The organism is Affinundibacterium nitidum, assembly GCF_014284155.1.
Lineage (GTDB): Bacteria > Pseudomonadota > Gammaproteobacteria > Burkholderiales > Burkholderiaceae_D > Undibacterium > Undibacterium nitidum.
Map to the genome: position 1 here is coordinate 877,888 of NZ_JACOFZ010000001.1, position 57,671 is coordinate 935,558.

Sequence of the window (57,671 nt, forward strand, 5' to 3'; positions counted from 1 at the left end):
ATGGCGCCATGTTTCTCTTCACTGCGCCATACACCCTGCGCCGCAATGAACACGTGCGCATCGATGTCATTACTCATCGGTTTTCCAAACGCACCCAAGTCTGGATCGATGTATTCGGCTTTTTGCTTTTCTTACTGCCGATGGCGATCTTGATTTTTTATCTCAGCGTACCGTTCGCTTTGGAATCAATTCGCAATCAAGAAATGTCAAATAATGCAGGCGGTCTCATCGTTTGGCCAGCAAAGTTAATGATTCCCACTGGATTCCTACTCTTGTGTTTGCAAGGCCTTTCAGAGCTGATCAAACGTATCGGCTACTTGTGTGGGCTCGTAGATGCTAGTGAGTTTGAGAAAACTGTAGTTACCCCCGAAGACGAGATCGCCGCCATTCGCGATGCCAATCTCGACAAAATTAAATCGATCCAATCGCACTAGTAGAAAATAAAGAGAGACGATGATGATTGATTTTTTGATTGCCAACATTGCGCCAATTATGTTTTTTGCATTGGTGCTTTTCTTACTTTCTGGCTTTCCGGTTGCCTTTGCACTTGCTGCCAATGGTTTAATTTTTGGACTGATCGGTATTGAACTTGGCTTGATGCAGCCTTCATTCTTACAGGCATTACCAAGTCGGGTACTCGGTATCATGTCGAATGATACTTTGCTCGCCATTCCCTTCTTTACCTTCATGGGGCTACTACTAGAACGGTCTGGTATGGCGGAAGATTTACTTGATACCATCGGTCAGTTATTTGGGCCTCTGCGCGGTGGTGTTGCTTACGCAGTGATTTTTGTAGGCGCTCTCTTAGCGGCGACCACTGGTGTTGTTGCCGCCTCTGTTATTTCAATGGGCTTGATCTCTTTGCCTATCATGCTCAAATACGGATACGACAAAAAGGTCGCGTCTGGCGTTATCGCGGCATCAGGTACTCTGGCGCAAATTATCCCCCCCTCTCTGGTGTTGATTATCATGGCCGATCAGCTCGGTCGCTCCGTTGGTGATATGTACCAAGCTGCGTTTCTCCCAGGTCTTTTGCTGACCTTCATGTATGCTGGCTATATTTTCTTGCTGTCTCTGATTAAACCCAAATGGGTGCCAGCCTTACCGCTTGAGGCACGCAATCTGCGAGAAGACAATGGCAATAGTGGCGTAATCTCATTGCTTTTACTTACTACCGCGAGTGTCCTCGCGGGCTATGCTTATGCACTGTATTTCAAACAAGGCCATCCTAGCGCCGCCACCGATGAACTGATCGTGTACTCGACTGCGATAGGTATCGGATTTGCGTTTTCACTAGCCCTCATCAATCGCTGGTTTAAGATTGGCCTCTTGTCTCGCATGGCAGAAAAAGTGGTGTTCGTATTGGTACCACCGTTAGCTCTCATTTTTCTTGTCCTGGGCACTATCTTCATCGGAATGGCGACACCGACCCAAGGTGGCGGAATGGGTGCTGTTGGGGCAATGGTACTAGCGATGATGAATGGCAGACTCAATTTCAAATTGACCAAACAAGCCCTCGATTCCACCGCGCGCCTTTCCAGCTTTGTGATGTTCATCTTGATCGGGTCAACAGTTTTTTCCTTGGTGTTCCGCGGAGTCAATGGCGATCTGTGGGTAGAACATTTATTGACGGGTTTACCAGGTGGACAGATTGGCTTCCTGATTGTAGTCAATATTCTCTTCTTCGTATTAGCCTTCTTCCTCGACTTCTTTGAGTTAGCCTTTATCTTGGTGCCTTTAGTCGGTCCTGTTGCAGAGAAATTGGGTATCAATCTGATTTGGTTCGGCGTCCTTCTTGGCGTGAATATGCAAACTTCGTTCATGCATCCGCCATTTGGCTTCGCCCTCTTCTATCTGCGCTCAGTCGCACCTAAAGAGGTCAAAACGAGTGACATCTATTGGGGCGCCATCCCGTTTGTGTTAGCGCAAATTATCATGGTAGGTTTGATTATCGCGTTCCCTTCATTGGTCTCGGTCGACAGCAAAGAGCACAAGAAAGAAGAACTACAATTGAATATCAGTATTCCGACCGATGACGGTGCAGTCCCTTCGTTTGATATTCCGAAAGAGTCTGAGGAACAAGCAGACATTCAAGCATCGCCTTCGCACGCTCTATAGCATTTGAAATACACATAAAAAAACGCTCTAGTGACATACTAGAGCGTTTTCTATTAGAGCCAGCTTTTACTTAATTTCTTGCGCTAACAATTACTTTAACTTCCGTCCAAAATTAAACTTCGCAAACTGCTGCTCAGCGACGTTAAACCACTGACCTTGGTTATTACGGAACACCAACCAATCGTCATAAACCTTCTTGAATTTAGCATTCTTGGAGGCCTCTTCTGAAAAAGTCTCTTGTGCTGCGTTGAAACAAGCTTCCATCACTGATTGTGGGAAAGGCTTCAAAATTGTTTTATCTTGTAGCAAGCGTGCCAACGCGGATGGGTTCTTGGCGTCATATTTCGCCTGCATTTGCACGTGAGCTTCAAAGGTCGCAGTCTCGATTGCAGCTTGATACAGCTTTGGCAGTTTATCCCATTCTTTTTTACTCACGTAGAATGATAATTGCGCGCCGCCTTCCCACCAACCTGGATAGTGATAAAACTTAGCGACTTTATTAAAGCCCAATTTTTCATCGTCATAAGGGCCGATCCACTCCGCAGCATCAATTGCGCCCTTTTCCAATGACGTGTAGATTTCACCGCCGGCGAGTTGCACTGGAATAGTGCCGAGTTTTTGCAGGACCTTACCAGCAAAACCACCGACTCGAAATTTCAAGCCCTTCATATCTTCAACGCTCTTGATCTCTTTACGGAACCAACCACCCATTTGGGTTCCGGAGTTACCACCTAAGAAATTCACGATGTTGTATTCAGCAAAAAATTCACGCATCAACTTCATGCCGTTACCTTGCAACATCCATGCAGTTTGTTGACGTGAGTTCATACCGAAAGGTACAGCGCAATCAAAGGCAAAAGTGGCATCTTTACCGTAGTAATAGTAAGAGGCGGTATGGCCCATTTCTACCGTGCCATCTTTGACAGCATCCATCACAGCATTAAACTGGACAATTTCAGGCGCAGCATAAGGACGGATATTGAATTTACCATCAGTCAATTCCTTGACACGGTTTGCCAGCGTTTCTGCAGCACCATAGATAGTGTCCAGATTCTTAGGGAAGCTCGATGCCAAGCGCCAGTTAATGGTTGGCAGGTCAGCAGCGCTTGCTACAGTCGGTGCGACAGCGACACCAGCGGCTGTGCCGACAGCGGCTTTTTTCAAAAACGAACGACGTTCCATGCGATCTCCATTCTTTGATTGAATTGTTCTAGCTGCCTTGTAATTTCACACTGTTTACCAATCAGCCATTTACTTTTGTGCAAGCGCATTCTAAAAAGCAAATTCAAACACTGCAAGGCTTGCTTATCGTGCAGTGCAATTTAGTGCCACGAATCAACTGCCTGCGACCGTCATGCTTTCGATCAAAATCGAACCAGTTGTTTTAGTTCCGCGTGTCAGTTGATCATTGCCAATCGCTACGATTTGCTGGAACATTTCACGCATATTTCCAGCAATCGTAATCTCTTCGACTGGATATTGAATAACACCATTCTCAACCCAGAAGCCAGAAGCCCCGCGGGAATAATCGCCGGTCACATAATTCACGCCTTGGCCCATCAACTCTGTCACCAATAAGCCCGTACCCATTTTCTTCAACATCTGCACAAAGTTGTCGCTCTTCTTGGCTAACGATGATGTCATCACTAAATTATGTGAGCCGCCTGCATTACCAGTCGTTTGCATTCCAAGCTTGCGTGCGGAATACGTCGACAAGAAATACCCCTGCAAGACGCCATCCTTGACTACATCTCGTTTTTTGGTGGTGACACCCTCATCATCAAATGGCGACGAGCCGACACCACCCAAGATATGGGGATCTTCAGTTACCTGAATATGGGATGGGAAAATCTGTTGTCCTAAACTGTCGAGTAAAAAGCTCGACTTACGATACAAAGCACCACCCGAAACCGCCTGCACTAAAGATCCTAGCAAACCTGCTGCCAATGGCGCTTCAAACAATACCGCGCACTTACGGGTATCGATAGTGCGCGAATTCAATCGAGCTAGAGCACGCTCTGCTGCATAGCGACCGATCGCTTCCGGGCTAGCCAATTGTTTAGCATTACGATGCGAGCTATACCAGTCGTCGCGCTGCATGCCTGCGCCTTTACCCGCAATCGGGGCAACTGCCAACGTATGACGAGAAAATGCATAACCACCGCTGAAACCACGAGTGTTGGCAGAGACAAAGTGGGATTGTTGTGCATGAACACTTGCGCCATCACAGTTACTAATACGCTTATCGGTTTCGAAAGCGGCTGCCTCAATGCGACAAGCCAACGCAATGGCCTCCTCCGCCGTCACCAGCCACGGGTGAAATAACTTCAAATCTTGTGGATTTTTTTCCAACATTTCTGCATCGGGCAAACCCGCGCAATCGTCCTCGGCGGTGAAACGCGCTATATTGTATGCAGCCTCAACGGTATCTTCCAAAGACTTAGCAGAAAAATCACTAGTACTCGCATTTCCGCGCTTCTTGCCGATATAAACTGTTATTCCTACGCCTTTGTCGCGATTTTGCTCTATCGTTTCAACTTTACCCTTGCGCACACTAATCGATAAACCACCCCCTTCACTGACTTCTGCCGCGGCATCTGTTGCACCTTTATTACGTGCGATACGTAACATGTCGTCGGTAATTTGCTTAAATTGATCCTGAGAATGGGTGAAAACTGGTTTGCTCATAGCTTCTGTTTCTTTAGCTGAAAGGATAAAGAGAGTATCATAGCAGTCGTTTCAATAAGTTTATAGAAGATTTACCAATGCCAAATCCCAATCGCGGCTCGTGCGGCTATCAGTCCAACGAGTTTGAAGAAGAATACGACCGTCCCTCCAAGTCGGAATTGAAGCGCCAAATGACGGCGCTGCAAAAACTTGGCCAAGAATTAGTCGATGCTCCACGCGACCGCGTCAAACGCGTTCCCATGCCTGAAGATGTGCGCGATGCCATCCTCGAATGCCAGACCATCACAAATCACGAAGGTCGTCGTCGCCAAATGCAATTCGTCGGTAAGAAAATGCGTACTTTGGATGAAGCCGAAGTTGCACTCATCCAAAAGACCATCGATAGCTGGAAAGGTGCGTCAAAAGCTGAGACAGCTGCAATGCATTCATTAGAGCGCAAACGCGAAAAATTACTGGCCAACGATACTGCCTTAACCGAGTTAATGGCTGAAAATCCAGAGCTCGACGTGCAGCACTTACGTACTTTGATTCGCAATGCGCGCAAAGAACAAGCAGAAAACAAGCCGCCAAAAGCCTATCGTGAAATCTTCCAAATCTTGAAAGAGATTCAGGCCAAGCACAATGCTGCCAACGCGACAGAGGTGAGTGACGAAGACAATAATGACGATGACGACAGCGACGATTAATACTCCGTTAAGCACGTCTCTCGATCGCCCCCTGCGCATAGGTTTAGTGTCGATTTCTGATCGCGCTTCTGCAGGGGTCTACCAAGACCAAGGACTCCCCGCATTGCAAGAATGGTTCACCGGCGCCCTAGTGAGCGCTTGGAGTATGCACACACGCTTAATTCCTGATGAACGTACTGCTATCGAACAAGCCTTGATTGAATTAGTCGATGAGGAACTGTGCGATCTCGTCATTACCACAGGTGGCACGGGCCCCGCGAGGCGCGATGTCACGCCAGAAGCCACTCTGGCGGTAGCAAGTAAAGAAATGCCTGGCTTTGGTGAACAAATGCGGCAAATCAGTTTGCGTTTTGTACCAACGGCGATTTTGTCTCGCCAGGTGGCTGTCATACGCGAAACCGCTGAGCATGCCGCCTTAATTTTGAACTTACCAGGGCAGCCTAAATCCATCAAGGAAACGCTGGAAGGCCTCAAAGATGTTGACGGTCAGCCAATCGTGAATGGCATCTTCGCCGCTGTTCCGTATTGCATTGACTTGATCGGCGGTCCTTACGTTGAGACCAACGAAAGCATTTGCAAAGCCTTTCGCCCGAAATCTGCGATTCGCCCTTCAACTGCGTAGACAGCGACACTCATCCTGAAAGTCTTAAGTTTGGCGACGATACTTACCCACCCCATTATTCCACTCACGATAGGCTTAATTGCCAGCCGTGAAGTTTTGCCTTGGCGTTTGGTTCTAGTCGCGATGCTCTGCTCTATCATTCCTGATCTCGATGTCATTAGCTTTAAATTCGGCATTGATTATGGGTCGGATTTTGGGCATCGTGGATTTAGCCATTCACTTTTATTTGCTGCAGCCCTTGCGAGCGTGCTATGTCTGTTTTCAAAACAACTGCAGAGCCAACGTCTCAATGTCTGGTTGTTCTGCTTCATTGGCGCAGCGTCGCATGGGGTAATTGATGCGTTTACCAATGGTGGACTCGGTGTCGCCTTTTACTGGCCATTCGACAATGCGCGATACTTTTTTACGCAACGGGTAATCGAAGTTTCTCCAATCGGTGTTACCCGCTTTTTAAGTGAACGTGGCATGGCGGTGCTGCAATCCGAATTTCGTTGGATTTGGCTGCCCTGCACTTTCGTGGTCGCTAGCTTTCATACCTTCAAAAGTTTTTTTAAATAATTCATTCAATTAAACGAAAATATCATGTCTGATTATCTCGATACCGTTGAACTTCAAACTGGCTACACGCCAACTGCTAGCATTATTTGGATGCACGGACTTGGTGCAAGTGGTCATGATTTCTTATCGATCGTTGGTGAATTAGATTTACACTCCTGCCCACACATTCGCTTTGTCTTCCCGAATGCACCTCAAATTCCAGTAACGCTCAACGGCGGCTACATCATGCCCGCTTGGTATGATATTGCGGCCGCAGGCACTGACATCAATAAACGCGAAGATGAAAACGGCTTACGGCATTCGCAAGTGCAAATCGAAGCCTTGATTGCGCGAGAAATCGAGCGTGGTGTTGCCGCTGATAAGATTGTGATAGCCGGTTTTTCTCAAGGCTGCGCAATGACCCTACAAGTGGGTTTGCGTCACCCTCAGAAGTTGGCCGGCCTGATGTGCTTGTCTGGCTACGTTCCATTAGCCGATAAAGTCGCTGATGAACGTCATGTTGCGAATCAACACACGCCGATTTTTATGGTGCATGGCACTGCAGACCCAGTCATCCCTATTCAACGCGCAGAGCAATCACGTGACCTCCTTAAACAATTAGGCTACCAAATTGAATGGCACGACTATTGGATGCAACATTCCGTTTCGCCGCAAGAGGTAATCGATATCGGCCACTGGTTGCGCAAGGTATTGAACTAATTCCCGCTTTAGCCCAAAGTAAAAAAGCACAGCAAACGCTGTGCTTTTTTTTGAATTTCAACTTGCTAGGTCTCCTCAATTTTAAACCGTGGCAACTTCCAATACGTGATCGCACGCCACAACCATTCCATTGGGCCGTACAAAAATTTCGACAACCACCAATGGCTGAACAAGACTTGTAGGGTCACCACTACCGCTACAACCAGCACTTGTTGCGCCCGCGGCATACCGTATAAGCCCAAACCATACGCATAAAAAATCGCGGAACAAATAACGGACTGCGACAAATAATTCGTTAAAGCCATACGTCCATAAGGCGCTAGCACCTTCACTTTGGCAAAAGGTCCTTGGCTATGCAACAGTACCACCATCAAACCAACATAGCCCAGGCATGCTGGTAAATTGCCGATATACAGCAGACTCGTCGCGAAATAGAAGACATCCGATTCATTATCAACGATTGGTCGTAAGGCCAAGAAGCTACCGGCAACACCGAGGCCAATGCCGAACGGCAGCGCAATGAAAGCTAAACGCCGAAACAGGGGCAAATGCTCTGCGCTACGTTCAATTACGCCTGAGCGAACAAACCAATAACCGATCAAAAATACAGCGATGAACAAGGCACATTGACTGAGTTCATTTGGTGCATGATTTGCGAAGTGCTTAGCGCGAAGGGCTACGGACTCGGCATAGGTTCCTTTACTCAAAACGCGTTGTTCTTCCTCGTCTTTTTTCGCTTTCTTTGCCTGCATAGCTGCAGCTTCCGCTTTCGCTAACATGACGTTCTCTTTTTCGGTTTTATCTTTTTTCGCTCGTAAGGCTTTAAGTTCCGCATCCGTCACTTTACTTGCATCAAATTCAGGCATGGCCGCTACAATCGCCGCCCGTTTTGCTTGCTCACCACCCCAGTCAAAAGTCTGGCTTGCGGTGCCAAGTGCCATCGAAACAAATAAAAGCAAGTAAGCCGCAGCACCTAAACGCAAAGGACGTTTATCGGCTGGCTGATGATATTTGGCGACCAAGAAGCCAAGAAATGCAATGAATAAACCGCTATAAAAAAATCCCTTCAGTTTCGCTTGCGAAGGCACTAAGAAACCAGCTCCACCAATTACCAGCATCAAAAACGCAATCACGATCAACAACACTGCCAAACCATGTAATTTGAAACCTCGAATTTGGATACCTGCTTCTGATCGCAAATAAAAGATAAACACGCCGGTCGTGGCGAACATTGTTGCGAGACCAGCGGTCACACTGTTTTGCCACACAATCGCTAACAAAATCGTACTAGAAAGAAATGCCAACCACCATTTACCTGGCATGAATAGGACAATCAGCAATCCACTTGCGGCCACTGAATAGGTAAATAAAATATCTCCCGGCCAGATGAATATGTGATGACAAGCGCCGAAAATGCCCAAAGCGATAATTCGACGCAGGTAGGATCGTATAAAAGTTTGCCCTTTCGCTTCGCTCCGAGTCAGCATCACCGCAAAACCCATCCCGAATAAAAGTGAGAAGATCGTCCAGAACTTCCCTGCCACAAAATAAGCGATGAAATAGCTAGCCAACCAATTCGCTCCGCTCAGGCCAGATGGCATGCCTTGACCAATATCGGAAACAACCCGATTGAAAAATTCAATATTCATTAAGAAGATACCGATCAAAGCGAAACCACGTATCACATCGAGAGCCTCGATACGTTCGCTCTTTTCAACCGGTTTAAATTCCAAGGGCACTTGCGTCGCCGATGGCGCTTGCGATAAAAGATCTGAATGAACAATAGACTCGGTCATCGTATTTCTTTCCTTAAAGGTAGTACGTAGAAAGCAAAAAACGCGCTTCGAAAAGCGCGTTAATGTCTGCCCAAATTTTATGCTGCCTGCGGTTTCAAATCATTCGACTCGATTCGCAACGCTGGCACTTGCCAGTAGGTGATGCCACGCCAAATCCATTCCATAGGACCATAGCGGAATCTCGCTAACCACCAATGGCTAAACACCACTTGCAAACAGATTACACCAATGGCAAACGCCAACTGCGATGCGCGCCCCATACCGAAATGTCCAAAGCCCCAACCATAAAAGAAACTTGCTTGAATCAAGGATTGCGACAAGTAATTGGTGAGTGCCATACGACCATACGGCGCTAACACTTTGATCTTCGAAAACACGGAAGTGCTATACACCATTAACACGATAATGCTGACGTAAGCCAAGCAAGCAGGTAGGTTCGAGAACATCACCAAATTGCGCATTAAACCTGAGCCATCACCAGTCACACCGGCAACATGGCTCACGTTGATCGTACTCGCGAAAATACTGAGCCCCCAGCCAATCGGTAAGCCCCACATCGCCAATTGTTTAAAGAAAGCGAGATTCTCTTTTGCTTTCGTAATGATCTTGGCACGTACAAACCAAACACCCATGAGGAATAAAGCGATGGAAGAAAAAGCTTGTCCAGCCGCGTTGAAAGGCCCCTCAAGGAATTCTTTCCAGTGATGTTTGACAACATCGGTGTAACTACCTGTCGTCAACACCTTCTTGTCTTCAACAATTTTCTTTTGATTTTCATGGATACCAACAATCGCATTAGCATCGCGCTCATTTTTCTTTTGCGCTTCAGTCTTCGGCGCTTTCTTCTCGTCTTTCTTCTCTTCAGGTTTTACATACTTTTTACCTGCAGCCTCAGCTGCTTTCTTTGCTTCTTCTTCGACTTTATTTTTCGCTTCGATTTCGAGCGACAATTTGACTGCTTCAGGATTATTAAAAACACTTTCCAAAGGCTTTTGATAGTTGATCGTCGAATACACGATACCAATCACGAATGGCATGCTATACAGCCACACACCTGCCTTCCAAAAACGAGACGTTGCTGGCTCACGAAATTTCGCAGTCACAAAAGCGGACGCCAAGAAGAAGGCAGCTCCTCCCATAATTTCGCGTTTTGCATCGGCCATTGGCGGCACAAAAAACGCGGCCACTGCAGCTATAGTTGTGATTAAACCCAAGACCAAGAAAACGAGGGAAACCAAAGGCATGCGCATGCCGACCACATTGAAAATGCGTTCATGACGAATAAACAAAGCAATCAGCGACATCAACACGAGTTCGCCTACCAACACTCCAGCAGACCCCATCCCCGGCACAAACGCCAAGCCCAACATCAGAACAGCACTGGCGAGGAAGGATTTCCATGTTCCAAACAGAACAAACAACAATCCAGCTGCGGTAAAAGCATAACTAAACAGGATGTCACCCGGCCACAAGAGAATGGTATGCATCATGCCAAACACACCTAAGGCAAGCACACGACGAATGTAGGGCACCAAGAAAGCGCGACCAGTGTCTTCAGCACGTGTCAGCATGACGGCGAAGCCCATGCCGAACAACAAAGAAAATATCGTCCAAAACTTACCAGCGACAAAGAAGTTAACGAAGTAAGTGGCGAGCCAATCGAGCCCATGCGCACTTGCAGGAATGCCGTCTTGAAATTCATTAAACGAGCGATTAAACCACTCGATGTTCATGAAGAAAATACCGATCAAAGCGAAGCCCCTAACGACGTCAATCGCTTCGATACGCTCAGCTGGGGCGATCGGTTTGAGGTCTTTGACGGCAGTCGGTGGCGGCGCTTGAGTTGGAGTATCGATTACTTGTTCCATATCTGCTCTTTTCCGTTGGTGGTTAAGGATAAGGCGAGCCATACCGGGTGCATGGGTGCCATCTCACATTGCAGATGCTACGTAAGTCATGTGATTAAAACAAACACTGTGCGACGAAATGCAAAAAACGTGGCACGAAATCAAATAAACACGCTTTATACTTCGATGCATTCCATTTAAAACCCAGATCAGTGTAGTCTAAGCTATTGTCAAAACAAACCCTTAATCGATCAACGATCATGCGAAAAACCACATTCACAACCCGACTTCCGCTTCAATGTACTACCCTCCTCTTGTTACTCTGCCATCTTCCAACGGTTCATGCCGCGACTGATAAGGCCGTCTCAAAGACGCAAATCGAGGTAAAAGGACTCAAACAAGCCGCGGAGATTGTGGTAGACCAGTGGGGCGTTCCTCACATTTATGCCAAGAGCGAAGATGACGTGTTTTTGGCTCAGGGCTTCAATGCAGCGCGTGATCGTCTATTTCAAATCGACTTGTGGCGCAGACGTGGGCTAGGACAATTGTCTGAGGTATTTGGCCAAGCCTATTTAGAGCAAGATCGTGCCGCACGTTTATTTCTGTATCGCGGTGATATGAAAAAAGAGTGGGCCGCCTATGGTAAACAATCGCAACGACTCACCCAACAATTTGTGACGGGCATCAACGCCTACGTTCATTATCTCAATCAACATCCCGAGCAATTGCCGCCTGAATTCAAGGCCTTGAACTATCGTCCTGCACTTTGGCAAGCTGAAGATGTGGTGAAAATTCGTAGTCATGGTCTGACGCGCAATCTCACGTCTGAAGTCAATCGCGCCAAGATGGCTTGCGCAGGTGATCTCGCGTTAGATGAAGTGCGCCAACGTCTATCACCAACCTGGCAAACCAAGCTTCCTGAGGGACTTGATCCCTGCCTACCGGATGAAGTCTTACGTCAGTTTACCTTAGCCACGCAAAACGTCCCCTTCAGTGCGGCCATCACACCAATTGCCAAGCTCAGCGCAGAGGCCGAGGAAAATCGCTTGGCGAAATTGGAAATCAATGACAGTGACAAAATGGAAGGTAGCAATAACTGGGTGATTTCACCGGGAAAATCTGCAACCGGCCGCGCCATGATGGCAAACGATCCGCACCGCGCTTACTCCGCGCCCTCACTGCGTTACATCACCCATCTGAGCGCCCCAGGTTTAGATGTCATCGGTGCGGGTGAACCTGCACTTCCGGGTATCTCGATCGGCCATAACGGCAGCATTGCTTTCGGCTTGACCATCATGAGTATCGACCAAGAAGATTTGTATGTGTATGACATCCAACCCGATAAGCCGCAAAATTATCGTTATCAGGGCAAATGGGTAGAGATGCAAAAACGCACCGAAGTCTTTAAGCTCAATAGCGGTGCAACGATGGAGTCTGATCTTTTCTTCACTCGTCACGGGCCTGTGATTTATTTCGACACCAAGAAAAACAAAGCCTACGCTGTGCGCACAGGATGGTTAGAGCCAGGCATGGCTCCTTACTTCGGTAGCGTTGACTATATGCGCGCTAAAAACTTTACCGAATTCAAAAAAGCGATGCTGCATTGGGGGGCACCGACTGAGAACCAAGTGTATGCTGATACCAAAGGTAATATCGGTTGGGTTCCCGGTGGTTTGACACCAATTCGCCCTAATTGGGATGGTTTATTACCAGTGCCAGGCGATGGTCGCTACGAGTGGGCGGGATTCTTGTCTGGGGACAAACTGCCTTCTAGCTACAATCCCGAAAAAGGCTGGTTTGCTTCCGCCAATGAGTTAAATTTGCCCGAGGACTATCCTTATCGTGAGCGGAAGATTGGTTTTGAATGGCCGCACAACGCACGCTACCAAAGAATTGCCGATGTTCTATCTCAAGATAAGAAAGTCTCACTCGAAGATTCAATGCGCTTGCAAAACGATATCTTGTCGCTGCCAGCCGAGCGCTTGATTCGTCTCCTCACCGCGATCCCTGAAGCGAGCTTACTCAATCAAGAACAAGCAAAACGGGCGATACAAATACTCAGTGCATGGGATCGACAAGAGAATGCCGATTCAGCCGCAGCAGCCCTTTATCAATACTGGTACTCACAAAGCTTAGGACCGCAATACAAGGACTTGATGCTAGGGCAAAAATCTTATCTAGTCACGACCTTGCCTGATTTGACCTCGATGCTGAAAAACCTAGAAGCGCAAGATGCTTTCCCACCGCAATTTGGCGACAGCGTGGATCAAGCAAAACATAGACGTGATCAATTACTGATCACAAGTTTGGTCAGCGCTTATCAACAATTGGAAAAACGTTTGGGAGCACAAACACAGCAATGGCGTTGGGGTGACTTACAAAAGACCTTGTTTGCACACCCCTTCTCCCCTCTGCTTGATAGTAAAGGCAAAGCGCAATACGACGTCGGCCCACTGCCGCGCGGTGGCAGTGCGAATAGTGTGAATCAGTCTTCGTATCGTCTCCAAGATTTTGTCCAGATTAACGGACCTAGTTTTCGTGTCGTTGTTGACGTTGGTAATTGGGATAACTCAAAAGCCATGAATGCCCCCGGTCAGTCTGGTGACCCTGCTAACCCACATTATCGCGACCTCGCGACGCCATGGGCCAAGGGTGAATACTTTCCCCTGCTGTATAGCCGAAAAGCGGTTGAGGCTGCTGCAAAGCAAATTATTGAATTAAGACCGATTTCACGTAAATAATGGGTTTGAGAAAAGAAGCGTAAACAGTGAGGCCATTGGGGTGAGTTTTAATCGACTTTTGATCAACCGAAACGAACATCGTGGCCTCAAGCTTGCGCCACTTAACAGCTTGGGCAAAAGTCTTTCCTACACTTTTCACTATAAGGATATGCGCTTATATTCTTTGAACAAAAATGGCGGCTACAGTATGCTGTTGCGCTATGAAGTCGGTTTGCATCCTCGCGAAGCTGAATGACTTTCCCCAATTAATCGGTGGCTCTGCCAGCCAAGCTCGTTGAGAATTGAGCCTCGCAGCACTACCAACTAGGAGAAGATATGGCAATCTATCAAAACAATGCCGATTCCATCGGCCGCACCCCGCTAGTCAAGTTGAACCGTGTCACTGATGGCGCAGGTGCTACTGTGTTGGCAAAAATCGAAGGTCGCAATCCTGCGTATTCGGTTAAATGCCGTATCGGCGCCGCCATGGTGGCAGATGCTGAAGCGCGCGGTTTGCTCGGACCTGGCAAAGAATTAATCGAACCCACCAGCGGCAATACCGGTATCGCTTTAGCCTTCGTCGCAGCTGCCAAAGGCATTCCACTGACATTGACGATGCCAGAAACCATGAGTGTGGAACGCCGTAAATTATTGGTGGCATTCGGCGCCAAACTCGTGTTGACCGAAGGGGCAAAAGGCATGAATGGCGCTATCGCCAAAGCCGAAGAAATTCGCGCCAGCGATCCAGATCGTTATGTATTGCTACAGCAATTCAAAAACCCAGCGAACCCTGCGATCCACGAAAAGACAACAGGCCCAGAAATTTGGAATGATACCGAAGGCAAAGTCGATATTTTCGTTGCTGGCGTTGGCACAGGCGGCACGATCACAGGCGTTTCTCGCTATATCAAACAAAGCCAAGGTAAAGCAATTACCACGGTTGCGGTTGAGCCTGTTAGCAGCCCAGTATTGACACAAAAGCGTGCTGGTTTGCCGATTCAACCTGCTCCGCACAAGATCCAAGGTATTGGCGCTGGCTTCGTACCAGACGTACTCGACCTTGACTTGGTCGATCAGATTGAACAAGTCAGTAATGAAGAAGCAGTGCAATTTGCGCAGCGCCTGGCGAAAGAAGAAGGCATTTTGGCCGGCATCTCTTGCGGTGCGGCGACCGCAGTGGCAGTGCGCTTGGCAGAGCTGCCAGAAAATGCGGGCAAAACGATCGTTGTTGTTCTGCCCGATTCTGGTGAACGCTATTTGAGTTCTATCCTGTTCGAGGGCTACTTCGACGCCAATGGTGTTGCCTTAGCTTAATCGGCCAGTACGTCTTCCATCAACATCTCCCATAAAAAAATCGCCTCTCATCAATGATGGAGGCGATTTTTCTTTTGCTTTCTGACTGGAAGCCGCTTCAACCAAATTCCTTGAAAGTCTCCAGATCAATTTGCACAGATTGATCGCCACCGGACAACCAAATCTGACCGTCCTGTATCGTGCATTGTAACTGCATCGTGCGTTCTGCTAGTTTCGCCAATTCTTGACTGGTTTCAGAAGCGATATTTTTTACGCAAAGATTTTTCGCGCGATCTAAACGGCTATTCATTTGCTTCCACCAAATATTGCTGGCATGCGCATAGCTGTAAACAAATACTTGTTCAGCACGGCCGCAGGCTTTCAATAATCGACGGTCATCAGGTTGACCGACTTCGCCCCACAATAGAATGGCGTCGGTATAGTCTTTCTCCCAGAAGTCAGGTTCTTCTGTATCCGAAATACCTTTACCAAAAGCGAGTCTTTCACTGGCGTGAATTGCAAACGCTAGCACGCGAACCATCATGCGTTCGTCCGTTTCGGAAGGATGGCGTGCGATGGTCAAACTATGGTCAGCGTAATAGCCGCGATCCATGTCGGAAATATTCAATTCTGCTTTGTAGATGGTCGATTTTAATGCCATTGTTTCTGCTTCTCTTTTTTGTGGTTGTGCTTGTTTCGGTATGACGCTTAGAGCGAAATTTGGATTTCTAGACTATCTAAAAATCACGGTCTTATGTCCGTTCAATAGGATACGATGTTCGACGAAATAATTGACCGCCCGTGCCAACACCACGCATTCCACATCGCGACCGATGGCCGTCAATTTTTCAGGGTCCATCGCATGGTCAACACGCTCGACGTCTTGCTCGATGATTGGGCCTTCATCGAGATCACCGGTCACAAAATGTGCCGTCGCCCCAATCAATTTCACACCACGATCATGGGCTTGGTAGTAAGGCTTAGCACCTTTAAAGCTCGGCAAGAATGAATGATGAATATTGATGGCACGACCACTGAGGGCCTCGCACATGTGATTCGACAAAATTTGCATATAACGCGCCAACACCACTAACTCGGCTTGATTCGCGTTGATCACCTCGAGTACTTTTTGTTCTTGGGCTTGCTTCGCTTCAGCTGAGGCGCCAGCCGCTAAAGGCAAATGATGGAAAGGAATGTTGTAACTGGCCGCCAATTGATAAAAATCGGTGTGATTCGATACGATCGCCTTAATCTCGACTGGCAATAGACCGCTTTTGTAGCGGAACAGCAGATCATTCAAGCAATGGCCAATTTTCGACACCATCAAGACCACACGTGGTTTGTGATGCGCATCGTGCAATTGCCATTGCATGCCCCAACTTGCGGCCAAGGTCGCGAAATCAGCACGTAAAATTGAGTCGTCTATACTTTTGTCGTCGGCAGAAAAATGGACGCGCATAAAGAATAATTTTGAATGTGCGTCACCGAACTGCGCGGAATCAATAATATTGCAACCATGTGTCGCTAAAAAGCCGGACACACTATGCACAATTCCACGTTGATCAGGGCAAGACAAAGTCAGAATATATTCGGGCGTCATCATAAATAAAATCTCTGGTAGCCCTCAGCGTTATCGGCCAAGGGCAATATGGTTGTCGAGGGAAAACGAGCATTGTCGCACGATACGCTGGCTTTTTGCAGTTGCAGCAAGAAAGCAGTCATTTTCGACATCTCAAATAAAAAAGCACGTTCGTTCTAATTCAGGTATAGTCATCATGTTTTATTGCATGACTGCCTCTTTTTCTATCATAAGACTTACGCTGGAGACCCCACTATGAGCAATCGCCCTCACCCGTTGACGAATCACCAAATCCGCCTTGCTGCACGCCCAGTGGGTTTGCCTACCGCCGATAACTGGACGCACACGCAAGAACCAGTGCGTGAGTTAGAAGATGGTGAGATCGTGGTGAAGACACTGTACATCTCTATCGACCCAGCAATGCGCGGTTGGATGAATGGTGGCAAATCGTATATTCGCCCTGTAGAAATTAACGAAGTTATGCGTGCTGGTGGCGTGGGGCGCGTGGTGGAATCAAAATCCGACAAATTTAAAGTGGGCGACATCGTGTCTGGTAGCACAGGTGTCCAAGAGTATTGGATAGGTGCGGCGGACAATAAATACGGCGCCTTCTATAAAATTGATCCAAGCTTTGCACCCTTGCCTAAATATTTGAATGCCCTCGGCATGCCTGGCATGACCGCTTATTTTGGTTTGCTCGACGTCGGCATGCCTAAAGCCGGCGAAACAGTTGTGGTTTCCGGTGCTGCGGGCGCGGTAGGCCAAACTGTGGGCCAAGTGGCAAAACAAAAAGGCTGCCGTGTCGTTGGTATTGCTGGTGGCAAAGACAAGTGTGATTTCGTCGTCAACGAACTCGGTTTTGATGCTTGCATCGACTATAAAAATAGTTCGGTTAAAGATGGCCTGAAAGAGCACTGCCCCAATGGCGTCGACATTTATTTCGATAATGTAGGCGGTGAGATTCTCGACACCGTGCTCACTCGTATCAATATGAAAGCGCGCATCATTATTTGCGGCGCCATCTCTCAATACAACAATACAACGCCGATTCAAGGCCCATCGAATTACTTGTCATTGCTAGTCAATCGGGCTCGTATGGAAGGCATCGTGGTTTTTGACTACGCACCGCGTTATCATGAGGCCGTCAAAGAAATGGGCTCGTGGATGGCGCAAGGCCAATTCCATACGCGTGAAGATATCGTGCAAGGGATCGATAACTTCCCTGCTACTTTAAACATGCTGTTTGAAGGTAAGAATTTCGGTAAGTTGGTGCTGCAGATCGCGGCAGAGTAAACCTCCTCATCACTTCAAAAGTACTGGCAGATAGTTCTCAACGGCGCATGAGCTAATACCTCGCGCGCCGTTTTCTTTCTGGCACCTGGTTTTCATCCCTTAAAGCGTTTGTCACCCGGTTTTTCGGCTATTATCGCGAAATTCTTTGCACTCATGTCTGAACTCATTGAAGAGTATGAACGCCGCCCTCGCAAGCAACGACTTTCTCGTTTCCAGTAAATCGCAACGTAGCTTTGCTATGTTGTTCGCAATTGGCTTGACCTTGGTGATGTTGGCGCAGTTCACGCTCGAATTCAAACCAGGCTCGAAGACAGCAGAAAAAGCGCAAACCATGCTGCTAACTTGGATACGCCCCAGTCTTCCAAAGCCTGATATCAGCAAACCCGCCCCTCCTCCAACACCTATCACAATGTCGAACAGGCCGACCAGAATCCTTTCGAATCAAGCCAAAAACATAGAACCAGCCAAGACAATCAGCGCACCATCGAATAGTCCAGCCGTCAATAATGAAAAACCTGTGAGCTTCGATAGCGTGGTCGAAAGCATTAACTCGACCACACCAGCCAGTGAGAACCTCAGTAGCAAGAAATTCGATAGCCGTGCTGCACGACTCGCTTACGAAGAGAGTAAGAGCGATATACAAAAAATGGCAGAAGCTAGCAATAAGCCCATGAGTACACAAAAATTGAGCAAACATGAGCGCTTTCAGCAAGCAGCCGATGCTGCCGTCAAACCCGACTGTGTACGGCAAGGCGGCAGTATTTTGTCGATCTTCGTCATTGCCTACCAAGCTGCAACGGATCATTGCAAGTAGTTTCCCTCCTGTCGAACACAATCCTATTCGTTTCGCTTAGCGACCATCAGTGTCGATTTAACATAAGGAGTCACAAAATTTCTCTCTTGACAGAAATAAAGTAAATAACTAGACTGCTGTTATGGAACTTACACCCGTTAAACAAAAATTTATTCTGCACTGGGGCGAAATGGGCACCCTGTGGGGCGTGAATCGTACTGTCAGCCAGATTCATGCGCTGCTCTATATCGTCGGCGCCCCTTTACCTGCAGAAGAAATCGCCGACACCTTGGGTGTGGCACGCTCGAATGTGTCGAATTCTTTGAAAGAATTGCAGAACTGGAAGCTGGTGAAGTTGGCGCATGTGATGGGAGATCGTCGCGCGCACTTTGAAACCTCACTGGATGTCTGGGAACTATTTAGGACGGTGGTCAGAGAACGTAAAGAGCGAGAGTTCAATCCGACTATCGCCACCTTGCAAGCTTGCCTTGATAGCCCTGACCTCGACCAAGAAGATAGAGCGACGAAACTACGCATCAGCGAGACCTTGGCGCTCATGAAAACCTTGACCAGCTGGACCGATGAAATGTTGAGGCTTGAGCCAAGTACCTTGATGAAATTACTCAAAATGGGAGCCAAAGTTCAGCAATTTGTTCGTGGCGATGACAGTAAGCAGAAACAAGACTAAACAGAAAGACCTAGAAACGGCGCAAGAATCCAATTTATCTTGCGCTTTTTTCGGAATTGTAATTTCTGTCTCGACAGAAATAACAGACACAAAAGAATACAATTTAAACGAAAGGAAATACCATGAACGCCTATCCACTCACGATTTATTACGACGAATCATGCCCTTTGTGCAAACTTGAGATCGACAATCTCAAAGCGCGTAACGACAAACAATTACTGCAATTTGTGGACGTCTCTGGCGCCAACTTTAAAGACGAATATGCTCCCGCGAGTCAAGAAGCGATGATGGAAATCATTCATGCTCGTCGGGCTGATGGTGAAATTGTCAGTGGTGTTGAAGTTTTTCGTTTGGCCTATGGTGCGGTTGGATTGGGCTGGCTCACTGCACCCACCAAATTACCGATCCTGAAACCATTCTGTGATTGGTTATATCCGCACATCGCACGCAATCGCTATCGCCTCTCTGATCGATTTTCAGGTGTGCTATTCAAAATCGCGCGTGATCGAGCTATCCGACGCCAAGCAAACCGTGCCGCGCAACAAAGCAAAGCCTGTCACGAAGGACATTGCGAACGATAAGCGCCATCCATCTCCACAAGATCAACAAAAAGTAGAGGTCACATCATGATAATCTTAGTCTGTGGTGCACAAGGTTTTATCGGTAGGCATATTTGTCAGACATTAATCCAAGCCGGGCATCAGGTCCTGAGCGCGCAAAGGCAATGCGATGACGACGATCAAATTAGTTTAGATTTTGCTATTCCCGTTAGCATCGAACAATGGGAAAAACGTTTAAAGACCATACAACAAGTGCATGGAGGGCTTGATCTCATCATCAACGCTGTCGGCATCTTGAAACAAGACAAGAACCAAAGTTTTGCGGCAATACACGACGCTTCTCCACGTGCCATGTTTCAAGCCGCTGATAAGCTAGGTTTGCGCGGCATCGTACAAATCTCTGCGTTAGGACCCGCCGACGAACATCAAACACCAAAGCCACTGAGCGAATACTTACAAAGCAAACGCCGAGCCGATGCCAGCCTTAAACACCTGCATCTTCCTTATCTGATATTGCGGCCTTCATTAGTCGTCGGCGCAGATGGTGCAAGCAGCAAACTCTTTCGCACATTAGCGAGCCTGCCTTTGATCGCTTTACCAGGCGATGGAGAACAACAAATACAACCCGTTCACGTCGACGATATCTGCGCGGCTATTCAAATCTGGATCAGCAAGATTGAAGCGCATGAGCATACGCAGATCACACTCAATGCGGTAGGTCCAGAAGCGATGTCCTACCGAGACATGTTGCAACACTATCGCGACTTGATGGGCTTATCGCCAGCTTGGTTCATCTCTATGCCTATGTATTTGATGTGGCTATCCGCATGGTTTGCACAATTCTTACCTCAGCGCGTATTTGCCCCTGAAACGCTGCGTATGCTGTGTCAGCATAGTGTCGGCGATGTCCGAGCCTTCGCAAGCTTCTTGGGGCGTGATCCTGTTGGATTTGAACACTGGTTAAGAACGAGGTCCTCGATTAATTTCAAGTTCGCACCAGAAGATATGTCAGTGAAAGTCCAGAGCCCTCTTTAACTATTTGACGAAAACTCACTTGCGCATCTCTGCTAGTTTTCCTCTAATTCAGGCAGAGTCAAACGGCCGGTATGGTAATCATACTCATAAACTTCACCGTAGCGGCCCCATTCAATCGCAATCTCAAGCACACGTTTAGCTTCGTCTTCTTTCATAAACTCTTCTAACAGCTCAAGCAGGCGCGCTTCGGGCAGACTACCGTTAGCTTCAGTTTCAAGATTGCGCCGAATGTGTGCCGCTAAAGGTACATGCGTCAATAATTGTTGTCCGAACAGCTCTTGCTTATTCGCTTGGTCGGCCTCAACGTAACGCTGCCCGAGATTCGTCAAACTGATATCACCTTTTTCGATCACAGCTAAGCCCAAGAGACCCAAGGCTTCATAAGTCGGGAACAACTCCTCATCAGACAATTCTGCTTCTTCGGCCAATTGCGGCAAGTCAGCTCGCCCATTAAATGGCGTATCGGCCAAGAGATCGAGCACGCCCTCGATGCGACTAATATCGGTATCGGGCAAACGATATCCGAGATGGTGGGTAGCGCTATCACCCGCATTCGCCTCTTGTGGATGACGCATGGTCATCAAACCATACACTTCGTCAATCAAAGCTCTCACTTCGACAGACTCGACGTCGCGTGGACGTGGCAGATCAATCTTAACTTCACAGCGAACACGGCCAGGATCACTATCCAAAATAATAATGCGATCGGCCATCATCACAGCTTCCTCGATATTATGAGACACCACCAAGATCCCTTTCGTTGGGATACGGCTTTCTTCCCACAGTTCTAGCATATCGTTACGCAGGGTTTCACCTGTCAAGACATCGAGTGCCGAAAAGGCTTCGTCCATCAATAATACGTCTGGGTTCGTCACTAAAGCACGCGCAATACCGACGCGCTGCTTCATACCGCCAGACAGCTCTCGCGGTAGCGCACCGCCAAAACCCGCAAGGCCAATTAACTCAAGTACTTCATCGGCACGGCGCTCACGCTCGGCCGCTGGCACACCTTGCGCTTCCAAGCCGAGCTCTACATTTTGCTGCACGGTTAACCACGGAAATAAAGCAAACGATTGGAACACCATCGCGATTCCCGCGACTGGGCCAAAAATCGTTTTGTCGCGATAAGTCATATCACCATGATCAGCAGGAATCAATCCCGCCATGATGCGTAGCATGGTCGATTTTCCTGAACCAGATTTTCCCAGCAAGGCAACGATTTCGCCCTCTTTCAATTGGAAATTTACTTTATCTAGCACCAGGCGAGCAGTGCCATCGGCCGCCTTAAATGACTTGGCGACATTTTGTAGATCGATCAGATTTTTTTGTGTCATCTTGTTCTCCTCTAACAAAGTAGAACTCGCAAGCGATGCTCTACTTTGCGTTTGTTTCGTTTCATCTTTTTAGCTCAACGCAAGTTGTCGACTTCAACGACTGCGATCTTCGGCGAGCAAATATAATTTGCGCCAGAAAAAGCGATTTAATAGCATCACGAAAATACACATGACACCAATGCCCAAGGCGATACGATGAAAATCACCGGCCTCTGTCATTTGTTTAATGTAACTACCGAGCCCATCCGCAACCAAGGTGGTTTTGCCCCAAGTGACATATTCCGCGACGATACTTGCGTTCCATGAACCACCACTAGCAGTAATCGCACCAGTGATATAACTAGGGAAGACTGCGGGTAGGTAAACCCGTTTCCATTTCAGCCATCCTTTCAAACCCAAGTTATCTGCGGCCAAACGTAACTCGTTTGGAATCGATGCCGCGCCAGAAACAACGTTGAACAGGATGTACCATTGAGTTCCAAACACCATTAATGGACTAAGCCAGATGTTGGCATTGAGATTCCAGCTCACCATCGCAAACACGACAATCGGAAACATTAAGTTCACGGGAAAAGCAGCCAAGAATTGCGCCACCGCTTGCACTCGTTGCGAATACTGGGGGCGTAATCCTATCCACACAGAAACCGGTACCCACACCAAAGATGCCAAACCAATCAAGATCATGACGCGACACAAGGTGATCAATCCAAGCCAGATAACGTGGCCTACTTCGGCCCAACCGACATCACTATGTACGAAGACGATTAGGCGATACGCCGCAGCAACTGCAGCCACCACTAAAAACACATCCCACAGCTTGCCCCATAACGGAGACCGTCCGGTAGCGCGCGCTTTTTCGGATGTACCATCATAAGAAATACTGAACCACGATAATGCTTTCGCCATCAGTCGCCAAAGCTTTTGTGTCCAAGCGCGGAACCAAACACTATTGCGCATCCAATCGAGTAACCATGATTGCTGCGCAGTGTCTCCCTGTGATTCTTCGAAGCGAAACTTATCGGCCCATGCCAATAGTGGGCGAAAGAATAATTGGTCGTACAGGATAATCCCAGCCAGCATCGCCATGATGGCATAGGCGATCGCCATTCCATTTTTAGCTTCAATCGCCACGGCGATGTATGAGCCTATGCCTGGCAATTTAATATCTTGTCCAGCGACAGAAATTGCTTCCGCTGCCACCAAGAAAAACCAACCACCTGACATCGACATCATCATATTCCACAACAAACCTGGCATTGCAAACGGCAACTCCAAACGCCAAAAACGCTGCCAAGACGAGAGACGAAATATACGAGCCGCTTCGTTCAATTCCGAAGGTACATTGCGCATAGACTGATACAAACTAAAGGCCATATTCCAGGCCTGCGAAGTAAATATCGCGAAGATCGCCGCACATTCCACGCCGAGTAAATCGCCAGAAAATAAAGCGATAAAAGGTGCAATTGCAATTGCCTGAAAGCCCAAAATCGGTACCGATTGCAAGATATCAAGCATAGGAATCATGAGCTTCTCGGCTGCTGCATATTTGACCGCTACCGCGGCGAATACCAGACTAAACAGCAAAGAAAAAGCCAATGCAGTAAACATGCGCAGAATGGTGCGCAACAAGTAATACGGCAAATAACTCGGATCCAAAGAAATATCAAGAATTTCGCCCACCACAAATGGTCGGCTCATCTGCATCGCGGCAAACGCAAAGGCCGCTAGCATCGCCAGAACGATAGGAAGTAAGGCCCAATCCCAGCGATTGGGTCCTTTGGTTTGCAAAGCCGTTATCGACTTTTGCGGATTAAATAATTCAAGCATAGAGCCTCCCCGATCCTAACTGGATCAAGATACGAGTTCGCCTGACTGCAGTGCAGCGTCATCCACGTCTATTCAAACAAGAACGTATGAGAGACGCCAACAACGCAAGGCTGCCGTCAACAACAAAAATGAGAGGGTAAGTAGAAAGCACTTAGAAAAAAATCTAAGGCAAAGATACTACTCGCCAAGAAATGGCAAAGTAGCGATAGGAGATCTATGGTTACAGTGCCAGAATTAATCGACCAAAGGTCGACAACTATAACTATCCACAGTAAATCTCCAAAGAATGCTGAAGTGCGAAGGGTAACATAGTCAATGGTGCGGAGCAACAATCGGTGGCGCAAAACAGCTGGATGTTACGCTTTGAAACTTTTAATAAAAACAAGTTTTTCAAGCAATTTTTTATGCTTCAATCCTACATACGGAGGTCTCTGTAAAGAGATAAGACAAACTCCTGCTCGAAAAAACATCGAATCAGCGTTTGCGTCTTGTTGCTGTAATGAATCTGAATTAAGATTGTGAAATCAAAGTTGGTCATGAAAGCTGTCGATGGAAAAGCCCGTATTGGATGAAGATGAAGTATTGGTTGTTGAGGATATCGAGGAAATCATTGATCTCGGCATCAGTAACCCCAATGTCTGGCGGGTGTTGGTGGTCGATGATGATGCTGACATGCACCACGTCACGCGCCTCGTGCTCAGTGATTTCAAATTTCAAAATCGTCCCCTTGAACTGATTTCTGCCTACACCGGCAAAGAGGCCTACGATATCCTAGCCAAACCGAATGACATCGCTTTAGTTTTACTCGATGTGGTAATGGAAACCGAAGATGCCGGGCTTGTTCTCACTCGTCAGATTCGTGAACAACTCAAAAATCAGTTAGTTCGTATCGTTCTACGCACCGGCCAATCTGGCAAAGCACCCGAAACTGAAGTGGTAGCCGAGTACGATATCAACGATTACAAAGACAAATCTGAACTGACCGTACAAAAGTTACGCACCACCGTCATTTCATCTTTACGCGCTTACAGTAATTTGCTAGAGATGCACCAAAATCTCAAACAACGCGAATCACACGATCAAGTGCAAAGTGAATATGTATCGACGGTCAACCACGAATTACGCACGCCGCTTACGTCAATTCACGGCGCACTCGGATTGCTGGCCAGTGAGACACTTGTAGCATTACCACCGACGGCACGCAATTTAGTAAAAGTCGCCCTGCGCAATTCTGAACGTCTCAGCAATTTGCTAAGCGACATTATTGACGTGGAAAAGATTGCCTCTGGAACTCTATCACTTGATTTACAAAGAGTAGATTTAGTTGGGCTGAGTAAGATATGTTTGAGCGACAATGAGATATTCGCGACTCAAAAACAAATACGCTACGTTCTAGCAGATCCAGTCGTTCCAATCTGGGTCATGGTCGATGCTAACCGCGTCCAACAAATTTTCGCAAACTTACTTTCAAACGCCGTACGCTTCTCACCCCAAGCGAGCGAGATTCAGATCCGGCTACTAGAGCAAGGCGATTACGTACGCGTTGAAATTCAAGATTTCGGGACAGGCATTCCTGCCGCCTATCATCCCAATATCTTCCATCGTTTTGCTCAAACTTCTGCTGGTGATAGTCGTCCTCAAAAAGGCACAGGATTAGGCTTAAGTATATGCAAGGCCTTAGTGCAGTTAATGGACGGCGAAATCGGATTTGAATCAGTGGAACATCAGGGTTCCACCTTCTGGTTCACACTCCCCATTTTCGGGAAGATTGACGACTAACTATCTTCATCGATATTGACATCATCCATGCCGAGCAAGCTTTGCGCCTGCTCGCTAGGTAGCGCTTCCACTAGTTTCAACTTGCGTGTCATTTGACGACTACGGGTCTCAGCTTTATCGATATTATCCGCGGCCTTCTGCAATGCATTCTTCGTCGCCGCCAAGACGTCACCAAACTTACCAAACTCTGTCTTCACCGCGCCCAAAACTTGCCACACTTCGGATGAACGTTTTTCTAGAACCAGTGTACGGAAGCCCATCTGCAAACTATTAAGAAGTGCGGACAAAGTCGATGGGCCAGAAATAGATACACGGAAATTGCGTTGCAACTCGTCCGCGAGTCCGGGACGTCGCATCACTTCTGCATAAAGACCTTCGGTCGGCAGAAATAAAATAGCAAAATCTGTCGTTAATGGTGGGGATAAATACTTCTCTGCAATAGTCTTGGCTTCGCCGCGTATCGCACGTTCTAGCTCTTTCCCAGCTTGCGCCACACCCTCTGCGTCTGCGCGTTCAGCCGCATCAAGCAAGCGTTCGTATTGCTCTTTCGGGAATTTGGCGTCAATTGGCATCCAAACGGGTGCTTTGTCATCGTCTTTGCCGGGCAACTTGATCGCAAACTCAACTCGTTCGCCACTACCAGGTACAGTCTCGACATTCTTGGCGTATTGGTCGGGTGTCAGCATTTGTTCTAACACCATTTCCAATTGCACCTCACCCCAAGTGCCACGTGTTTTTACGTTAGTTAACACCCGTTTTAAGTCGCCGACACCAATGGCCAATTGCTGCATCTCTCCTAGGCCTTGATGCACTTTTTCCAAACGATCTGACACTTGTTTGAAAGACTCACCCAAACGCTGTTCTAAAGTGGCGTGTAATTTCTCATCGACCGTTTTGCGCATTTCCTCTAACTTGCTTGCATTCTCTGCTTGCAACTGCTGAATTTTTTGTTCCAATGTGGAGCGAATCTCACTCATGCGCAAAGCGTTAGATTCAGTCAAATTATTTAAGGTTTGATTTAAGGTATCAGCAAAAGCCTTGAGACTTGCACCCTGCTCTTCGCGCGCCGTTTGGCTTTGCTGAACCAAGGCCTGCCGCATATTTTCGAGCTGCAAAGCGTTGGTTTCATTGAGCTTCACCAATTGCTGAGAAAAGGCATCAATTTGATTATTTTGTAGGGTGGCGACGCTAGTCAATTGCGCAGCTAAGTTCTGTTGAAACTGTGAGAAATTTCCTCCCAACTCTTGACGTGTCGCTTGTGCCGTCGAGAGGACTTGCTCGCGTAAAGACCGCTCACTGCGTTCTTGCACCTGCTGTTGTTGTTCATGATTCTGTTGCAGTTGATTCTGCAACAGCTGAACTTGCGCATCTGCTTGCTTGTCACCTTTGCGCAGCAGCACGAACAATTGCAAGACGATACTAATGGCAACAGCGATCAGTAAAATAATTTCGAATACAGTCATAGTTTTCTAATGGATGTTATTTGATGTAATACATGCTTTTGCAAATGTCTGCCAGGCCAATCCTTCGATAAAAATAGGGGGCAGTTAAATTACTCCGCCTTATTTCTCATCCAATCGGCTGTCTGCAGAAACGAATGCATTAAGTGCTCTTGTAGCTGTTCTTCTATATTGACATCTTGCATGGCCCACGCCATACATCTAAGCCATTGATCCCGTTCTGAAACACCTATAGCGTAAGGCAAATGACGAGCTCGGAGACGAGGATGTCCAAACTGCTCGATATACAAATTTGGCCCGCCCATCCAACCAGACAAAAACCAAAACAATTTATCACGTGAACCTTCATTCGGCTGCGGATGCATGGCGTGAATACCTGCGAATTCTGGCTCGAGTTGCATTAAGTCATAAAAACGATCGACTAACTCCCGCAACTTTTCTGCTCCACCAATGAGCTCATACAAATTGGACTGTTCCTCATCACCACTATTCATTCACGTCTACTTTCTTCTTTTATCTTTACCATTACTCTTGTTCTTGTTTTCTTTGACGAACAAGATTCAATCTCAAGCCTACAAGCAAGGTCACCAATCCAACGCCAAAGCTTATGCCTATTACATACTTTTGCACATAAACAGATAGAGCAAACCAAGTCGGAATTGACCATGTCGTTAACTGCAAAATGACCCAACAAGCAAATGCAACGATGAGTAATGCGGCGATCCCTACGAACATTTGTTTTTTCATTGAAGTTCTCTTGTTGATATTTTAGGTTTTAGAGAAACCGGTTCAAGCATTCCGCAAGCTCAATAATGGTGGCTGGTTCAATACATTACGTAAACCCAACCATCCGCCTATCATGGCGCAAAGTGCGCCGACGACGATTCCCGCCAACCACACCATCGGTGAAAAGGTCCAAGCGAACTTGAATGCAAATGTCGCCAAGACCCAACCAATCGCGCTAGCACCAGCCGCTGCAAATAGTCCTGCTAGACTGCCGACCAAAATAAACTCCACCCATTGCGCATGGGATAGTTGGGAACGCGTTGCCCCCAGTGCTCTTAATAATGCAGCTTCTCGCATACGCAGGTCTTGCGAGCCCGCGAGCGCTGCATACAATACCAAGACGCCTGATGTTAATGTAAATAAGAACAAAAATTCGACGGCAGTGATTACTTGATCCAAAACATCCTGCAATTGCTTAACGATAGCGCCGACATCCATCACTGTTAAGTTCGGGAAGTCGCGCGTCAATTGACTTGGAAATTGTTTCTGATCTTCTGGCACGCGGAAAGCGGTGATGAAAGTCTGCGGCATGTCGCGCATTGCTTTGGGATTAATGACGACAAAGAAATTCACACGCATAGAACCCCAGTCTAATTTCCGCAAACTGGTGATTCGTGCTGTCACTTTTTGTCCGGCAATGTCGAAAGTCATACGATCACCGAGCTTCAACTTCAGGTTCTTTGCCAGGCCTTCTTCCACTGAGGCCTCGGGCTCAGTGGCTTTATCGTCGTCGTACCATTCTCCCGCTACGACCTTATTCAAGTCAGGCAGAGCTTTCATCGTCGACAAATTAAATTCGCGCTCGACTAAAGAATTAGCGCGTTCGTCTTGGTAAGATTTCGGCGTCAACACTTGATCGTTCACTTGTATCAAACGTCCGCGAATCATTGGATAGACTTCCGGGCTCGCAAAATTCTTGAGACGATTTTCGATACTTGCTTTTTGATCGGGTTGTATATTGATAATGAAATGATTAGGCGCATCAGCCGGTGTCGATTTTTTCCATGCAGAGATTAAATCACCACGAACCACGGTCAATAATAACAAGGCCATCAAACCCAAGGCCAATGCTACAACCTGAGTAACTGTAGCGCCTGGGCGACGTTGTAAAGCAGTAATCGCAAAACGCCAAGCTGCACCGCTAAATAAAGTGCGGAAGCGCTTGAGTAAAGAAATCGCCGACCATGCGATTAAGGCAAAAAGTCCCATGCCGACCAAGAATCCAGCGGCAACCATCAGACCAACTTTAACATCTCCGGTTTGCCACAGCAGTAGACCAATAAACATCGCCAATCCAGAACCATAGCTCAATAACACCGAGACCTGGGGCGCATCTTGTTCACGGCGAATTACGCGATTATGAGGAACATTGCGCAACTGCAGAATCGGTGGCATTGCGAAGCCCAGCAGCAGCAACATACCAATCGCCAGGCCCTGCAACGCGGGAAGTAAGGTGGCCGAAGGTAAATCATTGGCGACTAACTTCCCAAGCCATTCAAGTAATACGTAATGGCCAGCGAAACCCAAAGCGACACCAGCCAAACTGCCGAGCACGCCGAGCAAAACAAACTCCCACAAATACATCGCTGTCACTTGATTCTGCGTCAAACCTAAGCAACGTAGCATGGCGCACGCGTCGATGTGGCGCAGCATGAAACGTCGCGCGGCCATTGCGATTGCTACCGCCGATAGCATTGCAGACAAAATACTAACCATGCTCAGAAACTGCTCTGCGCGTTCAAGCGTCGTCTTTAGTTGCTCATTGCCATTTTCGATAGTCTCAATTCGCGTGCCCTTCAGTTTTTTGTCAGCAATATCCTTCTCCAAAAACTCTTGAAAAGCAGCAATAGCCCTTTTATCTCCAGCCAAAAGAAAACGATAAGTTGCTCGTGACCCATCTTGAATCAACTTAGTCGCAGGCAAGTCATCGAGAGCGATCATGACCCGTGGCGCAAAGCCAAGAAAGCCTGATCCACGATCAGGTTCAGATGCAATACTCGCGGCCAGTTCAAATTTTTGGTCACCGAGCGTAACGGTATCGCCTAATTTTGCATTCAAGCTCGGTAAGAGTGCAGGGTCGACCCATGCTGTCGCTGTTTTCGGCACACCATGGGCTGCTAATTCTTTTTTCCCCTTAGGATCAGGAGCATCACTCTCAAGTTTGAGCACACCACGCAAAGGATAAGCTGCACTCACCGCTTTGATAGTCACTAGTTTTGCAGTCGTATTATCGCCTTCGCCGGCAATCGCCATGCTTGGAAACACCACTGTTTCAGCGACTTGCAGGCCACGTTGATGCGCTTCATTCTTCCAATCTACGCTTATCTCTTTGGTGGAACTAACCAATAGATCTGAGGCCAATACCTGACTGGCATCACGTGTGAGTCCGGCACGCATGCGGTCGACAAAGAAACCGACCGAACTCAAAGATGCGACTGCGACCATCAAGGCAATCAGTAAAAAACGCAATTCGCCCGATCGCCAATCACGTTGTGTCATTTTCAATGCAAGAGAAAACATAAGTTCCTTTACTGATTCAGCTTTACTCATCAGCCTTTTAAGCATGCCACGCAATAAACCTGCGCCCGACACCGATTGAAGACTAACCAAGTGCTGCTCGAAAATCATTCACGATATCGGCCGTATCTTCTATACCAACTGAAACTCGGATTAAAGAGTCGTTGATCCCCATTTCAGCCCTGCGTGCTGGCCCCATCTCGAAGAAGATGGTGTGTGCGACTGGAATTACAAGGGTGCGAGTATCGCCCAAATGCGTGGCATTGATCGCCAACTTCAAACGATTCAAATAATCAAAACAGTCGATCTCGGGCTTTAGTTCAAAGCTAAACAAAGCGCCATAGGCTAGAAATAGCTCACTCGCTAAGGCATGCTGCGGATGAGAAGGCAAACCCGGGTAATGAACCACCGAAACTCGCTCATCCGCCTCTAACATCTGCGCCAAGGCCAACGCGTTTGCACTTTCACGTGCCATCCGCAAGGCCAAGGTCTCTGCACCAACCGCGATTTGATGTGCGGCATCTGGGGACAAAGAAGCACCAAAATCGCGTAAAGCTTTTGCTCTCAGTTGTGCCATCCCTTGCGCTACGGGTGCCTGTTTGCGGAAATTGGCGGCGATATGTGGGTAATGACTCCAGTCAAACAATCCAGTATCAGTAATCGCCCCTCCCAATACGTTGCCATGCCCTGCAATCGACTTCGTCAATGAATTAATCACTAAGCCAGCACCTACAGCCTTCGGGCGGAACAAATAAGGGGAAGTCATCGTGTTATCAACGACATACAAAATACCGCGCTCTCGGCAAAGTTCACCAATGCGTTTTAAGTCTGCAATCTGTGTCCGTGGATTGGCGATCGTTTCAACGAAGACGATCCGCGTGTTTTCACGTAAAGCCGCTTCAACATTCGCCACGTCGGTTGCATCCACTAAGGACAAGTCTATGCCTTGCTCGGAACAGGTCTGCCAAACACTATTGGTATTGCCGAATAAGAACCCCGACGAAACAATATGATCACCTTGGCGCAATAAACCTTGAAACACGGCGCCAATAGCAGCCATGCCGGTTGCGAAGCAAATACTGGCGACACCCTCTTCCATTTTGCTTATCTTGTCTTCTAATGCCGATACCGTAGGATTACCTTGACGGCCATAGCGATAACCATTTTGCTTTCCCTGAAAAACTTCAGCAAGATCACGAGCATCTTTATAGCCATAGGTAACTGAAGTATGGACTGGTTTATGCGGTGAACCGTGTTCGATCTCTTTTTGACGATCATTGTGCAAAATGGTGGTGGTGAATCCGTAACGAGGTGATGTACTCATTTTTAATAGGTAAAAAGCAAATAGCGAAAGATGAAAAGTACCAAAATTTCTACAAGCCTAGAGTTTAACTCAGATTTTCGAATCCTAGTTCCAACGACCAGTGGCCGCGCCTTTGATCGATTGTTTAGGACAAGCTAGACTAAAAGCTAACCTAATGGCAATTTACTTTGGCCAACTCGTAGATCAACGCCAGAGAACAAAAAAAAGCGAATCATCTTTTCAGACAATTCGCTTTCAAAAGTGGCATCGATTGAAAATAGATGCCGACTGGTCTCACAAATCCACGCGGTAGTACTCACTAGCAAACAAAAAACAATCCATGATCATTCGCCGACGAAGGCGAATGTATGGCTACTTCTTTTCAATCTTCTCATTCGATTCTTTAATAATCACTTTCATCTCTTTCGCTAAATCACGCACTTTATAGTCGGCAGGAATCGCGAATAAGCTAGAAGGAACCTCATCGCGCTTAAGATTCGTCAAACGGTAGATGCGTTCACCTGAGCGAGGATCACTATGTTTTGAATACACAATCAATTGCAGTTCGGGTGAGGTCCAGATCTCGTCGCTCACCACAATCGCTTGCGCATTCCCTACTTCCCCAGCAGGAATTTCATAACTCGTAAGCTTACCCTCGGCTTTCACCCCTTCTATCTCTTTTGTACCTAGTGTCTTACTCTGTTTCTTGGCAGCCCATTTGCTATCCGAGAATAAACGCATGAATGCGCCATCGGGCCCGTTTGCGAGCATCCCCATCGCCGGCCCCGCCTCCGGTCCACGCACATCAATCGTAATCCCTTTCGCCCCACCAGCAGCCATTGGCATTTCGCCATCCGCATGACCTATACGCTTGATCACAATATTTTTTTCACCGGCTTTTGCTTCACCAACGACAGTGCGAACTTCGATGTTTTCACCACCTTCTTTAGTTTTACGAATGGTTTCTACATTGATTTCTTTAATTCCACCACTAGGCATACCCTTGCCCATCTGAGAACGATCAGGCATTTTGGTCGCAGTCTTTGCGCGCGGATTCAAGGTCATCACTGAGCCTGTCGGATCAACGATGGCAATATCAATTATTTCACCTTTGCTATTGCGTGTTTCCCGACGTGTTTTTCCTTGGCTATCACGTGCATTAAACATCGTCGTTTTATTGGAAATGACATTGCCATCGGCGAGTTTTTGAATCGTTTCTATACTAAATTCAGCGGAAAATGGCGCATTTTTGATGGTCTCACCTGCAGCAATAAAATGCATATTGCCATTTGACGTAATCATCGTCGCATGTTCGGGCATCTTGCCATCCATCTTGGCCATTTGACCTTCACTGTCAACAACCATGACGTGAGTACGAATCTCTGTCTTCTTTGCTGTTTGTGCATCGTCTGGATCAGTAAAACCATTGGCACCCGCATTGACGCTCAACACTGCCATCGCCACGAACACTGCACTACTTATTTGCTTCAATTTCATCTTGAACTCCTCCTGTTATTGTTGATTCATTTCAAACTAGCTGGCACGAACCTGACCGCGAGAGGTTGATCATTCGCACCGAATAACATTTCTGCCGTTGAACTACCGCCGATCTGATCAGCACTGACACTAATTCCCATACTTGCCAACATAGCGTGCGGTACTTCGGCTTGCACAATGCGCATATTTTCTTGCAAGGCGATTGCTTCACCACTTCCAAGTGCAATGAAAGGAATATCCTCACGTACCAAACTATCAACCGTACCGGTATCTGATGCTGGAGCCCAGGCATCGTGCCCAAGTCGTCCCGTCTGTATGCTCACACTCATCACCAGCACGGCAACTGCAGCGGCACTTGCGAACTGCCAATAGGCGTCAGCTATCCTCTTGTACCAGGGTAGAGGTTGATGTTTTTGCGCAAAGCAAGCCAGTAATTCTTGTTCGACTCGCGCCGGTGTTTGCAACTGACCCATGCTCTGACGTAAGGCCTGCATCGGCGGCTTTAACACTGCGTCAACTTGCTCTGGACTTTTTGCTTGTGTATGCATTTCTAATTCATTCATATTTACTTCTGATTAGAATATTCATTTTGTACTTTGTTTTCTCAGACTAAGCGCTACGCGCCAGACTCGGTTGCCAGTCAGAAAGCCGTTGCGCCAGCGTTTGACGAGCTCGCGACAAACGTGACCGCACTGTACCTACGTTGATCTGGCAGATCTGCGCAATCTCAAGATAACTCAGCTCTTGAATCTCAAATAAAATCAATACGTCACGATAATGCGGTGACAAAGCAGCGATAGCGATACGCAGTTCTTCCGCCATTTCATCATGCAATAGACGCTGTAAAGGGCTAGGGTGTTCACAGATAACTTCATCTTCAGTCTCGTTATCCTGATTAGACTGGTCTCTACTTTCAAAACGTCGATCTTGTACATCAATCTTGAGCGCCAAGTTACGAATCACACCAAACAAGAAAAATTGCAATTGCCCAAGGCCGGGATCAAATCGATATTGACCTTGCACCAAACCCATAAACACTTCTTGCACCAAATCTGCGGCGACAGCTTCTGAGCCGCTGCGCAACAGCGCGTAGCGATACAACGGTGCTTGATACCGACGGTAAAGCACGGTAAATGCCTGCGCATCGCCCATTCGCATCTGTCTTAACAAATCATGATCTGCCGCCAAATCTGCCATGTCTTCTTATTTTTTATCTCTGTCGAGTATCTTTGCTCTTATTTGTATTCCATCGGACAGCACAAAAAGTTCCAGCTTTTTTTAAAAAAACCTGGAACATATTATTTTTAGGGGAGGATGAATTGATTAAGGCTGGCTTGTCGGTTCAAGGCAAGCAGGATTTTTACTGCCAAGACCACATTTCAATTGGGGATTGGTCGCTAAGTAATCGGCAGCCAAGCGATCTGCTTCCGCGTTTTCTTCAGTGGTCAACGTAAAGTAGCCGCGCCCTACTTTCCAGCCATAGGCCCACCGATAAGTAGTGAACAGGTAAGGGCCCCCACCAACGCGCACGCCTTCGTACATCATATTCGCTAGGAAAGGATTTTTGGTCGCTTTTTGAACGCAATCTTTCAACGCAAGATCCGCTTGGCGCCTTTGTTCAGCGGTGCCACCACGCCAGTAGGCTAAATCATGGGCAACACAACAACTACACCAATCAGCCTTCGAAATATAAGAACGGTCTGGAAACATACTGCAGCCATCCGTCGTAAAGGGCTGCAAACCAGCGTCAAATGCGCTCAGTCCGGCACAACCACTACAAAGAACCGCAGCAATTAATGAAGGAACATGAGACAAAAAGCGAGGTAATTGTGTTTGGAGATAAGGAATCGGTCTTGGCATGGAGTCGGTGATGTGCAATAAAAAAAGGCGCCCAACTAGTATGCTGGTTGCGCCTCATTTTATCAATCTCTTAAATCAGCATGCCAAATGTCGATTGAGAACCTACGCTAAGAACTCCTCAATCAGCTTAGCTAAGACTTCTGGCTGATCATGATGCAACATATGCCCTGCATCCATCACAATTTCGGTGCGCATATTGGGGATGAACTTCATGCGTCTATCAATTTCTGCACGCGCCTCTTCTTTTGAACCAATCATGCGCCAGATATCTGTGTCATTTGCTTCCACCCAAAAAACTGGAGCAGAAATGTTCTGCCAGCATTGCAGAACTTCGTCGACATGGTATAGCAATGGGGAAGAATTTTTATGCGCAGGATCTGCCAATAATTCCCATTCACCGTTAGGATTTTCCTTGGCCCAGTTTTGCGCCAGAAATGCTGCACGATCATCGCGCAAACGCGGGTTGGTTTTTTGTAGACGTGCAGCCACTTCCTCTGCACTCGCATATGGGCGCAAAGTCGGCACTTGGCGTAGCTCTTCGAGCCACTTACGATAGCGTCCCGGCGCTTGCTTCGCTTGCGTCATCGGCATACCGAAGCCTTCCAAGTTAATCAATTTTGCGATACGTTCAGGACGCACACCTGCATAAATCATGGCGATATTTCCACCCATGCTATGACCTAACAGGTTTACAGGCTGTTCTGGCGAAAAATGCTCCAAGATTGCGTCTAAATCTGCGACGTAATCAGGGAACCAATAGCTTTCCACTTTAGGATATTCCGTCAATCCAAATCCACGCCAATCGGGCGCGATAATGTGCCAATCTTTGGCCAAGCAATCGACTACAAACTGAAAAGAAGCAGCAACGTCCATCCAGCCATGAACCATCACCAACAAAGGCGCATCGGGATTACCCCAGTGGCGAAAGTGCATATTCAATCCGCGAAGGGCGACAAACTCAGAGCGACTTGGTTTCATAATGTTGACCTAAAGATAAAAATAGAACGACCGTTCGATAATTATACTCGATCAGAGAAATTTTGCTGCAAGTGAACAAAATTATTGGGAAACGGGGGCAGAAATTTATAAAGAGATTAATTTTTCTACACTAAAGACTGGCTCTAGCCTACAACGACATAGGAAAAATCATCGCCAGCGAGATCAACGAGGGGCATCAAAACGCACGTAATCACCGACTTTAACTTTGATCGTATCAACTTGCACTAAGGTCTGCATCTCTCCCACCGCAAACGGATATTGGGTTTGAACGATTCTTATTTGTCCCATACTTGCCTGTGGAATTCCATATTGCAAGGGGCGTGCCTGCTGTGCAGTCAAGCCGATTACAGGTAACTGATCAAAATCAGAGACAACTAAGCCAGGGTCTCCGGCCACTAGATTCGAACTGACCCCAGCATCGAAGATCAATTGTTTGTCCTGAATTTTGATGATCTTTGCCATCATAGGGAATGGTGCCAGGTCTTTGCGTATCCATGCGACAGATTCCTCTAGAACTTCATCTAAGGCTTTGCCAAAGCTCGTCGCGTAAAACGCGACACTACCGAAGGCTTTGTCACGCCCTACAGGTGTGTCGTCTTCGGCAGGTCTGTAGAGATGGTGTCGCGATAGAAATGCTCCGCTGATACCATCGTAAATGGCAAATTCAATTTCGATGTGGCGTTTGCGTGTTTCCCACAAGCCCCAATACTTCTTATCGCTACGTACGCCCGCGTTTCTAACTTCCCCTGCGATGACAAACTGCGCATCATTGTCGGCCGCCACTTGACGTACCAACTGTGCAGTCGGAGCTTCTTGCTGGTAGTCGAATGACAGTAAATTCTTTGATTGGCGTACCAAATAGGCACCTGAACGCTCTAATCTACTCAACATTTCTCGAGGGATACCTTGCGCAATGTCGTCCATGTCTTGCACTTGGGTTGGTGAGCTCACCGCGAAACCCGTAATCACGATTTTTTTCTTAAGAACTCGCTCAGCCACAGGCATGCTTGGCTTTGGTTTAGAGAAGAAACTACACGAGCTTAAGCCTAGGCAAAGGATTGCCAGCAACAACGACATCATCGCAATGCGCGCTAATTTGCCTTGGCGTACTTTAAAAAATCCACGATTTAGCATCATGCTCATGTCTCTCGTCTGTTGTTCACGACCACTTTATCCAATACTGCTTAGGATACATTGTCGAATAAACGAAACGCTTTCAAAGACGAGAAAAAGCATGTCTATCGCCTTCAATTCAAAACGAAAGACATCTGGTTCAGTGTCTCGCGGGCGTCAACTGATCTTCATCGCCAGCAATTCAGCTTCTGTAAAACCAGCCGCCAAGCGCGCTTGCACATTGAATGGTGCACGTAATTGTGGCGCACGGAATCGCAAGGCCAATTCAGAAAATGTCTGGATAGGTTCAAGTTTTCTGTCTGCACACAAATAGGCAAACCAACGATTACCAATGGCGACGTGCCCAATCTCATCCCGCAAAATAATATCGAGAATTTCTGCCCCAGCCTGGTCGCCCGTTTGAGCGATTTTGGCACGCAAGGCTGGTGTCGCATCGAGGCCGCGCGCCTCCATCGTCCGGGGCACGAGAGCCATGCGCCACAACACATCATCCTGTGTTCTCTCTGCTAACTCCCACAAACTATTATGCGCGGGGAAATCACCATACTGAAAACCCATACTCTGTAAATGTTGATCTAGCAGGCTAAAGTGATACGCCTCTTCTTGCGCTACTTGCAGCCAATCCTCGTAATAGGCTTGTGGCATATCAGTAAAGCGCCATACTGCATCTAGAGCAAGGTTGATCGCGTTAAATTCGATATGCGCTAGCGCATGGATCAAGGTCGCCCTTCCCTCAACGGTATTCATTGCGCGGCGCTTGACCGACAAGGGGGGAACTAGTTCAGGTTTATCGGGGCGCCCGGGTATAGCCAGGCCCGACACAATGGGATTCTTCGTATTGAGCGTCAGTTCTCCAGCGACCCACTCTCGACGCAAGACGGTTGCCGCTTCGGCTTTACGTCGGGGATCAGCTTCTGCCAACACTAACAAAGCTCGCTCCCGCAGGTCTGATTGACGAAAAGAGATGCCGTTTTCTTGCGAAATTATGTTTTTACTATTGGAATTTTCTTGAAACTTCGTGGAATTCATGGAGGAGCGGTAAAATGACGTTTACAAACAAACCTCTATTTTACGGAATAAACATGGCTATTTATCAGTTGGGCGAGATTTCTCCTGAAATAGATGCAAGTGCCTATATTACCGACAGCGCCAACGTTATCGGCAAAGTGAAGATTGATGCCAATGCCAGCATTTGGTTCGAATCCACCCTACGTGGCGACAATGAACTGATCCATATTGGCGAAAACAGCAACATTCAAGAGTCTTGTGTTTTACACACAGACCCAGGGTTTCCGTTAAGCGTGGGCAAAGGTGTAACAGTCGGACACCAAGCCATGCTGCATGGCTGTACCATCGGCGACGGCTCGCTGGTTGGTATCCAGGCAGTCATTTTGAATGGCGCGAAGATCGGTAAGAACTGTCTGGTCGGCGCTGGAGCCTTAGTCACTGAAGGCAAAGTATTCCCTGACAATTGTTTGATCGTTGGCAGTCCGGCCAAAGTCGTTCGCGAATTAACACCCGAAGCGATCGCTGGATTACAAGCCAATGCTAATAACTATGTCAAACGCGGACAAGAGTTCAAAGCCAAGCTCAAGCGCATCGCTTGAAAAAAATACCTCAAGCCCTCATTTTAAGAATTTAGAAACACAGGAAAACACGTGAAAGATCAATTACAGAAATTTATGTTCGAACATGCTGGTGTGCGTGGTGAACTCGTCGAGTTGCCACAAACTTGGCAAGAAATTTTATCGCATCAAGCCTATCCCAAAGCAGTCAAAACCATTTTAGGTGAACTGTTAGCAGCATCAGCTTTACTTAGCGCCAATCTGAAATTTAATGGCACTATGATTATGCAGATTCATGGCGATGGGCCGGTGCGATTGTTAGTTGTCGAATGCGATGCAGCACTACGTTTACGGGCAACCGCAAAACTGGCGCCAGATGCGGTGATTGACGATAACGCGACATTAACTGAACTAGTGCACAGCAATGGTCAAGGACGATTCGTCATCACGCTCGACCCCAACGATAAGCTACCTGGCCAGCAAGCCTACCAAGGTATCGTCCCTCTCGACGGAGAATCTATTGCGACGGTTATCGAAAACTATATGATGCGTTCAGAACAGCTAGACACAAAGCTATGGCTTGCAGCAGACGATCACGTGGCGCGCGGTTTACTTTTACAAAAACTGCCAGAACATGGTGGTACTGGCGCCACTATCGACGAAGATGCAGATGTTTGGAATCGTGCAGTCATGCTGGGCAGCACTTTGAAGCAAACAGAATTACTCGACACGGATATCCAAACTTTGATGACACGACTATTCTGGGAAGAAACCATTCGTGTGTTTGATCCGCAATTCCCTACGTTTCATTGCAACTGCACCAGGGAAAAAGTCGGCAATATGCTCAAGATGCTAGGTGAAGCAGAAATCCAAGCAGCTGTCACTGAATTGAGCGCTCTTGATATTAATTGCGATTTTTGCGGCAAACATTACAGTTTTGATCAAGTCGATTGTAAACAATTATTCTCAACCGAAAGTCTAGTTGACGGCACCATTGTGGCAAATCAGGTCAAACACTAAACCCCGCATCATCAAAACGCTTGCCAATAACATGACCTTCCAATAGGCTAGTGGCATGCAAATTTTCGGCATTCAAAAACGAGAGCAGCTGCACAAACGCAAGGCCAACATCATTACCCTGATCTTGGTCTTGTTGTGCTGGGCGATTGCATTTTTACCAAGCTCCGCCAAGGCGAATGAAAGCGACTATGAGTGCGGTCAAATCCAAGTTGCGCTCCTTGAAGTGGGCACATTATTTTACAAGCTTCCCGACGGTCGTTTTTCTGGCATCGACAAAGATATCCTCGATGCCTTAAGCCTGCGCACCAACTGCCAATTCAAAATTCGTATTGAGTCGCAGGCAAGGCTCTGGGCGCAAATGCGTGAAGGTAGTCTAGACATGTCTACTTCGGGGATTAAGACCGCTGAACGTGAGAAATGGGCGGCATCGATCCCCTATTTTTCTGCACGTAACTATGCCTTACTCAACAGCGCCCTATCTACACAAGAGCAAACAGCACAGGGATTTATAGCCAACAAAAATCTCAAAGTTGCAGTAATAAAGGGTTTTCAACACGGCAAACGTTATAACGAATTTATCGACACCTTAGCAAAACAAGGCCGCATCTATGAAGTTGCTGATTTCGCGTCTCTATTGAAATTATTCAACGCCAAACGAGTGCAATGCATTTTTCTCATTCCCACTAGCTATCTAGATCTCTCGCGTCAGAAAAATTTACCAGACAATGCCGTCTTACGTGATTGGTATCCAAGCGATGCCTTTATCGCTGGTTTGTATTTATCCAAATCGAAAGTTTCCACGAAAACGGTACAACTTCTGCAGAACACCATGAGTGCCATGCAAGCCGATGGTAGCCTAGAACGAATTTTTTCCCGCTACGTGGGGGATAAACTAGCAAAAGAAATGATGCTCGATACTGGCCCAACCACAATCACACAATAAGCCGACTCTGTGCGGTACCGCCCATAAAAATCTCTGCTCGCGCGCTTCCTTGGCAAATTTCTCAACAAGAACCTAGATTGATGATTCGCAATCAATCGAGAATACGCGCAGCCGACAGCAATGGTAAGATAATAGTTAGTGTTACCATTTCCTGTATGGCTTTACACCAGCAGACTTTCATTGACCGCCTAACGATAGCAAACAAATGACAGACTCCTCCACCAATAGCAATACCGGTAGCAGCAATGCGCTGAAGCAGCTCAAAATTGATCGTACTGCACCGCAATTCACAAAGAAAAAGAATTGGGGCTTATGGACTGCGATAGCTGTCAGTATCGTCGCCGCCACTGGCATCGCGTTAAAGCCACGTGCTATTGAAGTTCAAACTACTTCCGTAGTCACCTCCTACCCTTCGCAGCAATACGCGCAGCTCACAGCTTCTGGCTATGTGGTTGCACAACGCCGAGCCGCGGTCGCGAGTAAAGCAACGGGTCGCCTGATTTGGTTGAACGTGCGCGAAGGTAGTCAAGTGAAGCAAGGCGAAATCATTGCCCGCTTAGATGCAAGCGACGTGCAAGCAGCGATGGCTGCGGTACAAGCTAGTATCCGCCAAGCAGAAGCTGGCGTTGCACAAAGCAACGTCGAACTCGTCAACGCCGAATCCGATCTCAAACGCAGCCAAGGCTTGAACGCACAAGGATTTATCTCGGCTCAAGCGATGGAAGCAGCTCAAAAACGTGTGAACGCCGCCAAGGCCGCGATGGCCTCAGCACAAGCGAATGTCGCAGTCGCAAAGTCGCAATTGAAGGTACAACAAGTCAATCAAGATTTCACCGAAATTCGCGCTCCTTTTGATGGCATCGTTTTGGTCAAGAACGCCAACATCGGAGACATTATCACGCCGTTCTCCAGCGCCGCAGGCGCACAAGGTGCGGTGGTGACGATGGCAGATATGACGACATTGGAAGTCGAAGCGGACGTCTCTGAAAGTAATCTCGCAAAAGCAAAAATTGGTCTACCAGTTGAAATTACACTCGATGCTTTGCCGGATATGCGTTTCCGTGGCAATGTGGCCGGTATCGTTCCAACGGTCGATCGAGCCAAAGCGACTGTTATGACTAAGATCCGCTTCGAAAAACTCGACCCACGCATCCTTCCAGAAATGAGTGCGAAGGTGACCATTCTGTCTCAAGCTGCAACCGATGCCGATCAAAAACCGGTGCTTACTATCAACCCTAAAGCGCTTGTAGAACGCCAAGGTAAGAAGCTCGTCTTCCGCATTAAGGACGATACAGTGGAGGCGATCAATGTGACTCCTTCTAGCAAAATCGGTGACAATCTTGAGATCACGGGCGAGCTCAAGTCTGGCGACAAATTAGTACTCAACCCTGACACTAAACTCGAAGCCGGCAAAAAAGTGACGGTGGCAAGCAAATGACGCAGCCACCAGTCATTCGCATTCGGAATTTGAGTAAAACCTACTATCGCGGTGGGCAGGCGATACACGTCCTCGAAGGTGTTGATCTTGATATCGACCATTCAGAGTTCTTAGCTTTAATGGGGCCATCTGGCTCCGGCAAAAGTACCTTGCTCAATCTTATCGCGGGTATCGACAAGCCGAGTGGAGGCACAATAGAAATTCGTGGAGTCAACATTGCCAACCTCAACGAGGCACAACTGGCTGATTGGCGGGCATCGAACGTAGGTTTCATTTTTCAGTTTTATAATTTGATGCCAGTACTAACAGCATTTGAAAACGTCGAACTGCCTCTGTTGCTGACCAATCTCACTCGTTCGCAACGCAAAGCACACGTCCAAGCAGCGCTAGAAATGGTCAAACTTGGCGATCGCATGGACCATTACCCTAACGAGCTTTCAGGCGGTCAACAGCAAAGGGTCGCGATTGCGCGTGCGCTAGTCACCGACCCCACCCTGATTGTGGCCGACGAGCCGACCGGAGATCTTGATCGCCATACCGCAGAAGAGGTTTTAGATTTGTTAGATCAACTCCAGCGAGATCTTGGCAAGACCATCATTATGGTGACGCATGATCCCAAAGCCGCCGCCCGAGCGGGCCGTATGGTGCACCTGGAAAAAGGTGTCTTGGTGCCAGAGGTAGGCATCGATGATGTACGCAAACCAGCTGAACAACTTTAGTCGACCATGTTTCTGTTTCGTCTACTCCTCAAAAACGCATTTCGGCATCGCCTACGCACCTTACTGACCATGGTCGGTTTAGTGGTAGCGATCTGCGCTTTTGGCTTGTTACGAACCATCATTGATGCGTGGTATGCTGGGGTTGAAGGAACCTCCAGCGTGCGACTGGTAACGCGTAACTCTATCTCTCTAACATTTCCACTTCCGTTAAATTATGCGGAACGTTTGCGCAATGTTGATGGAGTTACAGGCGTAAGTTGGTCTAACTGGTTTGGCGGCGTCTATATCACCGAACGCAATTTCTTTCCCCAATTTGCAGTGGAACCAGCAAGCTATTTAGCCTTATATCCAGAATATGTATTGAAAGACGAAGAAAAAAAAGCCTTCCTCTTGGATCGTCAAGGCTGCATCGTTGGTCGCAAACTCGCGAATCAATACGGATGGAAGGTCGGCGATCAAATTCCCTTACGTGGCACGATTTTCCCAGGAACATGGACCTTCACCCTGCGCGGCATCTGGGATGGCGCCGACGCCAAGACCGACGAGTCGCAATTACTCTTTCACTGGCAACTGTTAGCTGAGACCAATAAAAAACGGCTGAAGCGAAGCGCCGACTATGTTGGTGTTTATATTGTCAGGATTAACGAACCTAATAACGCTCCTATCGTATCTGAGCGTATCGATCAACAATTTAAAAATTCGCTAGCAGAGACCCTGACCGAAACCGAGAAGGCATTTCAGCTAGGTTTTGTCTCGATGAGTGAAGCCATCTTGGTGGCGGTCAACGCCGTCAGTTACGTCATTATCATTATCATTATGGCGGTGATGGCCAATACCATGAGTATGACAGCGCGTGAGCGCCTAGCTGAATACGCCACTCTTAAGGCCTTAGGGTTCTCGCCAGGCTTTGTGGTGAAGCTCTTGTTTGGAGAGAGTCTGGTCATCGCTTTCATTGGCGGAGGTGCTGGGCTCCTGCTCACGCTACCGATCGCGGCAGCATTTGCCAAGTCGGTAGGCTCATTATTCCCCGTTTTCGCGGTATCTGACACCACAATGATGTTGCAATTACTTGCGAGCTTAATTGTGGGAGTCGTCGCTGCTGCATGGCCAGCATGGAAAATGAGCCGAATTGACATCGTCAACGGCTTGAGGCATGTCGCATGAAGGCAATCCCACTTTCCTACGTTGCTAGAAACCTCTGGGTGCGACGTGTTACCACCCTGCTCACCGCAGGCGGTATGGCCCTCGTTGTTTTCGTTTTCACGGTAGTGTTAATGATGAGCGAAGGCATACGTGCCACTTTGGTGGCAACCGGACAAGTAGACAATTTTCTAGTTCTACGTAAAGGTGCGGGAGCGGAAATCAATAGCGGCATCAGCCGCGATCAAGCAGCGATTATTGAGAGTCTACCCGGTATCGCGAGTAATCGTGACGGCCAAGCCTTAGTCAGCAAAGAACCTGTAGTACTGAATAATTTACCCAAACGTAGCAACGGTAAACCGAGCAATGTCACAGTTCGTGGCACATCGGCTTTAGGTTTAGAACTGCGCCCTCAAGTGAAAATGGTAGAGGGCCGCATGTTCAGACCAGGCACATCAGAGATCGTTGCTGGTCGCGCCGTAGCGCAAGGCTTTCGTGGCACGGGACTCGGAGAAACCTTGCATTTCGCTCAGAGGGATTGGGTAGTTGTAGGTATTTTTGATTCCGGCAAAACAGGATTCGATAGCGAAATCTGGGGCGACAGCGAACAAATGATGGCTGCCTTCAGACGCAACGCTTATTCAACCATTGTATTTCGCCTCAGCGATCAAAGCGTTACACCGCAACTCAAGAAAGCTATCGATGATGACCCTCGCCTGCAAATCGATGCCAAACCTGAAATTCAATTTTACGCGGAACAAAGTGAAGCATTGGCAACCTTCATTCGCATCCTTGGATTGAGCCTTTCCATCATTTTTTCTATTGGTGCTATTGTCGGGGCCATGATTACCATGTTCGCCGCAGTCGCCCAGCGCGTGGGTGAAATTGGGACCTTACGGGCGCTCGGCTTTCGTCGAAATGCAATCTTGTTTGCGTTCTTACTTGAATCACTCTTACTTTCCTTGGTCGGTGGAGTGATAGGATTGCTTGCGGCCTCTTGGATGCAAACAGTCGATATCTCAACCACAAATTTTCAAACCTTTAGTGAACTCGCCTTTCAATTTAAAATGACCTTCGACATCATCATCAAGAGCATATTGTTTTCACTCTCAATGGGTTTTATCGGTGGCTTCATTCCAGCTTGGCGTGCCTCACGCAAGAAGATCGTTGATTGCTTACGTGAGTCCTAAGGATACTCTCAAGGCTTCATCTCAACTTTACCCTCGAATAACTGACGCACATTCGGATCAAGAGAGATAAATTTCGGCGCGGTATCGACCTTTAGCTTAAAGGTTTCTTGTGCTCTACTGACATTGATGGCTTGTATCTGCAATTTACCATCTGACATCTGCAGCGCAAGTTCTAGTGGAAAACGAAACAAGTCTTTGCCCGTTTGTTCGAGATTGAGAACAACTTCGCGATTCGCCTTATCGTAGCTCCAAGTGCCAGACAATTTTGGATAACCGGCTTGATATAGCCATTGTTGGAAAAAACCTTTCAAGTCTTTGCCGCTGGCCTGCTCCATTGCGGTTTGAAAATCTTCACTCATCGCATTCTTGCCAGCGAATTTCGCATAATAGGCACGTATGCCCTGCCAGAATACTTCATCGCCAAGGTCTTGCCTCAACATATGCAAAACCCATCCACCTTTTTCGTACGTGTTTGGGCTGAGCACATTTTTAGGGTCTTGAATTTCTGTGTCAACGATGGGACGCCAGACTTTTTGATGATAGCGAATAATTTTTTCGCGATCAGCCAATTGTTGCCGCAAAAAACGATCACGTCCGTAAGTGTGTTCAAGATAAAGATTCGTGAAGTATGTCGCGAAGCCCTCACTTAACCAAACATGGTGCCAATCATTCTCAGTCGCAGAATTACCAAACCATTGATGCGCAATTTCATGGGCCACCAAACCCTCTTGCTCACCCTTTCCAGTGACCGAATTCTCGAAGTAGAAAATCGTGTTGGCATTTTCTAATCCGCCGAAACGCGTTTTCGATTGTACGTTCGCGAGCTTTTTGTATGGATAGGGACCTATCTTTTGCTGAAAGAATGTTAAAGGATTGATCGCTACTGCGTAATCACGGAATCCCTCACTACGATTCTGTGGAAATACCCAACTAGTAATCGCAACCTCATTCAACTTAGCGCTTTCTTGCATCGCAAACTTAGCAACGCCAATCACCATGACTTTGACGGCGAGTGGCACCTCTTCTTTCCAATGGGTCAGCTTACGATTAGCATCAATATAACTCTCTTCCATCTTTAAGCCATTTGCGATCACACTATACTGTGCTGGCGCGATGACAATAAATTCCACGGCGGCTTTATCACTGGGATGATCGATGGTTGGCAGCCATTGATGCCCATGATTAGGCCAATTATCGGCAAAAAAGACGCGATCACCATATTTATTCTTGCCAATATTCAAACCACTAGCAGGTTCACCTCGATATTGAATATGAAAGACTTTCATATCCCCCGCTTTGGCGGCTTCTTTCAACTCAATCTTCAATCGATCCGCTTGATGTACGAAGCCCTGCGCTTGCTCATTCAAACTCACCGCCTGCACCTCCATCCCTTTTCCTTCAGGATTCTTATTGGCAAGATCGAGACTAAAGCCTGTCGCGGGCGCTAAAAACTTCACAGTCACTTGCGCCTGAGCTTGCATCACGTCATTTTGATCATTCAACTCCAATAAAAACCGATAGCGTTGAATATCGATATCCTTGTTTCTGGGGTAATGATCATCAGCATAAGCGCTGCTAACAAACAACAGCCCCAACAATAAAGAGACACAAAATTTCATATTATTGACCTATCAAAAAAACATCGATGTCGCAAACCACAGTGTTGCGCAGCTTTTGGCAAAACAAAACCCGGCAGGAAAACACACAGCTAAAGGCACGCTAGCTATAGGTTCGACGCAAATCACGCATACCAGTTATGTAAGTGAAGTGATATCAAATATATCAAAACTAGATTATGACAAAAAAGTCTGCAAAAAATTCGTTTGAAGCAATTTAACTTTTTTCACATTTAAGCACTTGTTTCCCTACTCCGGATCACATATGATTAAATCGAACGAAACGACAATGTCCAAGACCAGGGAGATACTGATGGAGAAGCGCCATAGCAGTAACAAGCCCGATTGGCATACACATTATCCTTATACGAGCACCGTGAGGAACAATGTGACACCGAATGGCAAAGCACTAAGCTACCATGCACTGATGTCTTTACACAGTGAGAGTTCTTTTTCGTCCGACGATGACGATGACGATAGCTTGGTTTTCCTCTCTGAAAATGAAGACGAGCAAGAACAAACGAAAGCCGGGCAGGCTTGGAAGATACTGATTGCCGACGACGATAACAACGTCCACGATACCACCGTGCTCGCACTCAGCGGCGTACATATTCATGGAAAACCCTTAGAGTTTTTGCACGCTTTCTCGGCGAAAGAGGCTAAGGATATCGCCATCAGCAATCCAGATACGTCCTTGATTTTGCTCGATGTAGTGATGGAAACGGTAGATGCGGGCCTCAAGTTAGTCAATGTACTGAGAGATGAGCTTTCTCGGAAAGACTTACGAATTGTCTTACGTACCGGCCAACCAGGATATGCAAAAGAAAACATTATGAGCAGTTATGCCATTGATGGTTACGCCACTAAATCCAAACTAACTCGATCAATTTTGATTTCCATGCTCAATGAAGTCTTGGACGATACCCAAAAATCGGATGATCTAGCTAATTAGATATTAGATATCAATTCATTAGCCGCAGGTAAAAAAGCCAGGAACATTGCCTGGCTTTTTTTATTCTGCGTCTGCTTGCTTTGCTGGGGAAGCAGCGATAAATTCTGGCAATTCGAGGCAACGCTGGTTGATCGCCATCAAAGTCGGATAAGGACTCATATCCAAGTTGAAGCGTTGCGCATTGAAAATTTGTGGAATCAAAACGCAATCAGCATATCCGGGGCGGTCTCCGAAACAGAACAAACCGCGACGAGGATCATTTGCAAGGCGTTGTTCAAGTGCCGCAAAACCGACTGCGCACCAATGCAGGTACCACGCGTTTTTCTGTTCGTCGCTTACCCCCAATGTTCCACTCAAATATTTCAAAATACGCAGATTATTTACAGGGTGAATGTCGCAGGCAATCGCTAATGCTAAAGCACGCACATAAGCACGATCATGGGGATTACTTGGCAATAAGGGGGTCTGTGGGTATGACTCTTCGATGTACTCTAGCATTGCCAATGACTGCGACATGGGAACAGAGTCGGCGCCGTCGATTAAAGCAGGCACTAAAGACTCGGGGTTCAGTTGTTTATATTCTTCAGAAAATTGCTCGCCGCCATTACGTAAGAGATGGATAGATGCTTGTTCATAATCCAATCCTTTCAAATTCAAGGCGATACGTACACGATACGAGGCCGAGCTTCTAAAATAACCAAATAATTTCATCTTCATTCCTTATCAATTACCCGTAGTCTTGATACATCAAGCTCACTAGTCAACATTCGCCTCAGTTTGATTCTTTTTAAGCGACTAAGATGCTATCTGCTGCATGCTGGATAATCGTCTTAATTCGCGTTTGGCGCTCGGCATTAAATGCAACGGGGACAGATAAGAGGCGCACCAACAGTGTTGCAACCTGTTCTTGATCTTTACCCTGCTTCAAACTCTTTTGCAAAATTTCGAGCTGTGTTTGACGACGCTGTTGTGCCAATGTCACTGGGCTTTCCAGTTGCATCAAAATTTCCAAACTCAGAATCATATGATCAACTTCTAATGCTTTTCCGTTCAAGGTACGATTCACTTCTAACGCCACGTCGTTCTCCGCGAACAGCTGACTCAATTGCTCCCAGCGCTGCTTTAAACTACGGCCTGCTTTACTCTTGGGGATAGACAAAGTGTCCCATTCTTGAACTAAGGAGGACCATTTCGCCTGATCAATTACGTGTTCTCCTGCCATTGCCTCCGCCTGATGGACGAGACTAAGAAGCGTCAAAATTTCTTCGACACGGACTTGCTTTGCTTTCAACTGTAATTCATGCAAAGTCTTTTGCAATCGCTCAATCCCTTGTTCATACCGACGATTCAAAGCATTCTCCTCTTGACGCGGCACGGCACCAATTGCTTGCCATTCGGTTTGAATCTGACGTCGGAATTGATTGAATGCCGCGATGTCGGTCGCAATGAACTGTTCAAGTTTCTCACACACGGCTTGTTTTAGCTGCAGATGCTGTTGCCTCTCTTGATCAGCATTCAAAGCCAACTGTTTTCGAGACTCAAAAACCGCGTCACAAGCGGCGCGAAACTCTAGCCACAATTCCTGTTCCTGCTTTCTCTCCAACGAGATGTGGCTCGCTGAGCTCTGCCATTGCGTCTGCAACGTACGCACCTGATCAGCAGCATTTCTTGCATTTGCGTCTAGCCTTGTTACTTGAAGAATCAAATCTCGTCGTTGTAGGACCGTTTGCTTTTGCTCAGCGTCGAAAATACTCGTCAACCGTCCCAACAATTCTGCAAACTGTTGATCAAGACGTGTCTTCTCTTTGCGATCGACCGCACCGACGCGTTTCCAATCTTGTTGCACCTGCTGGATCGTGGTGCCAATGGTCTTCCAGTTTTTATCTGCTTGCAAAAGTGTTTCGACACTTGTTTGCATCTCACTCAACTTTTGTTCAGCTTTCGCGACGTTGGTTTTCCGTAGTTCAGCTTGCTGCTGAAAATGCTCTGCAGCTGGCGCGTAAGCTGCACTACAGGCGGCATCGAAACGTAGCCACATTTCTTTAGCCGCACCACCACTTGTCGCTTCCATTTGTTTCCATTGCCCCCGTAGGGCCGTGACCGTGTCGACGATATCTTTGGGATCCAACTTCAAATTAGCCAAACCTTCTGCGGTATTAACTAGTTCCTCACGAGAGGCATCACCGCTCCACTTTGCCCACGAAAGTAGATGATTAAACTGTTTTCGCGCCTGCAGTAGCCTATCTTTCTGCTGTCGTCCCAAAAATTGAGGCGCCGCAGCGACATCGATGTCACGCAGTTGTTTTTCAAAGGCTTTAGCCTGCTGAAAACTCCCATCGAGCAACGCGCGCTCTAGGCCATCGAGCGCATCGTTGAATTGAGCAGCCGTCATTGATACCACATTGCTTGAACGGTGTTTTACTTTATCTGATGGTGTCTGAGCAGAAGAAAACTCCGCCACCGCCTCGCTGCCAGGCTTGATATCAACCAAAGCTTCGACGCTTTCGCTCTCATGTTTAACGACAACAGAACCTGTATCTACGTTTTCAGCGAGCTTGACCGCGCCGATGAGCTGCGCTTGATAACGTTGAAGTGCGAGTTCGGCTTCTTGCACGGTATGCTTCGGGAGGGATTCTGCCAAAGGGTGCGTTATGCAATGTTGGAATTCTTGTTGCCATACCTTCAGCAGCGTCTGCGCTTGCACAAGGTCGTCATTAATTTCCTTGCACGCGTCGTTAATCAGGTTTAATAGACGACGTTGCAACTGCACTTGTTCGGACATGCGTTGCTCCAACTGCACTCGCAATTGCTGGAACTGTTGTAAGGAATGATCAGGAAATAGAGCGATGGCCTCTCTCTGTGTATCAAGTTGAATTAGGTGATTGGGCAAGAGATAGTCTAGGCTTAGCAGGTGGCTAGCTTGTTCTAAACAGCCTTGTACAGCATTTGCATTTAACTCGAACTGATGCATTTCCTCTAAGCGCGACCCAGCAAGTTTATTAACTCGTTTATCACTTTTCTTAAAGACGTTTCTGATCTGTTCCAATCCCTGTTTGCTATGAACGTGCTGAGCCGCGTACAAGCGGCCATCAGCAAAATCACAAGCTAGCAGCATTTCAATCACCATCGCTTCATTATGGATCGCGGCATCGAGTTTTTGCTTCCAGATTTGTCTATCTCGCTCTTGCTGTTCTTGCTTTTGCTTGACTTCACTGTCCTTATTCAACTGAGCATTCGCATGTTCAGAGCCTTTTACGGACTGGGAACTAAGTGTTGCGGACTTTGAATGGCTTCGACCAGGGAAAAACTTATTAAGAAAGTCAAACATAGTGTCATTGCTTGGATGGAAAGCAAGCATGATAGCAAGACTTAGCGCATCACAGCAAAGTTCTTAGCTATAGTGTCGACGTGGATAGAACGCGGAAGGCTGAGATTTAGTCACATGCTAAAATGAATAATCAAAATTAGACTCCTCCCCTCAAGCATATGCACAAACTTTTTACCCCATCTATGTTTGCAAGCCTCTTCCTCAGTGGGGTTGCGACCATTTCTTCACTGGCGACCGCAGCAGATCTCCAAACCAAGGCAGAGAAAACGGGATTTCAAGAGACTGGGCGCTACGAAGAAGTGATTCGGTTATGCCATAGCTTCGCGAAACAATATCCACAATTCGTCAAGTGTGAACAATTCGGTGAGACTCCAGAGGGTCGGCCCATGCATGTCTTGATCGCGTCGAAATCGGGGAGCTTATCAGTATCCCAGGCCAAACAAAAAAGAATCCCTGTAGTCTTGATCCAAGGGGGTATTCATGCTGGCGAGATTGATGGCAAAGATGCGGGCTTCCTCGCCCTTCGCCAAGTCTTGGAAAATCAAGCTGCAGCCGATGCGCTAAAACATCAGATTTTATTATTCGTTCCGGTATTTAATGTCGATGGTCATGAGCGTTTCAGCACGAACAACCGCCCCAATCAACGCGGCCCGAAAGCGATGGGTTGGCGCACAACCGCACAGAATTTTAACCTCAATCGAGATTACTTGAAGGCAGATGCTCCTGAAATGCAGGCCATGCTTAAGCTTGTAAATCGCTGGGACCCTGTTGCAGTCGTCGACTTACATGTGACTGATGGCGCAAAATTTGAGCATGATGTTTCGATACAAGTCGAACCTAGCCTGAATCAAGACCATCCGTTGGCAGACATTGGCCGTCAATTTCAAGACGCTGTAATTTCTGATTTGGCAAAGCATGGTTCGCTGCCCTTACCCTTCTACATGTCGTTCGATGAAGAAGATAATCCGATGTCGGGATTTAGTAATAACGTGTCGACACCACGTTTTTCAACGGGCTACTTCCAGTTGCGTAATCGCCTCGCGATGTTGGTTGAAACACACTCTTGGAAAGACTACCCGACTCGTGTACGAATCACGCGCAATACCATCATCTCAGTACTCGAGCAAATCGATAAGAACGGAAAAGCCTGGCAGCAACAACAGAAAAAGGCGGATATAGAAAGCAGTAAGATGACGAATCAAGCACTTGCTCTGTCCTACAAAAACACCGACAAAAGCAAAATCATTGAATTCAAAGGGTATGCCTACAATCGCAGTCTGTCAGAAATTTCTGGCGGGCAAATGACACGCTACGACGAGACCAAACCGGAAATCTGGCGAGTTAAGTTACAAGAAGAGCTCACACCCGATATCGTTATTAAACTGCCTGGTGCAGGTTATATCATTCCCAAAGCTTGGGCGGTCTCCATTGAACCAAAACTAAACATTCACGGAATCCGCTATTCAATCATCAAATCGAACACCGATACGATTCCGCTTGAGACATTTACAGCCACCAAAATCACTTTTAGCCCGCAATCTATTGAACATCATCAAATGCTGGCCGTTGAGGGAGAATGGCAAACTGATCAAGGGAAAATTCTCGCAGGTTCTCTTTTTGTGCCAAGCGGTCAAGCCAAAGCAAGACTGATCGCTCAGCTTTTCGAGCCTAAGGGTGGCGATTCTCTACTGAACTGGGGATATTTCAATAATGCTTTTGAAATGAAGGAATATATGGAGGCCTACGTTACCGAAGAATTTGCGCGAGAAGCATTGCAATCTTCTCCCACACTCCGAAAAGAGTTTGACGAGCGATTGCTGCAAGACCCAGAGTTCAAGAACAATCCAAGTAAGCGCCTGAGTTTTTTTGCGCGTCTTCATCCTTCTTGGGACACATCCTTTGGTAAATATCCAGTGATCAAAGTCAATGCGTCTTCGGCAATCCTAATTCGTTGAATGCATTTTTTGAGTACTTACATTTAGAAACAAAATACTAAGGTTTACGTTTCAAACATGTCCTCCAAAAAATATGGCCTGCCGTTATAGGCTTATGTATGTGTTTTTATGGAGGACATCATGTCACACTTCACAAAGTTAAAAGTTATCGCGATCGCTTTCGGCATTGCGATCACAGCTTTCACTGGAAATACCGAGGCGCATGAGCGCTTTTATGGCGGCACGTCTTATCCAATCTCGCCGGTGAACTCCTATAGCTATGTTTACTACCCAGGGGCGCAAGTGTATTACGCACCCAATGGTCGCATTTGGTACTGGAACGATGGCTACGCGTGGCGCAGTGGTTATTCATTGCCATATGGCTTCAATGTCGACTTCCGTCTTGGTGGTGTCCCTATTAGCTTACGCTCCGCCTTGCCTTACCGAGAACACCATTATGTTGATAGTTACTACGGTCGCCCATGGCGTGCCCGCCAACATTATGAACACCGACGCGAGCGCGAGGATCGCCACGAAAGATGGCGCGAACATGATCGCGGATATGATCGCAATGACGATCATGGCGGTAGACGGTGGTAAATATATATTTGGGCCTTAATTACTCGCAAATAAGGCCCAATTTCCGCTCATAACACCCTTATTTGCTTCGCGCACTCCTATCAACAGTCAACAATATGTAGGAAACAGACACTATTTGGTTTCTTTATTGAAACATTGCATAGAAAGGCATACTATTAGACTCTGCTAATACCATCAGCGAAGCACGCTGCATTTGTTTTGACGCAGATTTAGATAGGAAACGGCCTCATATGAGTCAACGACATCGTTACCTGCCAATCCCAAGAATTAGTGCTGGGATGATTCTTGCGGACGAGCTACTCGACAAGCTTGGTCATGTATTACTTCCTGCCGGCACAAAACTCACTCAAAACATGATCAACTCGATGGAACATCATGATGTCCATCAATTATCTATTGTTGTTGAAGAAACTGAAGAAGAAATTCTAGAAGATCTCGCTGCAAAGCAAAAAAAACGCGACAGACTTAAGATCGTATTTCGACATGCCCCTTACGATGAGCCAACTGCCACCTTGAAGGTATATGTTGAAAAATATCGCGAAAGCACGACATCATGAGCCAATTCATCACCGACAGCGAAGACCATCAAATTTCCCTCGAAGAAGTGATCAACAAGATCAATGATTTACCTATGCTACCCGACGTTGCGAAAGAGATGCTCAATGATCTCAACAACGACGATATTAGCCTCGACACGATTGTCGAAAAAGTCAGTCTTGATCAAGCACTCGCTGCTAAGGTGCTGAGGCTAGCCAACGCTTCAATTTATGGTGCCAATTCAAAAGTCGTGACGATCCAACAGGCAGTTGCATTATTGGGAATCAAGAATCTCAAAAACCTCATTCGTCTCAGCATTTTTACTAAACATCTACCCACAGCCGCGTGTCGTGGGTTTGATAATCAAGCCTATTGGCGTCATAACATCGCTACCGCAATTTGCGCTGAATTAATCTCTCGTACACTGCACATGAAACATGATTTCGCGTTCACCGCGGGCCTGCTTCATGACATCGGGCGCTTAGTATTGGTCTCCCGCTTCCCTAAAAAGTATGAAGAAGTCATTGCATGTGCGAAAAAAAGTGACACCACGTTATTGGAGGCAGAACGGATAGTCTTAGGTGTTGATCATGTCGCGGTAGGACTGGTACTTGCCTTACAGTGGAATTTCTCGGATGCTATTCAAGATGGCATTCGTGGGCATCACGATCCCGATGATAGAGAGTTAAACTCCGTTGCCTCTATTGTTCACGTAGCCAATTCTATTGTGCATGCGCTAGACCTAAACGATTCCGACACGGAACTCGTGCCACCAATCTCGCAACACGCATGGGACGTACTATCGTTGAGCGAAGAATCCTATCTCGCCATCTTCCACGAGACTGAATTACGGGTTGAAGCAATGAATCAAATGCTTCAAAACTGAGTAGTTTCGGTTATCATTTCAACTAAATTGCGGTTTTAGACTCACCGCACAGTCATTATTACCTCACCATTTCTCACGTTTTCGCATAATCAGAGGTCAACTTGGAACACTTAAAGCAATTTAAAGACACTGATTTCGACATAAGTAATATCCAACTTTTTCGCAATATTCAACCTGATCAGCTGCATTTCATTGCACAGGCAATCGGCCATTGCCCGATTCTTAGAGCTCACTCTGGAGAAATCGTCCTCGATAGCAATAGTGGTAGCAGCAATTTATTTATTCTTTTGCGTGGTACGCTAGCCCTCACCTCCAACACTGCGCGCAGACAGCTCGAAAGTTCGACAGTTCAATATTTTGCGGGAGAATGTGTTGGTGAGATTTCGGTCCTCGACGAAGAAGGTCACCTCTCAACCATCGCAGCAGTCACTGATAGTGAGCTGCTAGTGATTGATTCTGAAACGATGTGGAAACTCATCGACGAATCGAACGGCGTAGCACGTAATCTTCTTCAACTACTGTCTTTCCGTATCAGAGCGGCAAATGCACAACTACGTAACCGACAAAAGGTGGGGGAATTTTATCGTCAACTTTCAATGGTGGACGGACTAACGGGCCTCAACAATCGCTCTTGGTTAAATACGCAACTCCCCGGGCTCATCGACAATGCAAGGGCAAGTGAAACCGACCTGAGCATTATCATGGTCGATCTAGATCATTTTAAGCAGTTCAATGACCGCTTTGGCCATGTGTTAGGTGACGAAGCCTTACAAGCTGCCGCAAAAGTTATTAGCGCCGGCCTTCGCCCTACTGATTTCGCCGCACGATATGGCGGAGAAGAAATGATCATCATTCTACCGAATACGAACAAAGAATCCGCTCTAGTCGTCGCAGAACGCCTTTGCGATCGAATTCGCAATACCAAAGTATTTCAAAATGATGCCATCTCACTCCCCCACATCACGGCTTCGCTTGGCCTAGCAGGTTTGGCGGAGGGGCAAGATGGATTGGGCGTAATTGCAAGCGCAGATGCTGCCTTGTACCGCGCAAAAGAACGCGGCCGAAACCAAGTAGCAATGTAATTTTTGTACAAAAAAAGGCGTCCAATGGACGCCTTTTTTATAGTAACACTATCTTAGAAGCGATGGCGCATACCAACTTGCACAGCACGCGCGCTACCACCAGGCGTTTCAGTGAAACCACCAGACGCACTCGCTGCACCTAAAGCGTATTGACCGTCGTTCTGATTCTTGATACGACCGAACACTGTGTACAGATCTGTACGTTTTGACAGGTTATAGTCATAGCCGATTGCAATCTGGCTTGCATCGCTGTTAGACAGCGTACGATCATCCTGACGACTGAACGAAGTCATGATACGACCGTTGCCGACTTTGTATTGCAAACCCAAACTAAAGCTTGTTGCATCGAGCTTGAAGTTTTTCGCGACAGTTGTACGGAAAATGCTAGTCCAAGCAGCCAATACTGGAGCAGGAACACCAGCAGCTTTCAAACTCGCACCAATTTCTTTGTCCCATGCATCGTAGAACACTGGCAACAAGATTGAATTTTCATTCTTCATTGCTTGATAACCAGCGAAGAATTTAAAGTCGCCTGTACTATAAGAACCACCTGCTGTAGAAGTGATCAAGCCAGTAGTGCCGTCCATGTTTGTGCCACGGTTATAACCAATACCGACATCAAAACCGTTAGCTTTATACTTCACCATACCAGCAATGAATTTGTCATCGAGACCAACATAACCGGAATTTTTGAAGCCGTACATCAAAGAAGCAGCAATGCCATTTGGCAATTCAATACGGTATTGCAATGCCTTGTTGGAGCGAATCGCCATACCGGAGGTCAACAAACCACCTGTACCACCAGTGATACCACCCCAGCTACCTGCCATACCGCTTTCGAACGTGTCTGCACCATTGAAAATTTCATACGCTGGTGTGTACATACGTCCAGCCAATACAGCGCCAACTGGTGTAATCAAACCGACCATAGCTGTACGATCGAACATACCGCCATCAGGTCCACCTCCGCGTTGCAACACATAAGTGTTAGTCGCATTCACGTTGTACTTAGGCTGCAAAGCTTCACGCACGCCTTGTAAAGTTTGCGCTGCTGCACCTTTCAGCACAGGACTGCCGAAATCTGGAAAAGACATACCCTTAGTTAATGCATAACCTTGGTAGTCACTGATATTGCCTGCCTTGTTAGAGCCAGTATCGACTTCAACACGCGCTTCCAAGTTAAAGATAGCTTTGTAGCCACCACCCATGTCTTCTGTGCCTTTAAAGCCCAGACGTGAACCATCGGCGAT

51 protein-coding genes (2 of these 51 only partly in view) are annotated in these 57,671 nt (G+C 47.2%); 27 read left to right on the forward strand and 24 right to left on the reverse strand.

The window, feature by feature from the left end:
* A protein-coding gene (locus tag H8K36_RS03810) for a TRAP transporter small permease subunit (RefSeq protein WP_186915008.1) crosses the window boundary here: on the forward strand, positions 1–434 show its 3' portion. Its footprint begins 172 nt before the window's first position; 434 of the gene's 606 nt are visible here — the last part of the coding sequence; the start codon falls outside the window, past its left edge; the stop codon is at positions 432–434.
* A 22-nt stretch (positions 435–456) separates the two neighbouring features.
* Positions 457–2,118 (forward strand): TRAP transporter large permease, encoded by a 1,662-nt coding sequence (locus H8K36_RS03815; RefSeq protein ID WP_186915744.1) that lies wholly within the window; start codon positions 457–459, stop codon positions 2,116–2,118.
* Positions 2,119–2,208: 90 nt separating this feature from the next.
* Here H8K36_RS03815 and H8K36_RS03820 read toward each other — a convergent pair whose 3' ends face one another.
* Together H8K36_RS03820 and pmbA are read right to left on the reverse strand one after the other, a co-directional pair.
* Complete coding sequence (locus tag H8K36_RS03820) at positions 2,209–3,300, reverse strand: TRAP transporter substrate-binding protein (RefSeq protein WP_186915007.1); 1,092 nt, start codon at positions 3,298–3,300, stop codon at positions 2,209–2,211.
* Positions 3,301–3,453: 153 nt separating this feature from the next.
* Entirely contained in the window at positions 3,454–4,806 is a 1,353-nt protein-coding gene (gene pmbA / locus H8K36_RS03825) for a metalloprotease PmbA (RefSeq protein ID WP_186915006.1), read from the reverse strand.
* Between the two features lie 77 nt (positions 4,807–4,883).
* Between pmbA and yjgA the strand changes: the two genes are divergently transcribed.
* From yjgA to H8K36_RS03845, 4 genes are read left to right on the forward strand one after another with little or no spacing between them, the layout of a single operon-like run.
* Positions 4,884–5,492 carry a ribosome biogenesis factor YjgA gene (gene yjgA / locus H8K36_RS03830; RefSeq protein WP_186915005.1) on the forward strand — a complete coding sequence of 203 codons (609 nt, stop codon included), beginning with the start codon at positions 4,884–4,886 and terminating at the stop codon, positions 5,490–5,492.
* The gene (gene mog / locus H8K36_RS03835; RefSeq protein ID WP_186915743.1) at positions 5,473–6,114 is read left to right on the forward strand and encodes a molybdopterin adenylyltransferase; all 642 of its coding nucleotides are present in this window, start codon (positions 5,473–5,475) and stop codon (positions 6,112–6,114) included. Before yjgA ends, mog begins: the two co-directional genes overlap by 20 nt.
* Positions 6,115–6,144: 30 nt before the next feature.
* Positions 6,145–6,672 (forward strand): metal-dependent hydrolase, encoded by a 528-nt coding sequence (locus H8K36_RS03840; protein ID WP_186915004.1) that lies wholly within the window; start codon positions 6,145–6,147, stop codon positions 6,670–6,672.
* Between the two features lie 24 nt (positions 6,673–6,696).
* Positions 6,697–7,371 carry an alpha/beta hydrolase gene (locus H8K36_RS03845; RefSeq protein WP_186915003.1) on the forward strand — a complete coding sequence of 225 codons (675 nt, stop codon included), beginning with the start codon at positions 6,697–6,699 and terminating at the stop codon, positions 7,369–7,371.
* A 65-nt stretch (positions 7,372–7,436) separates the two neighbouring features.
* On the opposite strand, the gene H8K36_RS03850 is transcribed toward H8K36_RS03845, so the two are convergent.
* Both H8K36_RS03850 and H8K36_RS03855 read right to left on the reverse strand, forming a co-directional pair.
* Positions 7,437–9,167, reverse strand: a complete 1,731-nt coding sequence (locus H8K36_RS03850; RefSeq protein ID WP_186915002.1) for a DUF418 domain-containing protein — start codon at positions 9,165–9,167, stop codon at positions 7,437–7,439.
* A gap of 77 nt (positions 9,168–9,244) precedes the next feature.
* Positions 9,245–11,035: a DUF418 domain-containing protein gene (locus tag H8K36_RS03855; protein WP_186915001.1), complete on the reverse strand. Its 1,791-nt coding sequence runs from the start codon at positions 11,033–11,035 to the stop codon at positions 9,245–9,247.
* 239 nt (positions 11,036–11,274) lie between these two features.
* On the opposite strand from H8K36_RS03855, the gene H8K36_RS03860 reads away from it, so the two are divergent.
* Positions 11,275–13,755, forward strand: coding sequence for a penicillin acylase family protein (locus H8K36_RS03860; RefSeq protein WP_186915000.1), 2,481 nt, complete (start codon positions 11,275–11,277; stop codon positions 13,753–13,755).
* A 315-nt stretch (positions 13,756–14,070) separates the two neighbouring features.
* On the forward strand, positions 14,071–15,048 hold the full coding sequence (gene cysK / locus H8K36_RS03865) for a cysteine synthase A (protein ID WP_186914999.1): 978 nt from the start codon (positions 14,071–14,073) through the stop codon (positions 15,046–15,048).
* A 97-nt stretch (positions 15,049–15,145) separates the two neighbouring features.
* Here cysK and H8K36_RS03870 read toward each other — a convergent pair whose 3' ends face one another.
* Both H8K36_RS03870 and purU read right to left on the reverse strand, forming a co-directional pair.
* A complete protein-coding gene (locus H8K36_RS03870; protein ID WP_186914998.1) occupies positions 15,146–15,688 on the reverse strand; it encodes a YaeQ family protein in 543 nt (180 codons plus the stop codon).
* A gap of 72 nt (positions 15,689–15,760) precedes the next feature.
* Positions 15,761–16,630, reverse strand: coding sequence for a formyltetrahydrofolate deformylase (gene purU, locus H8K36_RS03875; RefSeq protein WP_186914997.1), 870 nt, complete (start codon positions 16,628–16,630; stop codon positions 15,761–15,763).
* 231 nt (positions 16,631–16,861) lie between these two features.
* Here purU and H8K36_RS03880 point away from each other — a divergent pair, with 231 nt between their 5' ends.
* The 5 genes from H8K36_RS03880 to H8K36_RS03900 all read left to right on the forward strand — a co-directional run bounded on the left by H8K36_RS03880 (position 16,862) and on the right by H8K36_RS03900 (position 20,975).
* On the forward strand, positions 16,862–17,899 hold the full coding sequence (locus H8K36_RS03880; RefSeq protein WP_186914996.1) for an NADP-dependent oxidoreductase: 1,038 nt from the start codon (positions 16,862–16,864) through the stop codon (positions 17,897–17,899).
* 175 nt (positions 17,900–18,074) lie between these two features.
* Positions 18,075–18,713 (forward strand): hypothetical protein, encoded by a 639-nt coding sequence (locus H8K36_RS03885; protein WP_186914995.1) that lies wholly within the window; start codon positions 18,075–18,077, stop codon positions 18,711–18,713.
* A gap of 121 nt (positions 18,714–18,834) precedes the next feature.
* Positions 18,835–19,380 (forward strand): GbsR/MarR family transcriptional regulator, encoded by a 546-nt coding sequence (locus H8K36_RS03890; RefSeq protein WP_186914994.1) that lies wholly within the window; start codon positions 18,835–18,837, stop codon positions 19,378–19,380.
* A 122-nt stretch (positions 19,381–19,502) separates the two neighbouring features.
* Positions 19,503–19,961: a thiol-disulfide oxidoreductase DCC family protein gene (locus H8K36_RS03895; protein ID WP_186914993.1), complete on the forward strand. Its 459-nt coding sequence runs from the start codon at positions 19,503–19,505 to the stop codon at positions 19,959–19,961.
* A gap of 45 nt (positions 19,962–20,006) precedes the next feature.
* Positions 20,007–20,975: an SDR family NAD(P)-dependent oxidoreductase gene (locus tag H8K36_RS03900; protein ID WP_186914992.1), complete on the forward strand. Its 969-nt coding sequence runs from the start codon at positions 20,007–20,009 to the stop codon at positions 20,973–20,975.
* Positions 20,976–21,007: 32 nt separating this feature from the next.
* Here H8K36_RS03900 and H8K36_RS03905 read toward each other — a convergent pair whose 3' ends face one another.
* Together H8K36_RS03905 and H8K36_RS03910 are read right to left on the reverse strand one after the other, a co-directional pair.
* A complete protein-coding gene (locus tag H8K36_RS03905) occupies positions 21,008–22,309 on the reverse strand; it encodes an ABC transporter ATP-binding protein (RefSeq protein ID WP_186914991.1) in 1,302 nt (433 codons plus the stop codon).
* Positions 22,310–22,402: 93 nt separating this feature from the next.
* A complete protein-coding gene (locus H8K36_RS03910; RefSeq protein WP_186914990.1) occupies positions 22,403–24,136 on the reverse strand; it encodes an ABC transporter permease in 1,734 nt (577 codons plus the stop codon).
* 549 nt (positions 24,137–24,685) lie between these two features.
* Here H8K36_RS03910 and H8K36_RS03915 point away from each other — a divergent pair.
* Positions 24,686–25,915 carry a sensor histidine kinase gene (locus H8K36_RS03915; protein WP_186914989.1) on the forward strand — a complete coding sequence of 410 codons (1,230 nt, stop codon included), beginning with the start codon at positions 24,686–24,688 and terminating at the stop codon, positions 25,913–25,915.
* Here H8K36_RS03915 and H8K36_RS03920 read toward each other — a convergent pair.
* From H8K36_RS03920 to H8K36_RS03975, 12 genes are all read right to left on the reverse strand, one after another.
* Positions 25,912–27,378 carry a DNA recombination protein RmuC gene (locus H8K36_RS03920; protein WP_186914988.1) on the reverse strand — a complete coding sequence of 489 codons (1,467 nt, stop codon included), beginning with the start codon at positions 27,376–27,378 and terminating at the stop codon, positions 25,912–25,914. The two genes, H8K36_RS03915 and H8K36_RS03920, sit on opposite strands and share 4 nt — an antisense overlap.
* A gap of 89 nt (positions 27,379–27,467) precedes the next feature.
* Positions 27,468–27,869: a group II truncated hemoglobin gene (locus H8K36_RS03925; protein WP_186914987.1), complete on the reverse strand. Its 402-nt coding sequence runs from the start codon at positions 27,867–27,869 to the stop codon at positions 27,468–27,470.
* Between the two features lie 31 nt (positions 27,870–27,900).
* Positions 27,901–28,122 carry a hypothetical protein gene (locus H8K36_RS03930; protein WP_186914986.1) on the reverse strand — a complete coding sequence of 74 codons (222 nt, stop codon included), beginning with the start codon at positions 28,120–28,122 and terminating at the stop codon, positions 27,901–27,903.
* 42 nt (positions 28,123–28,164) lie between these two features.
* Positions 28,165–30,681, reverse strand: a complete 2,517-nt coding sequence (locus tag H8K36_RS03935; RefSeq protein WP_186914985.1) for an ABC transporter permease — start codon at positions 30,679–30,681, stop codon at positions 28,165–28,167.
* A gap of 82 nt (positions 30,682–30,763) precedes the next feature.
* Positions 30,764–32,002: a cystathionine gamma-synthase family protein gene (locus H8K36_RS03940; protein ID WP_186914984.1), complete on the reverse strand. Its 1,239-nt coding sequence runs from the start codon at positions 32,000–32,002 to the stop codon at positions 30,764–30,766.
* Positions 32,003–32,353: 351 nt separating this feature from the next.
* Entirely contained in the window at positions 32,354–33,478 is a 1,125-nt protein-coding gene (locus H8K36_RS03945) for a hypothetical protein (RefSeq protein WP_186914983.1), read from the reverse strand.
* Positions 33,479–33,504: 26 nt separating this feature from the next.
* A complete protein-coding gene (locus H8K36_RS03950; RefSeq protein WP_186914982.1) occupies positions 33,505–34,041 on the reverse strand; it encodes a hypothetical protein in 537 nt (178 codons plus the stop codon).
* A 46-nt stretch (positions 34,042–34,087) separates the two neighbouring features.
* A complete protein-coding gene (locus H8K36_RS03955) occupies positions 34,088–34,675 on the reverse strand; it encodes an RNA polymerase sigma factor (RefSeq protein WP_186914981.1) in 588 nt (195 codons plus the stop codon).
* Positions 34,676–34,801: 126 nt separating this feature from the next.
* Positions 34,802–35,338, reverse strand: a complete 537-nt coding sequence (locus tag H8K36_RS03960; RefSeq protein WP_186914980.1) for a hypothetical protein — start codon at positions 35,336–35,338, stop codon at positions 34,802–34,804.
* Positions 35,339–35,440: 102 nt separating this feature from the next.
* Positions 35,441–36,316 carry an alpha/beta fold hydrolase gene (locus H8K36_RS03965; RefSeq protein ID WP_186914979.1) on the reverse strand — a complete coding sequence of 292 codons (876 nt, stop codon included), beginning with the start codon at positions 36,314–36,316 and terminating at the stop codon, positions 35,441–35,443.
* A 183-nt stretch (positions 36,317–36,499) separates the two neighbouring features.
* Positions 36,500–37,480, reverse strand: coding sequence for a flagella assembly protein FlgT middle domain-containing protein (locus tag H8K36_RS03970; protein ID WP_186914978.1), 981 nt, complete (start codon positions 37,478–37,480; stop codon positions 36,500–36,502).
* A gap of 147 nt (positions 37,481–37,627) precedes the next feature.
* Positions 37,628–38,500: a ferritin-like domain-containing protein gene (locus H8K36_RS03975; protein ID WP_186914977.1), complete on the reverse strand. Its 873-nt coding sequence runs from the start codon at positions 38,498–38,500 to the stop codon at positions 37,628–37,630.
* 53 nt (positions 38,501–38,553) lie between these two features.
* Here H8K36_RS03975 and H8K36_RS03980 point away from each other — a divergent pair, with 53 nt between their 5' ends.
* The 7 genes from H8K36_RS03980 to H8K36_RS04010 all read left to right on the forward strand — a co-directional run bounded on the left by H8K36_RS03980 (position 38,554) and on the right by H8K36_RS04010 (position 45,486).
* On the forward strand, positions 38,554–39,078 hold the full coding sequence (locus H8K36_RS03980) for a gamma carbonic anhydrase family protein (protein ID WP_186914976.1): 525 nt from the start codon (positions 38,554–38,556) through the stop codon (positions 39,076–39,078).
* Positions 39,079–39,129: 51 nt separating this feature from the next.
* Complete coding sequence (hslO, locus tag H8K36_RS03985) at positions 39,130–40,056, forward strand: Hsp33 family molecular chaperone HslO (RefSeq protein ID WP_186914975.1); 927 nt, start codon at positions 39,130–39,132, stop codon at positions 40,054–40,056.
* Positions 40,057–40,111: 55 nt separating this feature from the next.
* On the forward strand, positions 40,112–40,999 hold the full coding sequence (locus H8K36_RS03990) for a substrate-binding periplasmic protein (RefSeq protein ID WP_186914974.1): 888 nt from the start codon (positions 40,112–40,114) through the stop codon (positions 40,997–40,999).
* A gap of 205 nt (positions 41,000–41,204) precedes the next feature.
* The gene (locus H8K36_RS03995) at positions 41,205–42,437 is read left to right on the forward strand and encodes an efflux RND transporter periplasmic adaptor subunit (RefSeq protein ID WP_186914973.1); all 1,233 of its coding nucleotides are present in this window, start codon (positions 41,205–41,207) and stop codon (positions 42,435–42,437) included.
* Positions 42,434–43,156 (forward strand): ABC transporter ATP-binding protein, encoded by a 723-nt coding sequence (locus H8K36_RS04000; protein WP_186914972.1) that lies wholly within the window; start codon positions 42,434–42,436, stop codon positions 43,154–43,156. The genes H8K36_RS03995 and H8K36_RS04000 overlap by 4 nt, the downstream gene beginning before the upstream one ends.
* Before the next feature lie 6 nt (positions 43,157–43,162).
* Positions 43,163–44,320 (forward strand): ABC transporter permease, encoded by a 1,158-nt coding sequence (locus H8K36_RS04005; protein WP_186914971.1) that lies wholly within the window; start codon positions 43,163–43,165, stop codon positions 44,318–44,320.
* Complete coding sequence (locus H8K36_RS04010; protein WP_186914970.1) at positions 44,317–45,486, forward strand: ABC transporter permease; 1,170 nt, start codon at positions 44,317–44,319, stop codon at positions 45,484–45,486. The genes H8K36_RS04005 and H8K36_RS04010 overlap by 4 nt, the downstream gene beginning before the upstream one ends.
* 8 nt (positions 45,487–45,494) lie before the next feature.
* Here H8K36_RS04010 and H8K36_RS04015 read toward each other — a convergent pair whose 3' ends face one another.
* Positions 45,495–47,105, reverse strand: coding sequence for a M1 family metallopeptidase (locus H8K36_RS04015; protein ID WP_186914969.1), 1,611 nt, complete (start codon positions 47,103–47,105; stop codon positions 45,495–45,497).
* A gap of 286 nt (positions 47,106–47,391) precedes the next feature.
* Here H8K36_RS04015 and H8K36_RS04020 point away from each other — a divergent pair, with 286 nt between their 5' ends.
* Positions 47,392–48,054 carry a response regulator gene (locus H8K36_RS04020; RefSeq protein ID WP_186914968.1) on the forward strand — a complete coding sequence of 221 codons (663 nt, stop codon included), beginning with the start codon at positions 47,392–47,394 and terminating at the stop codon, positions 48,052–48,054.
* A 60-nt stretch (positions 48,055–48,114) separates the two neighbouring features.
* Here the strand turns inward: H8K36_RS04020 and maiA are convergent, their stop codons facing one another.
* Positions 48,115–48,765, reverse strand: coding sequence for a maleylacetoacetate isomerase (maiA, locus tag H8K36_RS04025; RefSeq protein ID WP_186914967.1), 651 nt, complete (start codon positions 48,763–48,765; stop codon positions 48,115–48,117).
* 76 nt (positions 48,766–48,841) lie between these two features.
* The gene (locus H8K36_RS04030) at positions 48,842–51,382 is read right to left on the reverse strand and encodes a DUF349 domain-containing protein (RefSeq protein ID WP_186914966.1); all 2,541 of its coding nucleotides are present in this window, start codon (positions 51,380–51,382) and stop codon (positions 48,842–48,844) included.
* 182 nt (positions 51,383–51,564) lie between these two features.
* On the opposite strand from H8K36_RS04030, the gene H8K36_RS04035 reads away from it, so the two are divergent.
* From H8K36_RS04035 to H8K36_RS04055, 5 genes are all read left to right on the forward strand, one after another.
* On the forward strand, positions 51,565–53,337 hold the full coding sequence (locus H8K36_RS04035) for a M14 family metallopeptidase (RefSeq protein ID WP_186914965.1): 1,773 nt from the start codon (positions 51,565–51,567) through the stop codon (positions 53,335–53,337).
* A 120-nt stretch (positions 53,338–53,457) separates the two neighbouring features.
* Positions 53,458–53,916 (forward strand): hypothetical protein, encoded by a 459-nt coding sequence (locus H8K36_RS04040; protein WP_186914964.1) that lies wholly within the window; start codon positions 53,458–53,460, stop codon positions 53,914–53,916.
* A gap of 230 nt (positions 53,917–54,146) precedes the next feature.
* Positions 54,147–54,473, forward strand: a complete 327-nt coding sequence (locus tag H8K36_RS04045) for a hypothetical protein (protein WP_186914963.1) — start codon at positions 54,147–54,149, stop codon at positions 54,471–54,473.
* Positions 54,470–55,339, forward strand: coding sequence for an HDOD domain-containing protein (locus H8K36_RS04050; protein WP_230404283.1), 870 nt, complete (start codon positions 54,470–54,472; stop codon positions 55,337–55,339). Before H8K36_RS04045 ends, H8K36_RS04050 begins: the two co-directional genes overlap by 4 nt.
* Positions 55,340–55,440: 101 nt before the next feature.
* Positions 55,441–56,421: a GGDEF domain-containing protein gene (locus H8K36_RS04055; protein WP_186914962.1), complete on the forward strand. Its 981-nt coding sequence runs from the start codon at positions 55,441–55,443 to the stop codon at positions 56,419–56,421.
* 53 nt (positions 56,422–56,474) lie between these two features.
* On the opposite strand, the gene H8K36_RS04060 is transcribed toward H8K36_RS04055, so the two are convergent.
* On the reverse strand, positions 56,475–57,671 hold the 3' portion of the coding sequence (locus H8K36_RS04060) for a porin (RefSeq protein WP_186914961.1). The gene runs 150 nt beyond the window's last position; only the last 1,197 of its 1,347 coding nucleotides appear in the window; its start codon lies beyond the right edge, outside the window — the gene reads right to left on this strand; the stop codon is at positions 56,475–56,477.

Bases quoted from the DNA above. Each gene is read 5' to 3' on its own strand.
- H8K36_RS03915 (WP_186914989.1), top strand. From the start codon at position 24,686: ATGGAAAAGCCCGTATTGGATGAAGATGAAGTATTGGTTGTTGAGGAT.
- H8K36_RS03890 (WP_186914994.1), top strand. From the start codon at position 18,835: ATGGAACTTACACCCGTTAAACAAAAATTTATTCTGCACTGGGGCGAA.
- H8K36_RS03995 (WP_186914973.1), top strand. From the start codon at position 41,205: ATGACAGACTCCTCCACCAATAGCAATACCGGTAGCAGCAATGCGCTG.
- H8K36_RS03955 (WP_186914981.1), bottom strand. From the start codon at position 34,675: ATGGCAGATTTGGCGGCAGATCATGATTTGTTAAGACAGATGCGAATG.
- H8K36_RS03910 (WP_186914990.1), bottom strand. From the start codon at position 24,136: ATGCTTGAATTATTTAATCCGCAAAAGTCGATAACGGCTTTGCAAACC.
- H8K36_RS03815 (WP_186915744.1), top strand. From the start codon at position 457: ATGATTGATTTTTTGATTGCCAACATTGCGCCAATTATGTTTTTTGCA.
- H8K36_RS03980 (WP_186914976.1), top strand. From the start codon at position 38,554: ATGGCTATTTATCAGTTGGGCGAGATTTCTCCTGAAATAGATGCAAGT.
- purU (WP_186914997.1), bottom strand. From the start codon at position 16,630: ATGATGACGCCCGAATATATTCTGACTTTGTCTTGCCCTGATCAACGT.
- H8K36_RS03820 (WP_186915007.1), bottom strand. From the start codon at position 3,300: ATGGAACGTCGTTCGTTTTTGAAAAAAGCCGCTGTCGGCACAGCCGCT.
- H8K36_RS03990 (WP_186914974.1), top strand. From the start codon at position 40,112: ATGCAAATTTTCGGCATTCAAAAACGAGAGCAGCTGCACAAACGCAAG.
- H8K36_RS03880 (WP_186914996.1), top strand. From the start codon at position 16,862: ATGAGCAATCGCCCTCACCCGTTGACGAATCACCAAATCCGCCTTGCT.
- H8K36_RS03920 (WP_186914988.1), bottom strand. From the start codon at position 27,378: ATGACTGTATTCGAAATTATTTTACTGATCGCTGTTGCCATTAGTATC.
- H8K36_RS03965 (WP_186914979.1), bottom strand. From the start codon at position 36,316: ATGAAACCAAGTCGCTCTGAGTTTGTCGCCCTTCGCGGATTGAATATG.
- H8K36_RS04005 (WP_186914971.1), top strand. From the start codon at position 43,163: ATGTTTCTGTTTCGTCTACTCCTCAAAAACGCATTTCGGCATCGCCTA.
- H8K36_RS03930 (WP_186914986.1), bottom strand. From the start codon at position 28,122: ATGAAAAAACAAATGTTCGTAGGGATCGCCGCATTACTCATCGTTGCA.
- H8K36_RS03895 (WP_186914993.1), top strand. From the start codon at position 19,503: ATGAACGCCTATCCACTCACGATTTATTACGACGAATCATGCCCTTTG.
- H8K36_RS03850 (WP_186915002.1), bottom strand. From the start codon at position 9,167: ATGACCGAGTCTATTGTTCATTCAGATCTTTTATCGCAAGCGCCATCG.
- H8K36_RS03870 (WP_186914998.1), bottom strand. From the start codon at position 15,688: ATGGCATTAAAATCGACCATCTACAAAGCAGAATTGAATATTTCCGAC.
- H8K36_RS04040 (WP_186914964.1), top strand. From the start codon at position 53,458: ATGTCACACTTCACAAAGTTAAAAGTTATCGCGATCGCTTTCGGCATT.
- H8K36_RS03900 (WP_186914992.1), top strand. From the start codon at position 20,007: ATGATAATCTTAGTCTGTGGTGCACAAGGTTTTATCGGTAGGCATATT.
- maiA (WP_186914967.1), bottom strand. From the start codon at position 48,765: ATGAAATTATTTGGTTATTTTAGAAGCTCGGCCTCGTATCGTGTACGT.
- cysK (WP_186914999.1), top strand. From the start codon at position 14,071: ATGGCAATCTATCAAAACAATGCCGATTCCATCGGCCGCACCCCGCTA.
- H8K36_RS04000 (WP_186914972.1), top strand. From the start codon at position 42,434: ATGACGCAGCCACCAGTCATTCGCATTCGGAATTTGAGTAAAACCTAC.
- H8K36_RS03960 (WP_186914980.1), bottom strand. From the start codon at position 35,338: ATGCCAAGACCGATTCCTTATCTCCAAACACAATTACCTCGCTTTTTG.
- H8K36_RS03860 (WP_186915000.1), top strand. From the start codon at position 11,275: ATGCGAAAAACCACATTCACAACCCGACTTCCGCTTCAATGTACTACC.
- H8K36_RS03855 (WP_186915001.1), bottom strand. From the start codon at position 11,035: ATGGAACAAGTAATCGATACTCCAACTCAAGCGCCGCCACCGACTGCC.
- H8K36_RS03925 (WP_186914987.1), bottom strand. From the start codon at position 27,869: ATGAATAGTGGTGATGAGGAACAGTCCAATTTGTATGAGCTCATTGGT.
- H8K36_RS03885 (WP_186914995.1), top strand. From the start codon at position 18,075: ATGAACGCCGCCCTCGCAAGCAACGACTTTCTCGTTTCCAGTAAATCG.
- yjgA (WP_186915005.1), top strand. From the start codon at position 4,884: ATGCCAAATCCCAATCGCGGCTCGTGCGGCTATCAGTCCAACGAGTTT.
- pmbA (WP_186915006.1), bottom strand. From the start codon at position 4,806: ATGAGCAAACCAGTTTTCACCCATTCTCAGGATCAATTTAAGCAAATT.
- H8K36_RS04010 (WP_186914970.1), top strand. From the start codon at position 44,317: ATGAAGGCAATCCCACTTTCCTACGTTGCTAGAAACCTCTGGGTGCGA.
- H8K36_RS04030 (WP_186914966.1), bottom strand. From the start codon at position 51,382: ATGTTTGACTTTCTTAATAAGTTTTTCCCTGGTCGAAGCCATTCAAAG.
- H8K36_RS04045 (WP_186914963.1), top strand. From the start codon at position 54,147: ATGAGTCAACGACATCGTTACCTGCCAATCCCAAGAATTAGTGCTGGG.
- H8K36_RS04035 (WP_186914965.1), top strand. From the start codon at position 51,565: ATGTTTGCAAGCCTCTTCCTCAGTGGGGTTGCGACCATTTCTTCACTG.
- H8K36_RS03975 (WP_186914977.1), bottom strand. From the start codon at position 38,500: ATGAATTCCACGAAGTTTCAAGAAAATTCCAATAGTAAAAACATAATT.
- H8K36_RS03950 (WP_186914982.1), bottom strand. From the start codon at position 34,041: ATGAATGAATTAGAAATGCATACACAAGCAAAAAGTCCAGAGCAAGTT.
- H8K36_RS03940 (WP_186914984.1), bottom strand. From the start codon at position 32,002: ATGAGTACATCACCTCGTTACGGATTCACCACCACCATTTTGCACAAT.
- H8K36_RS03935 (WP_186914985.1), bottom strand. From the start codon at position 30,681: ATGTTTTCTCTTGCATTGAAAATGACACAACGTGATTGGCGATCGGGC.
- H8K36_RS04050 (WP_230404283.1), top strand. From the start codon at position 54,470: ATGAGCCAATTCATCACCGACAGCGAAGACCATCAAATTTCCCTCGAA.
- H8K36_RS03905 (WP_186914991.1), bottom strand. From the start codon at position 22,309: ATGACACAAAAAAATCTGATCGATCTACAAAATGTCGCCAAGTCATTT.
- H8K36_RS03945 (WP_186914983.1), bottom strand. From the start codon at position 33,478: ATGAAATTGAAGCAAATAAGTAGTGCAGTGTTCGTGGCGATGGCAGTG.
- H8K36_RS04015 (WP_186914969.1), bottom strand. From the start codon at position 47,105: ATGAAATTTTGTGTCTCTTTATTGTTGGGGCTGTTGTTTGTTAGCAGC.
- mog (WP_186915743.1), top strand. From the start codon at position 5,473: ATGACGACAGCGACGATTAATACTCCGTTAAGCACGTCTCTCGATCGC.
- H8K36_RS04020 (WP_186914968.1), top strand. From the start codon at position 47,392: ATGTCCAAGACCAGGGAGATACTGATGGAGAAGCGCCATAGCAGTAAC.
- H8K36_RS03970 (WP_186914978.1), bottom strand. From the start codon at position 37,480: ATGAGCATGATGCTAAATCGTGGATTTTTTAAAGTACGCCAAGGCAAA.
- H8K36_RS03845 (WP_186915003.1), top strand. From the start codon at position 6,697: ATGTCTGATTATCTCGATACCGTTGAACTTCAAACTGGCTACACGCCA.